The organism is Micromonospora sp. NPDC007230 (genome assembly GCF_042869115.1).
GTDB lineage: Bacteria > Actinomycetota > Actinomycetes > Mycobacteriales > Micromonosporaceae > Micromonospora.
This window is the reverse complement of record NZ_JBIAFE010000030.1, coordinates 1-42693: the sequence shown is the minus strand read 5'-3', so window position 1 is coordinate 42693 and position 42693 is coordinate 1. Positions and strand designations below refer to the sequence as shown.

Here is a 42693-nt window from a genome sequence, read left to right as displayed (position 1 = left end):
GCCGGATTCCCCTGCCAGGAGGCAGATAGAACGACGGCCACGAGGAAGAGCTCACCAACTACGGTGGGTTACGGCGGGCGATCCGGCAACGCCCGGATCTGCCGATCAGCGGGCAGGCAGAGTGAGTGCTCAAGACACCCGCCAGAGCCCTCCGGAACGCCAGTTGTCGGTCAGGGCGAGCTGGCCCCCAGCAGCTGTCCCAGCTGGTCGGGTGTGGCTGCGCGACCTGGATCTGGAGACCAAGGTCGCGCTGAGCGCGCCCGCGCCCGCGGAGACGATTCGGCGCAGCCTGCGACGGCCAGGAGCGCCACAAGCCCGACAACGGTTGGCGCCGTCGGCCTCGTGCCGAATGGTAGGACTGCTCAGACCAACTCGCCGCGCTTCCTGCTCAGGTAGGCGCACTCGGCGGAGTTCTGGGTGGCGGCGATCGCGGCGTCGTACGCCTCCTTCGCCTCGGCGCTCCGGCCAAGCCTGCGGAGCAGGTCGGCGCGGGTGGCGTGCCACGCGTGGTAGCCCGTGAGCGGCAGCCGGTCGACCAGAGCGAGAGCGACCTCCGGGCCGTCCAGCTCGGCGACCGCGACCGCGCGGTTGAGTGCGACGATCGGCGACGGGTCGAGCCGGGTCAGCTGGTCGTACAGCGCGACGACCTGTGACCAGTCAGTGTCCGGCGCCGTGGGGGCGTCGGTGTGGACGGCGTTGATCGCGGCGAGTATCTGGTAGCGGCCGGGTCGGTTGATCGCGAGGCACTCGCGGACCAGGTCGTGGCCCTCGTCGATCAGGGCGCGGTCCCAGCCGGCGCGGTCCTGCTCATCGAGCGGGACCAGCTGCCCATTCCGCACGCGGGCCTCACGCCGGGCCTCGGTGAGCACCAGCAGCCCGAGCAGACCGGCCACCTCCGGCTCCTCGGGGAGCAGATGGCGGAGGATCCGCGTCAGCCGGATTGCCTCGCCGGTGAGCTCGGCTCGAATCGGGTCGCCATCGCCGGTGGCGAGGTAGCCCTCGTTGAAGACGAGGAACAGCACCGCCAGCACGCCGCCGAGCCGCTCGGGGAGGTCGGCGGCCTCGGGCACCCGGTAGGGCAACTTCGCCGACGAGATCTTCTTCTTCGCCCGGGTGATCCGCTGCGCCATCGTGGTCTCTGGCACGAGAAACGCCTGCGCGATCTCGGCCACGGTCAGCCCACCGAGCAGCCGGAGCGTCAGCGCGATCCGCGCTTCCGGTGCCAGCGCCGGGTGGCAGCAGGTGAAGAGCAGCCGCAACCGGTCGTCCTCGACTGGGCCGGTGGGCTCGTGGGGCGTGTCGTCGTGGTACACGATGGCCGCCTGATGCTTGGCGTCGCGCTGTTTCTCCCGGCGGATCCGGTCGATCGCGCGGTTGCCCGCGGTGATGGTGAGCCAGCCGCCGGGGTTGGGAGGTACGCCGGACTCCGGCCAATTCTCCAGCGCGGCCACGAGCGCCTCGCCCGCCGCTTCCTCCGCGATGTCGATGTCACCGAAGCGGCGGACGAGCGAGGCGATCAGGCGGCCGTACTCCTCGCGGAAGACCCGCTCGACGGCCGCCGTTGCGGGCTGCATCGATAGTCGCCGGTCGCGCTGGCTCAGGCGAGGCCGTCGAACGGACGGACCTCGACCTTGCCCCGGCACGCCTTGGACCCCTCGGCCGCGAGCTTGAGCGCCACGTCGAGGTCGGGTGCGTCAATGACCCAGAAGCCCCCGATGATCTCCTTGGTTTCGAGGTAGGGGCCGTCGGTGATCACCGGCGTCTCGCCCCGGCCGTCCACGACGGTCGCCGTCAACGCCGGCTGAAGCCCACCGGCGAAGACCCAGTAGCCTTCGGCGTGCAGCTTGTCATTGAAGGCGCCGGTCGCGGCGAACGCCTCCTCCATCTCCTCCTTGGAGCCGTAGTTGCCGAACTCGTCCATCTCGGCGGGGCCGTGCACGGCCAGCAGGTAGTGCGTCATCCCACTTCTCCTCAGTTCCGGCGGTCCCGATGACTGCCTTCCACCTCACCACGAACGGCGTCCTGCCGATACGACAACCTGCCCCGGAAACCTCGCGGTCGTGTTCTTCGTCGGCCAACCGAACGTCCTGCGCCAAGCACAGGACGTTCGTGTGCTCAGCCGCGCCTTCGTGTAGGGCGTACCCGACGGGACTGGCTGCGCCGGCGTCACAGCCGGGTCCCGCGCCGGCCCGTCCCGACGCTGCGTCACCGCGCATCGACCCGTAGAACTTTCTTCTCGCGACCTGTCGAATCCGGACCCGCCCGTTCGTCGAATGGGTGTGAGCGGGTCGCACCGGGCGACCTGCCGAGGAAACGGAGCCCGACATGTCCACCACCACCCAGGTCCCCACCCGCGTAGCCCCCAACGCGCCGGCCCCGGCCACCAAGCGACAGCCGGTGTGGAAGCAGGGCGTCGCCGCAGCCGTCGTCGCCTCGGTCACCACGACCGTCCTCGCGGCGGTCGCGTCGGCCGCCGGGATCTCGTTCGCCGACAGCACCGGCGCGAGCATCCCGATCGCCGGGTTCGCGCAGCTGACGCTGGTCTTCTCGCTCGTCGGCGTCGGGATCGCCGCCGTCATGGCGCGCAAGGTACGCCGACCGCGGCGCACGTTCGTGCGGACAGCGGTCGCCCTGACCGCGCTGTCGGTCGTCCCGGACCTCACGTTCGGATTCGACGCCGGCTCCGCGGCCACCCTGATCACGCTGCACATCGTCGCCGCCGCGATCGTGGTGCCGACCCTGGCGGGGCGGCTCGCCCCCACACGCTGATCCGGTTCGAACCGTGCCATTGCCCTTTCGCCGGGCCGGCGTCATCAGTCCCACCCCGCTCGCCGCCACCCCGGTTGCGGTGGTGAAAGACGCCGGCGACCTGACGAAAGGGCAGATGGCCGCGTTCGCACGAGGGCTCGCGGCGTATTCAAGACCGGTCCCCGTGAGCAGCACAGCATCCGTTCCATCACGCCGGGCGCTTGATGACGGGCTCGCAACGCTTTGACCAGTCTGCTCAGACCGGCGCGGTTGTGCACGATGGCGGCCGCACGGGCGTAGGCTCGGTGCCGTGGTAGGGGCGGGGCGTCGATACCGTTATGTCGGCCCGGCGGACGTGCGGGCGTCGGTCGCCGACGCGCCCGAGGGCTGGCCCGTCCGATCACCGGCCGATCTCGACACCTTTCTGGCGGCAGCAGATCCGCGCGACCGTGACGAGCCGTTCACGTACGTCATCGACACTGGCGGTACGTTGCGTCTCGCACCGAGACGCAGCGAGCACGTCGCCTGCGCCGGCGGTGGGAAGGTCCTCGGCGCGGGGGAGATCGCCTTCGCCGACGAGCGGGACGGCTGGGTCGTGGCCGAGGTGAGCAACCAGTCCACCGGCTACTGCCCCAATCCCACCTCATGGGCGGCAGTGGCGGACGCCCTCGATTGGGCGGGTATCGGCCGTCCGGAAGCCTTCACCGTCGCCGTCGTCTTCCGGCGCTGCCTCGACTGCGGCGAACACAACCTCGTCCGCGACGACGACTACATCTGCGTGCTGTGTGGTGCTGAGCTGCCGGAGGATGTGGAACCTCGGCTGACTGCCCAGCCGTCAACCGGCCAGCGTTCCCGTTGACGACCGAGCCCGGCTGATCGTCACTCCCGCCAGGCTGGCGCCATGCGCCCGGGACGTGCCATGTCACGGCGGAATTTCCCCTGTGCTGACTCGAACATTCCACTGCTGGACGCCGGCCCTACTCCGGCGACGAGACCCGACCGAGCAGCTCCGTGAGCCGCTGTGAGCATCTGTGACTGGCCTGCCTGTGAGCGGGGCAGGCGTTCGCCAGAGCACGCACACGCGGATTGAAGAGTGCCGGCCACGATTCGGCGTTGTAATGGGAGTTGACGAGGCGCCAGCGCCAAAGGCCGGTGCGAGATCAGGCCGTTGGCGGCGGACACCTGTCGGGAAGCGTCACCTGCCCTGGCCGGTGCCTGAACGTGTCCATCGTGAACCACTCATCCAGCGCCGGATCGTAGAGGTTTTGGATGCCGAACTGCAGCACCTGCCACCAGCGGCTTGGATCCCTCTGGTCGACATAGACATCACCGAGCGCGAGCGGGATCCGAGGAACTGCTCCCGGCTGGGTAAAGCCCGCAACCACACTCACCCGCCAATGATCGACGTGCCGATCGTCGTCCCCTTGCAGAATCTCCGGTCCCACGAAGCGCGCCGTCTTCAGCGCGTCGTTGAGTATCTGGCGGTTGAAGAACCCCACCTCGTGGCAGGGCTGCGGCGGAGTCGGCGGAATGCCCGGCCACTTGTAGGTGAGCGTGTAGAGCGTGTTGTGGTAGATCAGGTTTGTGAACCAGATCGGATACTCCGGGCCCCCGGCGATCATCTGACTGTCGCCGTCGCCTCCCTGCCAGCTGAAGGGAACATCGATGCCGAGGTCGCGAACGACGTACCGGCCCGTTCCCTGAAAGTCTGCCGGGAGTAGCGGGGGGCGTGGCTCTTCCGGCGCAGCGGGTGTGGTGCCGCCGGCCAGGGCCGTGCCGGGATCCGATGGAGCCGTGGCCACGGCCGGTGCCGCCGCGGCGATGGCGATCAAGCCGCCGACAGCCGCCGAGACCAGCGTCCGAAGTGCTCGGGTCGGTGCCATGTCCCCTCCTGCCTGTAAGACGGCTCGATCAGGCTGGCGCTCCGACAGCGCGGGCGCTTCGGCGATCGTAAAGTCGGCGATTCTGAGCGATGGGCGAATCGGAAAATGAGTCACCTTTCGGGTCGGACGGGACGGCCGTCGTCAAGTTCGATCCTGACCGTGACCGCTCGTCCGCATCGGCTGCTGCCGTCGCCAAGAACGACCACGACGCGACGCTGTGCGATCAAGGACGAGCATCCCGGATGGCGGGAGCGCGGGTGAAGAGATCATGAACAGCGCATGGAGCGAGACCGATGCGGTCTGGCCACCTATCGGCGACGATGAGCCCATCGGCGCAGGTCAACCAGGGTGGTGTCAGTCGGGGCCGCCAGTCGGGGACGTCAATTCCTCTGTAGACGATCATCGTCACGCCGTGCAACCGTGCAAGTCACGTACGTGCCGGCACCGCTGGCGCGACACCGCTACCCGATGGAGTGAACGTGATCCGAAGTTCGCTGAAGGCAGGCTCGAACGCGGCGACCACCGACGGACGTACGCCTTCCGGCCGCGCCATCGCCGCGGCCGGTACGGCCGGACTGTTGGTCGCCGCGCTGCTCGTTCCGGCTGCCGCCCTGGCGGCTCCCACCGCAGCGGCTGACCTGCCGGACGCGGCGGCCGCGCTCAGCAGCAAGGGCCAGCAGGCGCAGGCGCTGGTCGGCTCGCTGGGGAAGGCCCGCACCGGCGGCGTCTACCTCAACAACAGCGGGCAGCTGGTCGTGGCCGTGACCGACCAGGCGGCCGCGCAGAGCGTCCGGGCGGCGGGCGGCGTGGCGGAACTGGTCACCTACAGCACCGCGACGCTGGAGTCGGTCCACACCGCACTCGACAAGCTCGCCGGCATCCCCGGCACCTCGTGGGGTGTGGACCCGTCCACCAACCAGGTCTCGGTGGAGCTGGACAGCACGGTCAACCCCGCCAACACCGCCAGGCTGAAGGCCGTCACGGACAAGTTCGGCGGCGCGGTCCGGTTCGAGCGGATCTCCGGGAAGATCACCAAGGACGAGATCTACATGTCCGGCGGAGACTCGATCCGCAACACCTACAGCAGCCTGTACTGCTCGATCGGTTTCAACGTGGCAACCTCCAGCGGAAACCGGCACTTCCTCACCGCCGGGCACTGCGCCGAGGGCACCCAGAACTGGTACGACACGGCGAGCGGCCTCTACCTCGGCAACCGGGTCGCCGTCAGCTGGCCGGGCAACGACTGGGCCGACATCGACTACACGCCCGACTACGTCACGGCGTACGGCAACGTCGACAACGGCGCCCAGGACATCGCCAGCTCCCGCTACCCGTACGACGGCGAGTCGGTGTCCCGCGTCGGCGCCACCAGCAAGGATCTGGTCGGCCAGGTGCTGCTGACCAGCACGACCGTGACCTACTCGTCCGGAGAGACCCTCTACGGCATGATCAAGACGAGCCTCTGCGGCAAGGGCGGCGACAGCGGCGGCCCGGTCTATCACGGCAGCGTCGCACTCGGCATCCACTCCGGCAGCAACACCGGCGACGACCCGTGCAACACCAACGTCAGTGACAAGCGGGCCTACCACCAGCCGGTCCAGGAGGTCCTCAACGCTCGCGGTCTGCACGTCTACTGACCCCGTTGGGGCTCCGTGACACGACCGCTCTGTGGAACCGGCTGTCGGGCATCCCTGCCCCGGCAGCCGGTTCCTGCCAATCCGCCGCCGATGATGCGTCGTCCTTCCAGCACAATTCGCCGAAGCCCCGCCGTCGATTTGGAGGCGATCATCGCCACCACGGGTTGAAGATCAAGCCAGGGGCTGGCAGCTCGTGGCGTCTAGTCCAGCCAGATGACGATGCCGGTCAGGCGGTTGAGTACGGCCGCGACGCCGGCCCGGACGGCGCGGCCGGCGCGCTCGGGGGTGAAGGTGGCGGGGTCGTACGTTGAGGACATGCCGAGTCCTTCGCCGCGGAACGACGCACCCGTCCAGTCGGCGGCGGTGACGTTCGCGGTGGGTTCGGCCAGTTCGGCGCCGAGCACGAGGAACTGTTGGTCGAGGTGGTGGGGTGTGACGAGGGCCATCGGGTCGACGAGATCGTTGCCGGCGCTGATGATGAGATCGGGTGCCAGGTCGATTGCTTTGCTGATCTGCGGAATGAGCTGATCGGGCTCAGCGGCGGTGATGGTTTTGAGGCTGGCCTGCTCGTCCTCGGCCCACTGCGTCACGGCGTTCACCAGCGTCCTGGTCTGCGGGTCTTCCCCTGCGGTGAGCAGCACCACCCGGTAGCCCTTCGACGGACGGACCCCGTCCCAGGAGCCGGGCCGTGGCGTGATCGTCGCCTCCGGGGCGGGCGGTGCGGCCGGGTCGAAGAACCCCGGGCCGAGAGTGCCGACGGCGGTGGGCTTCGGGTGCGGCCGGGACCAGTCGTCGCCGGAGCTGCATCCGGTGATCAGTACGGCGGTCGCTACTGCCGCGGCCAGCGTGCCGGCGGGCAGAAGGCGGGAACGCATGGAGACCGTCCTCGAGGTGGCGGTAGGTGCGCCCTACTTCCTACCCCACGGCCGGCCGTTTGCGAATGCGCAGGCCAGCTCGGTCGGGCGGGTTTCGTCGCTGGTTTGCGCGCAGGCTGCCGTTCGTTCATCTGAGCCGAGCAGATTTCGGTCGCCAACCGAAGAGGAGTCACATGCCCCACGCCGCTCGATGGCGCGCTGGTGTCGTCGTTGCGGCCCTAGCCGTCGGCGTCCTGCTCAGTGCCGCGCCCGCCCTTGCCCACGGCTTCAGCTCGACCGCGTACGTCGACCTCGCCTCGCCTGAGACCGGGCACGTCCGCGCCGAGCTCGGGCTGGAGTACGACCTGCTCGTCGTTTCCGCCGCCGACTACGAGAAGGATGATCAGCTCTTCCGGGCGGGCACCGCGGTGTTCGAGGACGGCGATGCGGCGGAGCAGGCCGCCGCGCTCGACGCCCACGCCGACACGGTGGTCGCGTACGTGACCGAGCGTTTCGACGTCACGACCGAGGGCACGGCGTGCACCCCGGTCCGCGACGGCGACTTCACCGTCGAGAAACGCGAGGCTGTCCCGTACGCGCTGCTGGTTCTCGACTACCGGTGCCCGGAGTCAGCGGGAGCGCACGAGGTCCGCAGCGGGCTGTTCCCGGACTCCGAGGGCTATGTGCGCGACACCAAGACGATCGTCACCTACGACCTCGACCTGAGGTCGGGAAGCACCGCCCTCGACGCCGAGCATCGGTCGTTCTCCACGCAACAGTCCTGGGCCGAGCGGTTCCGGGAGTTCTTCCGGCTCGGAGCTGAGCACCTGCTCACCGGGCTCGACCACATCCTGTTCCTGCTGGCGCTCATCGTGGGGTCCCGCCGCCTGCGCGAGATCGTGCTGGCGGCGACGACCTTCACGCTGGCCCACTCGGTGACCTTCATCCTCGCCGCCCTCGGCCTCGTTCAGCTGCCCGCGTCGTTCGTCGAGCCCGCCATCGCCCTCTCGATCGCGGCCGTCGCCGGTTGGCATCTGTGGCGGATCCGGCGACGCCGGTCGCACGCCACGGACCTCGAGACGGCCGGTCACAGCCACCTCAGTCTGGACCGTGCGGGCTGGGCCCGGCTCGCCGTGGTGTTCTGCTTCGGCCTTGTGCACGGACTCGGCTTCGCCGCGGCACTCGGGATCGACCAGGCCTTCTCGTGGACGCTGCTGTGGTCGCTGCTCGTCTTCAACGTGGGCATCGAGGTCGTCCAGCTGACGATCATCGTGGTCGTCTTCCCGCTGCTCGCCCTGCTGCGCCGCCACAGCCCGGCCGCAGGGGTGTGGACGACCGGGGCGATCGCGGCGGGGGTGTCCGTGCTGGGCCTGGTGTGGTTCGTGCAGCGGGTCGTCGGAATCTGATTGCCCGGGACAACTTCCGGCAGGCGCCACAGTCCGCCTGCCCCGGGTTCACCTGCTGGACACCGGTTTCCGCGAGCTTGACCAAGGCTTTTCAATACTCCCTCGAATCAGAACGGATGGAATCTGATGAGGCTCGATTGGACACAAGGCCGCGGGGTTGCGCGCCGCCGGGTGGCCGGGGGCGCCAGCGCGGCGGTCCTCGGCGTCGCCGCGGTGCTCGGCAGCGGCCTGGCGTCGGCGGCCCACGCTGCCGATGTCGCGGCGCCCACCGGCATCGTCCTCGGCGTAGGCGCCAGCGAATCGCAGCGCGTTGTGTCGTGGTACTCCTCGACCGGCATCCCGCAGACGGTCGAGGTCGCGCCGGCTTCCCAGCTCGTCAACGGCGAGTTCCCCGCCAACGCCGTCACCTTCTCGGCCAGCGTCGCCGCGAACAGCGTCAATGGCGGCTACAACGGCCACGCCACGATCGACAGCCTGCAGGAGAACACCACGTACTCCTACCGGGTCGGCGCGGCGGGCGGCTGGTCCCCGACGTACTCCTTCAAGACCCAGGCCTTCAAGGGCGACTTCGACTTCCTGTTCTTCGGCGACCCGCAGATCGGCTCGTCCGGCAACGTGGCGAAGGACGGTGAGGGGTGGCAGGACACGCTGAAGGTCGCCGTCGCTGCCAACCCGAACGCCGAGCTGCTGGTCTCCGGTGGTGACCAGGTCGAGACCGCCAACACCGAGACGCAGTGGAACGCCTTCCTCGCGCCCGACGAGCTGCGCCAGTACCCGTGGGCCGCCACCATCGGCAACCACGACGTCGGCGGCAAGGCCTACGAGCAGCACTTCTGGACCCCGAACACCGACCGTTCCACGCCGTTCTACAACGGCAGCGCGACGACCCGGTCCGGCGGTGACTACTGGTACATCTACAAGGGCGTCCTGTTCATCGACCTCAACAGCAACGCGTACGCCAACGGCTCGGACGAGGCGCACATCGGCTACATCACCGACGTGATCAAGTCGCACGGCGCCGACGCCAAGTACACGGTGCTCGTCTACCACCACGCGATCTACTCGCCGGCCGCCCACGCGAACGACAGCGACAACAAGAAGCGCCGTCAGGACTTCCCGACCGCCTTCTCGAAGCTCGGCGTCGACCTGGTCCTGCAGGGTCACGACCACAGCTACTCCCGTAGCTACGCGCTCAAGAACGGTGCCAAGTCGCACCCGGATGAGCAGCCCGGCGCCGAGCAGGTGGCCCAGGGCCCCGGGGGTGTCATCTACGTGACGGCGAACTCCGCGTCAGGTTCGAAGTACTACGACCTCACCGCTCCCGTCCCGGGCTCGGACTTCGGCCCCGACCCGCTCAACCCCGACAACCACTACGCCAACTCGGTGGAGAACCAGGAGCACGTCCGCACCTACGTGAAGGTCCAGGTGCGCGACAACAAGCTCGTCGTCGAGAACATCCGCAGCAGCACCTGCGACGGGCCCAACGCCGCCGTGGAGCTGGGCAAGGTGAAGTGGTGCGGCCCGAACAACGGCACCAGCCCCGCTCAGCCGGTCGGATCCACCGCCGACAAGGTGGTCATCCACCCGTACCGCGGCAAGGGCTGGGACAAGCGGGCCGACGTGGCCCGGACGACCCCGTCCGCGTGGGTTGAGCAGACGACCGAGGGTGGCGCCGGGACCACGCTCACCGCGCTGAGCTGATCCGGTCCGCTCCACCCGGTGGGGTGGGCACCGTCGGGTGCCCACCCCACCACACGTGTTCCATCCCGCCGCTCCCAGACCGTCCGAGGATCATCAGATGCACCTGCCCAAACCGCGTACGACCGCAGCAGCCCTCGCCCAGGCCACTGTCGTGGTGCTGCTCGCCGCGATCGGCTTCCTCGCAGTAGGGGCCGAGCCCGCCGCCGCGGCGGACGGCGACGTCTCCTGGGCGGTCAGGACGGCCTCCAACAACCTCGGGTCCGGCCGGCAGAACTACACCTACACCCTCAACCCCGGCGGGCAGCTCAAGGACGGTCTCCTCGTCGTCAACCACGGTGCCACACCGCTCAACCTGGCCGTGTACGCCGCCGACGGGTTCACCACCAAGGAAGGCCAGCTCGACCTGGTCACCCAGGACGCGAAATCGACAGGGATCGGTGCGTGGGTCCACACGGATCGCCCCGACGTGACGGTCGGGCCCGGCCAGTCGGTTGAGGTGCCGTTCCAGCTCACCCTTCCGGACAACGCCGCGCCCGGCGACTACCTGGGCGGCGTCGTCACCTCGCTGACGCAGGCCAGCAAAGCCGATGGGACGAATGTGGCCCGGCGTGTGGGCATTCGGATCCGCCTGCGGGTCGGTGGAGCGCTGAAGCCGAGCCTGTCGGTGGAGGATCTGCAGGTGCGCTACTCGGGCACGCCCAATCCGTTCGGGAAGGGTGACGCCACCGTCACATACACGATCCGCAACACGGGCAACGCCATCGTCACCGCTCGGCAGGCAGTGTCCATCTCCGGCCCCTTCGGGGACCTGAACGTCCGCGCGGGGCAGATCGAGGACTCGCCCCCGCTGCTCCCAGGTGACACCTGGAAGGTCTCCGTGCCGCTACCAGGAGTGGCTCCAGCGGTGAAGCTGACGGGGACCGTCACCCTCGTCCCACTGCTCACCGACGTGTCGGGCTCGATCGCTCCACTCGCCACCGTCGAGGCCACGACGCACGCCTGGGCCCTCCCCTGGCTACTGCTACTCCTTCTCGCAGTCCTGTCCGGGGTCCTCGTCGTCACGGCTCTGGTTCCTCGCCGCTGGCGGGCCCTACGGCGGTGCGCGCCGAGATCACCGAAGGTCGCATCGTCGGCACGAACGGCACCAGCTGGCACTACAGAAGGCCGCCGACACGTTCAAGGGGCTCAGCCAACTGTTGGAGGAGGACCGCAACGCGCGGCGCAAGGGTAGGTCGCCGATCCTCACCGATCGCGAGCGGCAGATCGCGCTGGACGAGGCACGGGAGTTATGGAGTGCCCTGAACACGGAGGACAAGAGCGGAAAGTTCAGGTCCAGAGTGACCGCGACCGCGCAGGGCGTGAGTTGCTGGCCGGCGCCAAGGCGAGCATGGAGGCGGGTGCGAGGAACTACTCCGTCAAGGAGTTCACCGGCACGCCCTTCCGGGAGCAGCGCCTCAACGGCAAGGTCATCCGCATCGATCCGGTCGGCTCGCCGCAGCTAGCCGGGGTAGCCAACATGCTGAGCATCGTGGGCGACGCCCTGCTCCTCTACGAGGTCGGCAAAGCGTTCGTCTCAGAGACCGTCGGGTAACCGGGTGGCTACGCGGCGAGAAGTCGCTCAACGTTGATGTATCGGGCGGCTTCGCGTTCGGTGGCGTTGGTCCAGCGGATCGCTTGACCAGCCAGGCGTATCGTCATGAGTCGAATCATCGCTACCTTGATCATTGCTTCGGAGTTGGCGGTCAACCGCTCGTACCCGCTACCTGGCGCGGACCGCAGCCGCGAGGATGACGGACCATCCGCACCGCTCTCGCCGCGCGGCCTGGAAACTGCACCCCGAAGTACCAGCGAGCAAGGCCCGACGAACGCCCCCGGCTCGGCGTTCGACCCGAACTCAGCGCCGCGGCCACACCTGGCCTACTCGGTGCTCGGCGCGACCGTGCTGGCTTGCGGGTGATCGGCCGGCGACGGGCGGCGGTGCGGACAATGGGGCCAAGCTCCGTTCCCCGAGGGTCCGCACGAGCGCCGAACGGCGGCCCGCTGAACCAGTCGGGCCGCCGTAGCAAAAGGGTGGATCAGAGCGAGCGGATGCTCGCCGCCTGCGGGCCCTTGGGCCCTGGGTGATGTCGAACTCCACCCGCTGGTTCTCCTCAAGGCTGCGGAAGCCGCTCGCCGAAATCGCCGAGTAGTGGGCGAAAACGTCGGCCCCGCCGCCGTCCTGGCTGATGAAGCCGAAGCCCTTATCGCCGTTGAACCACTTCACGGTACCGGTAGCCATGTCTGCTCCGGCCGGGTTACCGGGCGATTGTGTGACTACCGGTCAGGTGGGCATCGACCGACCATGTCAGTACAAGTCGATGGTGATGATAAGGGGATCATCAGTTCTGTCTGGCGCTGGTTCCCGACGTGACGTGCGAGGTTCGCTGCGGCGACACGGCCGGCAGGGGAGGTCATACCTGGCCATTCCTTAGTCTAGTCGCTTTTACTTGTATCGTCTATTACACTAGACTTGCGGTGTGAAGCGAACTGACCTGATCAGCAAGATCGGCAAGGCCGCTGCCGACGCGGGCACCACCTTCGAGAAGGTCCGCGAAGGCGGCAGCCACACCATCTACAGGTACGGCTCGCAGAACGTCGTCATACCCCGACACAAGGAGATCAACGAAAACACGGCGCGGGGCATCCTGCGCACGCTCGGCTTGAGGTAGAAGGGGCCACCGCCGATGAAGTACACCGCCACATGCGTCCGCTCCGGCGGCTGGTGGGCAATCACCGTCCCCGAGATCAACGGTGTGTTCTCGCAGGCCCGCCGACTCGACCAGGTCGAAGACATGGCCCGCGAAGCTATTGCCCTCATGCTCGACGTCAACCCGAACAGCTTCGACGTCGAGGTGAAGCCGGAGGTCCCGCAGGAAGTTGCCCGCGCCCGCAAGGCGCGCAGCGCCCTGCGGAAGGCCGAACAGTCCGCCGACGAGGCGACAGTCACCGCCGCACGGGCGCTGCTCGCCAAGGGCTACACCGTCCGCGACGCGGGCGCGCTGCTGGGCATCTCGGCGCAGCGCGTGTCGCAGCTGGCGCCGAAGAAGGCGCCAGCCCGCAAGACAACCCGCAAGGCCGCGGCCGGCGGCGCCGGCACGTTCGGGAAGGGCGGCAAGGCGGCCCTCAAGCAGGACCGCGAGGTCGTGGCCGCCTAAGCAAACCCACACGCCCCGGATCCTGCCCCCCCGAGCAGGTCCGGGGCGTTTCCCTTCGGGAAGGCGGCGCAGCGCTTCGGCGTCCGCCCGGCTGCCTTTGATCATCAGGCACCAGTCGTCGGCATACCGGACAAGCTTGAAGTTCGGCAGGCCGCGCCGAAGCCGCCGAGCTTTCTCGACCTTGCTGGTGGACGGGCCACCGGGACGCTGGGCGACATACTCGTCCAGCACCGACAAGGCGATGTTGCTCAGCAACGGGGACAGGATCGACCCTTGCGGGGTGCCGGCGTTGGTCTCCCGCAGTTGGCGGTCCTCGCCGAGGATGCCCGACTTCAGGAACGCCTTCACCAGGTCCAGCACACGCTTATCGGCGATACGCCCACGTACCCGTGCCATCACGGAAGCGTGGTCGATCTCGTCGAAGCAGGCCTTGATGTCACCTTCCACGACCCACTCGTAGCTGCGTGGTCTCGTGGCCAGGTAACGGATCTCGGCCACCGCGTCATGGGCCCGGCGTCCCGGGCGGAACCCGTAGGAACACGGGAGGAAATCCACCTCGAAGATCGGCTCCAGCACCAGCTTCAGTGACGCCTGCACCACCCGGTCGGTGATCGTAGCGATCCCCAGCCGGCACAGCTTGCCACCGGGCTTGGGAATCATCCGCTCCCGCACCGGCACCGGCCGGAAGCTGCGGTCCCTCAGCGAGGCCCGCAGCATGTCGAGGAACTCCTCGACCCCGACCCGCACGACGATGGACAGCGCAGTCGCGCCGTCCACCCCAGCGGTCTTGGCGCCCTTGTTGCTCCGCACCCGATCCCACGCCACCAACAGGAACGCACGATCGGTGACGAGGTTGAACAGGTCGTCGAACACGCGACGAGGATCATCACGAGCCCAACGGTGCAGCTTGGCCTGGATCCCCAGTACCCGGTCTTCGGCCCGACGAAGGGCCGACTCCAGCTCGTCGGTATTCACCGGCGACAACCTCCTGGCATTCCGGCATCCGTACTGCTTGACTTGCTGGCCCCCTTCGCCCTGCGTCCGGCTCTCCCGGACCCCGACGGCGGGTCGTCACGCCCGCGACTACTACGAGGCCTCCGCCCCGACCAGCCACCCCATCGAGGCCATCCCATGGGACCGGGTGGGGTGACCTGGCACGGATGGATCGGCAGGCCTCATCACCGCCTGGCTTTTCACTCCCGCCTACCGTCGATACCGCCACGTACCTGGCTTACCGACTCGGCGAGACGATCAGGATCCACGCCTTCTATGACCAAACCACCTGCAGCCGCTCTGGTCGCACTGTCCATTGCGTCCGTGATCCGCGGCGATGAACCCGGCGCGGCTTCTGGACGCGTCGGCGGCTGGCCGGTTTCCGCACGAGTTCTCCGGCGGCCAGCGGCAGCGGATCGGAATCGCCCGGGCGTTGGTGCTGCAGCCGAAGCTGATCGTCGCCGATGAGCCGGTTTCCGCGTTGGACGTCTCCGTCCAGTCGCAGGTGCTCAACCTGTTGGCCGCCCTACGGCAGCAGTTCGCCCTCACCTACCTCTTCGTCGCGCATGACCTGGCGGTGGTGGACTACATGTCGGATCGGGTGGCGGTGATGTACCTCGGCCGGGTCGTCGAGGTGGGCGCTGCTCGGCAGATCCGGACCAACCCGCTGTACCCCTACACCCAGGCCCTGCTCTCGGCGGTGCCTGGCCGTGAGCGACAGCGCATCGTGCTCTCCGGCGAGGTGCCCAGCCCGCTGATCCCACCGTCAGGCTGTCGATTCCGGACCCGGTGCCCGATGGCCCAGGAGATCTGCGCCCGGGTCGAGCCGGCCCTCGACGCCCATCCGTCGGACGCCCGGGTGGCCTGCCACCTCAGCCACTGACAGGCCCCACCGGGCGGCTACCCGCTCGGTGGGGATGTTGACCCGGTCGACGATGAGGTACTCCCAACCGCGTCGGCGGCCAGGCGGATGACCTCGGTCAGCGGCAGGGCGCGGCGGGCGAGGACCTTGATGCCCTCTTGCACGAGAGTGCGGCAGATGCTCTTGGGCACGCCGTTGCCGGCGCCCAGTGACCGGTAGGTGTGCCCGCCCTCCAGCCAGGCGCAGGTGAGGATGCCCCGCTGGAGCGGGGTGTGCAGCCGCCATCGGGTACCGATGCGACGACGGTGGCGGACCAGGGCGTCGACCAGGCGGTTTACCACGACGGCTGGCGTGGACAGGGCAAGACCGTAGATGATGGGCGCGGAAGCCTCCGCGTATCTGTTTGTCACACAACCGACATGCGGAGGCTTCCGTCATACTCGGGTCCCGGCACGCCGGGGGCGAGATCACATCGTTATCGTTTACAGTCGACGATGGTCGTTTCCGTGAGACCGGAAATTGATCTTCTCGTGGCCAGCGGCTGAGTGTCGACAGTCATCTTGTCAACCCTCCCCAACCTGCCAAAACGAGGTTGGGACACGCTCATTCAGTGCTCGCCGGCCGCCGGCTCATCGTGGGTCTGCATTTCGCGCAGCGCCTCGTTGGCGGTGATGACTTCCTGGTACCACTGCCGGTGCACCTTGTACGTGCGGTCGAGCTCGAACTTGTGGTAGAGCCCGGTGGGCTTGCCAAACCAGCAGTCGCGCGGGAGACGCTGTACCTGGCCGCGGCCAATGACGAGGATCGCGCGGTCGGTGACTACGAATGTCTCCGCCGGCACCGTGAAGATCCCCGAACCGGTCACCGTGATGAATCCCGTCTGGATCTGCTCGCCGGGCTCCAAATGTGGCGCCGCCCGGGTGGCGATCAGCTTGACCCGTCGTTCCTTGTAGCCCACGGCCTTCCTCCGATACCAGACGCGCGTCCGGGTGGCCTGATCCCAGGACGGGGGTGCACTGGGGATTCGACTTTATCACTGTCACCCGCTCCAGCCCGATAACCACCTATCCCCGGTGTTGTTCTGGCTTGAGGCGTTCTGTCCGTTGGGGACCTGACGGGGTTGGAGTTGTGGGACGAGTGCTACCGGCAGCACCCAGCGAAGAGGCATGCCTGTCGCCGATCGAGCGAGGTGGGAGCAGGGGAGCCGCCCTGCTCGGCCTTGGGCTCCGATGAGCCCGGCGACCCGATCATCGGTGCCTGGGCGGCCGGCCGTCCCGGGCGATCCGCGCGGCGACGGTCGCGAAGGTGGCGATCATGGCGTCGCTGGCCGGCGTGTGCCACCGATCGGCGAGGCGGGCCAGCAGGACCCGCCGGACGGGGGCGCTGTCGCCGAGCGGGATGGCGGTGACGTCGTCGCGCGTGCTGCTGAGTGCGAGCCGCGGGATGAGGGCGACGCCGAGGCCGACCGCGACCATGGCTTGCGCCTCCTGGTAGTCGTGTGCCTCGAAGGAGACGCTGGGTTCGAAGCCGGCGGAGCGGCATGCCCGGACGAGCACCTCGGCTCCGGGATGGGCGTCGGCGCGGATGATCCAGCGATCTTCGGCGAGTTCGCCCAGCCGCACCCGTCTGCGCCGGGCGTAGCGGTGGCTGCGGGCGACCACCACCTCCATCGGGTCGTCGAGGATGTGCCGGATCGTGATGTCGGGCAGGTCTGCGGTTTTCTCGATCCGGCACCAGGGATAGTCCCAGAGCAGGCCGACGTCGATCTCCCGGCCTTCAAGCAGGCGCAGCATCTGGGCCAGCCGGGCACTGCGCACGGAGAGTTCGACCTCCGGGTGGCGGAGCTGGAACTCGGTGATCGCGTGCGGCACGAGGGACGCGCCGGCGGTCGGGAACGCGCCTAGTCGTAGTGATCCACGCCGCAGCCCCGCGATCTCCGCGAGTTCGTTCTCCGCGGCCTGGAGCAGGCGCTGGATCTTGTCGGCCGTGTCTGCGACCACCCGGCCGGCGTCGGTCAACCGGACGCCGCGGGGGTGCCGTTCGAGCAGCGGTAGCTTGACCTCGCCCTCGAAGAGCTTGACCTGTTGCGAGATCGCCGACGGTGTGTAGGAGAGAGCGTGCGCGGCGGCGGTGATCGAGCCATGGCGGGCGACGTCGGCCAGTAGGAACATCCGTTTCACGTCCATCTGCTCCGCCTTCCGCCTTAAGTTCAGCTACAGGATCATGAAGATCTCCGTGATTGTGCTGAAGGGTAACTCGCCGCAAGCTCGTCACACCTTCGAAACAAGGAGTGGCGCGGACGTGAGAGCCACGTGGATGCGGGGTGGCACCAGCAAATGCTGGGTGTTCACCGAGTCAGACCTGGACGCGGCCGGCGAGGACCGAACGGAACTTCTCGTTCGGATCTTCGGCAGCCCGGACATCCGGCAGATCGACGGGATCGGCGGCGGGACCTCCACCACGAGCAAGGCGGTACTGCTCCGGCCGTCCCGGCGGCCGGGGGTGGACGTTGACTACACCTTCGGCCAGGTCTCGATCACTGAGCCCACCGTCGACTGGGCCAGCAACTGCGGCAACTGCTCGGCCGTCGCGGGCCTGTACGCCCTGCAGGCCGGCTGGGTTCGCCCCAGTGGGGAGCGGACGACGGTCACCGTACTCAACACCAACACCGACCAGCTCATCCGCCAGGAGGTGCCGACCCCGCGGCGTCGGGTGGTGAACGCCGGCGACAACGAGATCGCCGGCGTTCCGTACCCGGCGCTGGGGGTCCGGATGGGGTTCGTCAAGCCGGCCGGGCGCACCACGGGACGACTCTTCCCGACCGGCGAGCGCCGGGAGCGGATCGACGACGGTGCCGGCGGGCTGGAGGTGACGCTGATCGACGCCTGTGCGCCGGTGGTCGTGGTCGACGCCGCGGCGCTCGGACTCGGTGGCGCGGAGGCCCCGACCGAAGTCGACGCCCGTCCCGGATTGCTGGCCCGGTTGGAGCGGGTTCGGGCCGGCGCCGCGCGACGGACGGCGACGGGACCAGCTTCACCGCCCGCCGAGGTGGTCACGAGTACGAGATCGTCCTCACCGGCAGCGTTACCTCGACCATAACGACCACCGACGGCAAGATCATCGGTGATCAGTCCGATGTCGACGGTGAGATGGTCGCCAAGGTCGACGGATCGGAGGTCGACCGGACGGCCATGCCGGAGGATTCGGGCTCCGAGTCATCGAACTACCAGTGCTCGGACGGCTCGCTGAGCAGGAGCGGGTCGGGTTGGCAGAGCACGTCGGAGCGGATCAGTCGGGATCCTGACGCCAAGGCCTGACCAAGTCCCGCTCGGGCTTGCCCGCGTAGCCGACTGGTCACCGAGGAAGCCGCCATGGTGACTCGGAAACACCACGGGACGTGCCGTGCCCAGACCGCCGTCCGGTCAGGTTGCCTCTACTGGCGGTTCGGCTTCAGGCACTCGAGCTTTCGGTACCAGCTCCTCGGCGTCGAGCTGCGGCGGTCGTCCGAAGACGGGCCGTGGCGTGTTCTGCCGGGAGCGTGATGGCGACGGTCAGTCCGCCGTCGACGTTCGGTGTCACCCTGACCGTTCCGGCGTGTACGTGCACGATGGATCTCACGATGGCGAGGCCCAGACCGGTCGACCCGGCGTTTGTGGTGCGGTCGGACGCCAGGCGCTGGAACGGCTCGAACAGCCGCTCGACCTCCGCCGGGGGTATACGCTCGCCGCTGTTGCGTACCGTGACGACGGCTGCCCGGTCACGGTGGCCGGTGACCACATCGACCCAACCGCCCGGATGGTTGTGTCGGATCGCGTTGTCCACCAGATTGCTCAGCAGGCGGTCCAGCAGTGCCGGGTCGCCCTTGACCAAGGCCGGACGCAGGTCGGAGGTGATGGTCAGCGCGGCGCGTTCGGCTTCGCCGTCCGCCTCGCCGAGTGCCCCAGCCGCCGCGACCGCTAGGTCGTGCGTCTCCTCGGCGACGACGCCGCTGTCGCTGCGAGCCAGTGTCAGCAGGCCGTCCAGCATGCGTTCGGCCCGGCTGGTCGCGGTGAGTACGCGACGCGCCATGGCCTGCCACTGTTCGGGTGTGCCGTGCCGCTTGGCGAGCAGGACCTCGGCGCCGGTACGCACCACCGCCAAGGGGGTACGCAGTTCGTGCGAGGCGTCGGCGACGAACCTTCGCTGGCTGTTGAAGGAGGCTTCCAGCCGGGTCACCATCTCGTCGAAGGTGTCGGCCAGTTCCTTGAGTTCGTCGTGCGGGCCGGTGAGCGCGATGCGCTCGTGCAGTCGGTCCTGGGAGATCCGCCGGGTGGTGGCGGTGAGCGTTCGCAGCGGCCGGAGCATACGGCCAGCGACGACCCAGGAGACACCGAGCCCGATCATGGCGGTGATCGCGAGTCCGATCGCCGAGGTTCCCGCGGTGCGCAGAAGCGTGTCGGCCCGTAACCGGGCGATCTCGGCCTGGTCGAGCTGTAGAGCAGCCTCCTTCGTCTCCTCGGGTGAGGCGTTGGAAACCATCGCGGCCACCTCGGCCGCGGTCGGTCCGTCGATGTCCTGGTAGAGGCTCTGGTACAGCAGCCCGTAGTTGAGTGCGAGCAGGCCCGCGCAGGCCGCCACGAGCACGACCGCGTACACCAGGGTCAGCCTCAGCCGGATCGACGGGTGCCGGCGGCGCGGCCTCACAGCCGGTACCCCGCGCCAACGACGGTCTCGATCAGCGGCGGGTCGCCCAGCTTGCGCCGCAGCCGGGCGATGGTGACCCGGACGGTGGCGGTGAACGGGTCTGCGTGCTCGTCCCAGGCCCGTTCCAGCAGGTCCTCGGCGCTGACGACGGCGCCCTCGGCGCCCATCAGGATCTCCAGCACGGCCAACTCCTTGGTCGTCAGCGGGATGATGCGGCCGTCGCGGGTGACGACGCGTCGAGCGGTGTCGAAGGTCAGTGCGGCGCGTTGGAGGACCCGTGGCGCGTTGTTGGCCCGCCGGGCCAGCGCTCGTATCCGCAGCACCAGCTCATCGAAGACGAACGGCTTGGGTAGGTAGTCGTCGGCGCCGAGCATGAGGCCGGCGACCCGGTCCGCCGCCTCGCCGGCCGCGGTGAGCATGAGGATCCGGGCAGTGCCGCCGCCTGCGGTGAGTGCCGTACACACCTGGTCGCCGTGCACGACTGGCAGGTCGCGGTCGAGTACGACCACGTCGTACCGGTTGGCGCCGGCCTTGTGCAGGCCGTCGAGCCCGTCGGACGCGAGGTCGACCGCGATGCCCCGGTCCCGTAGCCCGTCGGCGACCTGTTCGGCCAGCAGTGTCTCGTCCTCGATCAGCAGTACTCGCACGCTCCGTCCCTCCGCTCCGCAGTCTCGGTCATCGGGCATTACACCCGTGTTACACATGCTGTGACGGTGGCGTTGCGACTCCACTGTTGCACTCGGGCAATGACGAAACGCGCTGCGACGAAACGTGCCATGGCCGCCTGCCTGCTACCACTGTTGCTGGTCGGGGCGGTTGGCTGCTCGACATCCGCCGACGGCGAGGACGTGGCTTCGGTGAACGGTTCCGCCGCGCCGAGCGTGACGCCGAGCCTCGACACGGTGGAGCAGGGCAGGAGGCACGCCCAATGCCTGCGGGAGCACGGCATCCCGGCGTCCGACCCGCAGGTCCAACCCAACGGCACCGTCCGGTTCGGCGGGGGGTTCGACAAGGGCTCGGTGGACGCGGAGGCGCTGGCCAGGGCGATACAGGCGTGCAGACGGTACGAGCCCGTCCTGAGCGGCGGCGACCGGGATCGGAAGACGGCGGGGGCGATCGAGTACGCGCGGTGCATGCGCGCCAACGGAGTGGCGGACTTCCCCGACCCGGACGCCAACGGCGAGATCCAGCTCCCGCCGGAACAGACCGACCCGGACTACGACCAGGCGGAGGCGACCTGCCGGGCCCAGGTCCGGGAGCCCAGCCCGAGTCCGGGAGCGACCCGGTGACGCCCCGATCCGCCGTGCGGCGGCAGGTTCGGGTGGCCGCCATGGTCGGCACGGTCGTGGTCGCCGGGACCGTGGCGGCTGCGGCCGCGGTCGGAATCGGCGGCGGCACGAATACACCCGACGCGCCGGATCTGCCACCGGCCACTGCGCAGGTCACCCGGCAGACGATGCTGGACAGCCAGGAGATGCCCGGGGACCTCGGCTACGGCGCCAGGACCACCCTCGTCGGCCGGATCCCGGGTGTCCTCACCAAGGTGCCGCTGGCCGGCGACGTCATCAACCGGGGCCAGCCGATCTACCGGGTGGACAACGCGCCGGTGGTGCTGATGTACGGCACCGTCGCCGCGTACCGCAGCCTCGGCCCGGGCGTCACCGGCGTCGACGTACGGCAGCTGGAGGCCAACCTGAAGGCGCTCGGGTACGGCGGATTCACGGTCGACGACACGTACTCGGCGGCCACCGCGACCGCGGTGAAGCGCTGGCAGCAGGACCTCGGCCTCGACCAGACCGGCCAGGTCGAGCTGGGTCGGTTGCTGTTCGCCCCGGGCGCGATCCGGATCGACACCGTCACGGCCGGGGTGAACCAGTCGACCGGCGACGGGCAGGAGGTGCTCCAGTACACCGGAACCGGCCGCCAGGTGACCGTCCTGCTCGAGGTCTCCCGACAACGTCTGGCCCGCAAGGGTGTCGAGGTACAGATCCGGCTGCCCGACGGGAAGCAGGTGGCCGGCCGGGTGGATCGGGTCTACTCGGTGATCGAGCAGGCGCCGTCACCGGACAGCGCACCCGAGACCAGGATCGAGGCGCCCGTCTCGCTCGCCGACCCGGCGGCCGCCGCCGGAATCGAGGCGGCCGTGGTCACCGTGACCTTCACTGCGGGTGAACGCCGGGACGTGCTCACCGTGCCCGTGGCGGCGCTGGTCGCGCTGGCCGAGGGCGGGTACGGCGTCGAGGTCGTCGAGGGATCGACGACGCGCTACGTCCGGGTGGAGACCGGCCTGTTCGCGGGCGGCCGGGTCGAGGTCACCGGAGGCGGGTTGACGGAGGGTACGACCGTGGGGCTACCGGCATGATCGAGCTGACCGATGTGAGCAAGGAGTACCCCGGGGCTGTCCGGGCACTCACCGGCGTCACCCTGACCATCGGCGCCGGCGAGCTGGTCGCGGTGGTCGGCCCGTCCGGCTCGGGCAAGTCCACGATGCTGCACCTGCTGGGCACGCTCGACCGGCCCAGCTCCGGCCGGGTGGCCGTCGACGGCCACGACGTGTCGCGGCTGTCCGACCGGCAACTGTCCGCCCTGCGCGCGAGCCGGATCGGTTTCGTGTTCCAGCAGTTCCACCTCGGCGCCGGGGTACCGGCGCTGGACAACGTGGCCGACGGTCTGCTCTACGCGGGCGTACCCATGAAGGAGCGCAGGCGGCGGGCGGAGGCGGCGTTGGCGCGGGTCGGGCTCGGGCACCGGCTCGACCATCAGCCGCACGAGCTGTCCGGCGGCGAACGGCAGCGGGTCGCGATCGCCCGCGCCGTGGTCGGTGACCCCGCGCTGCTGCTCGCCGACGAGCCGACGGGCAACCTCGACTCCGCCTCCGGGCAGGGCGTCATGGCCGTGCTACGGGAGCTGAACGCCGCCGGTACCACGGTGGTGGTCATCACCCACGACCGTGACCTCGCCGAGAGCCTCGACCGGCAGGTGCGGATGCGCGACGGCCGGGTGGTCGACGACCGCGCGAATGGGCCGCGGGCGGCGGTGACGGCCCGATGGTGAGCGCTCCACCGGCCCGGCGCCGGCTCTCGCCCGCCCGGCTGGCCCCCGGAGACGTGCTCCGGGTCGGTGCGGCGGGCATGCGCACCCGACCGACGCGGGCGCTGCTGTCCGCGCTCGGTATCGCGATCGGCATCGCCGCGATGGTCGCGGTGGTAGGCATCTCGTCTTCCTCCCGGGAGGAGTTGGACCGTCAGCTCGCCGCGCTCGGCACGAACCTGCTCACCGCCTCCCCCGGACAGACCGCGGACGGCCAGAGCGCCACCCTGCCCACCGAGGTCGAAGCAATGATCGCGCGGATCGGGCCGGTCACCGCAGTCTCGGCAACCGGTGCGATCGGCGGCGCCAAGGTGTACCGGTCGGACCGGATCCCCAAGGCGGAGACCAACGGGCTGACCGTGTTGGCCGCCCGGCTGAGCCTGCCGCAGACCGTTGGCGCGACCCTGGCCGGCGGCACCTGGCTCAACGGTGTGACCAGCCGGTACCCGGCGGCGGTGCTCGGCGCCGACGCCGCCGACCGGCTCGGCATCGGCCGGCCCAGTCCGGAGATGGAGATCCTGGCCGGCGGCGCCCGGTTCACCGTGATCGGCGTACTCGACCCCGTTACGCTCGCGCCCGAGTTGGACCCGGCCGTGCTGGTCGGCTGGGACGTCGCCGCCGACACGTTCGGCTTCGACCGGCGGGCGACGACCGTCTACACCAGGTCGCGGGAGAACCGGGTCGAGGCGGTGCGCGCCGTCCTCGCCGCCACCGCCAACCCTCAGGCACCCGGCGACGTCACCGTCTCCAAGCCCTCGGACGTCCTGGCCGCGAGGCGGGCGGCCGACGCCACCCTGAACGGGCTACTACTCGGCCTGGGCGCGGTGGCGCTGCTGGTCGGTGGTGTCGGGGTGGCGAACACAATGGTGATCTCGGTATTGGAGCGACGGGCCGAGATCGGACTACGGCGCTCGCTCGGCGCCACCCGAGGGCAGATCCGGCTACAGTTCCTCGCCGAATCGCTGCTCCTCTCCGCGCTCGGCGGTGTCGCCGGGGTGGTCCTCGGCATCGCCGTCACCGGTGGATACGCCACCCACCAGACCTGGCCAACCATCGTACCGGCCTGGGCGACCGCGGGTGCCCTCGCCGCCACCATGCTCATCGGCGGCGCGGCCGGACTCTACCCGGCGCTCCGCGCGGCCCGACTGTCCCCGACCGAGGCGCTCACGGCACCCTGACCCGACGTCAACAGCACCGGCGCCTACACCGGCAACGCCGACGCCACGATGTGCGGCACTGCTCCGCCGGTCAGTGGCGTACCGGTACCGGGGGCATCGCGACGGGAGTGTTGCCCCTGATCTTGGACACTTGAACCCTGGATCGTGATGGTCCGGGAGATCAGGAGTCCATGAGGTCGAGTAGCCGGGAGGCTGACCAATTTGATTATGAATCGTAAGTGATCATAGATTGGTCGTGTGGACCTTCTTCGATTCTCGCAGACCGCGGCGCGTCTGTCGGTGTCCGCCTCGTGACGCCTGGTGTTTGGGCTGGTTCGGGGCGGATTCCGGTGACGCGGCCGGCCGTGAGCGTTGGTTCTGCTCGATCGATGGTGGGTCGTTGAGCCGGTGAGCGGGAAGCTGCGGCTGGGCGAGGGCGAGACGGCCCGGACCGCGTGCGCCCGTGCTGTACTGCGGACCGGTGTGGACGAGGAGACCGGTGAGGTCCTGTCTCGGGCGGTGCTGGCGCGGCGGGTGGGTTGGTGTGCTGATCTGGTGGCGGGCATGGTGGCCGCGCTGATCGGCGCGCATTGGAACAGCGTGGATGTGGGGGTGCTGGCATCCGGGGTGGATGCGGGTGGGCGGAGGTTGCCGTCGAACGCGTGGATGGCGCTGCGACGCCTCGGCTGGACCGCCACCCCGCCTCGGGGTGTGAGGGTCAATGACCGGGTCGTGCGGATGGCGCAGGAGCAGGCGGGGCGTGCGCTGCGTTCGGTGAAGTGGCGTGCCGACGTGACCGTCGGGATCCTGTCGACGTGGCCGGCCGATCCGCGCAAGCGCACCCCCGCCGAGTGGGACCAGGTCCGTCAGGCGATCCCGGGCGGGCAGCATCTGCCTTCCAGCATCATCAATGCCCGCACCCGGCAGGCCACCACGTTCGCCAAGGCCAACGGTCGCCTGCCGGTGGACGTGTTCGAACTCGAAGGCGTCCCGAGAATCGGGCGGATGTTGCTGTTGGCCGCGTGTGATCGGCAGCAGGCCACCATCGAGCGCAGCGCCGACCCGGCGAAGGCGCTGCTGCGGCTGCAGCTTCCTTTACGACCGGATCCGCGGACGTATCGGGACTGGACGTGGGTCGAGTGTCCGATCACGTTGCCGTCCACGGTTCCCGCCGCGGCGGTGCTGCACCTGCCCACCCTGCGCCTCACCGACGGGACGTTGCGTGCCGACATGGCATACACGCATGCCGTGCCGAAGTCCCGGGCTACTGGTCACTCGGTGGCGCTTGGGGTGGATTGGGGTCTCAACACTCTCCTCAGCGCGGGTGCCCTGCGACTGGGAAAGGATGGGCGGATCACGGCGTTGGGGGCGGGTGGACAGTTCCGCGCCGGCGGCATCCTGGCCAAGCAGCACCGCCTGCGCCGCCACAGTGAGCGGCTACACGCCAAGGCCGACCAGTACGCGCGGCTGCTCGGCGGCCGCCCCGACGAGCAACTGAGAGCGAAACAGGAGGCGCTGGCCGGCGAGATCCGCCACGTGTCCACCCGCCGCCACAACTTGAACGACGCGCTCGCCTGGGCCGCCGCCCGCTGGACCGTCGACCAGGCGATCGCCGCCCGGGCGTCCGTCATCTACCTAGAAGACCTGCGGTCGATGGAAGCCAAGGGCATGGGGCACAGCCTGAACACGCGCCTGTCCCAGCAGGTCCGCGGAAAGATCGTCGACCGGATGCGGCACCTCGCCGCCGAGCACGGGATCGCCGTGGTCACCGTCCCCGCCCGCAACACCTCCAAACACTGCCCGCAATGTTTGACCCCGCTACAGCACCGCAAAGCCCCCGACCGGCCCACCACACCGGGATGGAAATGGGCCATCTGCCCCAACCAGTCCTGCCGTTGGCAGGGCGACCGCGACCACGGCGCCTGGCGGCGCATCGCCGCCCGCGGCCTCACCCACCAGGGCAAGACCGTCACCGACAAGACCACCGGCGCCATGGTGATCCGCACGGTCGTCGACGAGCTCGAAGCCCACGCCGTCGTCACCCCAAGCACCTCTAATGCCAGCCGGAGGGACCGGTCGAAGACCGGCCCTACCCGGCACCAGCCACCACGCCCCGCGCCCAGGCGACGCGGGGCACCCTCCCCTACCCGGCCCCACGGTCAGGCGGGCAAGCGTCCGGAGGGACACGCACCAACGGACCGGAGGCTGCCCCGCGCAGCCCACCGACACCAGGACGTGAACACGATCAGCACACCCACCACCGGCCACCGGCCACGCGGAGCAGCACTGGGCGCAGGATTCCACCTGAATGCCCACGCATCTCCACCACGGTGGGAAACGATCCCGGAAACTCAATCCGACTCAGGATCACTAAGCTGATCAGAGACGCTTTCGCCTCCCGGCTCTCACAGATCTGGGCGTAACAGTCTCCCCCCTGACCTTCGACGACCTCAACGTCGCCGCCGACCTGCTGCAGGTTACCCAGCTCTTGTCATCCTGCCTGCCAGGCGGAGCGGACCAGGGTGAGCACGTCCTCCATGGACACCGCTACCCTGCCCACCCGCGAAGCTACGGGTTATTTCTCTGCAAGCCCCTAACTGAACGGCGTTCGGTCTAGCCGCCGCCGTGGCCAGGCTCTCGACGTCTGGACGGCCACCGCCGAAACCTACGACCTGCCCGCCCGCCACGCTCTCGTCCATGGCGGCGGATGGGTCTGTCCGCTACTCAGTCAGCCCGGTCAGTGCGTTCAACCTAGTCAGCACCTCGGGGTCCAGGGTGAAGCCGGCGGCGGCGGAGGAGTCGGTGATCGTGGCCGGGCGGCGGGCGCCCGGGATCGGGATCAGGACCGGGCTCGTCGCCAGCAGCCAGGACAGGGCCACCTGCTGCGGGCTGGCACAGCCGGCCCGGCCGGCCTCGGTGAACGCCTCGGTCACCGCGTCGTCGGCCTTGCCGATCGTGCCCAGAGGTCGCCAGGCCAGGAATGCCAGGCCCAGTTCCTCGGCCCGACGCAGCACCGCAGCGTGTTGCGTCGCGCTGGGCGAGAACTCGTTCTGCACGGCCACCAGATCGGGGCCCAGCACCTCGTACGCCCGGTCGAGCTCGTCCACGCTGACGTTGGAGACACCGACGGCGGCCGCCACGCCGTCGCGTACCAGAAGTTGCAGTGCCGCCAGGGACTTCGCCAACGGAACCCCGACGTCGGGTGCGTGCAGGAAGAAGAGTGCGATGCGGCCGCCGCCGAGGCGGTCACGTGAGGCCGCGGCCGAGCGGATGAGGTTCTCGGGGCTGCCGTCGGTGAGCCAGCGCCCGTCTCCGGGCCGGATCCGGCCGGCCTTGGTCGCCACCGTGATCCGGCTCGGATCGCCCGCCCAGCACTCCAGCGCTTCGGCGATCAGGACTTCGTTGTGCCCGACCTCGTCCGCACCGATGTGGTATGCGGACGCGGAGTCGATCAGGGTGATGCCGGCGTCCAGGGCGGCGTGGATGGTCGCCACGGCCTGGTCCCGGTCGGGCCGGCCCTCGATGGACAGCAGCATGCCGCCGAGGCCGACCGGGAACACCTCCACGCTCCCGCATCGTCGGGTGGCGCCGGTGAGGGGTGCTGAATACCGCATGAACCTGCCTGTCTGGTCGTGGTGGGTCTAGGGGGTGTCTCGTGGATCTACTGACGGGCTGCGGCGGGCCCGAACGGCGCCCGGCGGCGTTGTCGGCTCGCCCGGATACAACACCGGTATCCGGGCAAACCTCCGCCTTGCCGGATCACCGCCCGGACTCCGCCTCGCTCCACCGAGATCCACAAGACACCCCCTAGCGCCGGACCACCGGCCGCCCCCTGGCGAGCACGGCGGCGATCTCGGTGTCCGGCTCCGCCAGCAGCTCGACGTGGGCTGCCGGGTCGTGCCGGGTCAGGACGATGTCGGCGCGGGCGCCCTCGGCGAGCACGCCGAACTGGCCGTCCGCCCGGAGCAGCGCGGCGCCGGTGGTGGTGGCGCTGCGCAGCACCGCCCACCCGGGCTGCACGCGGGCGCGCAGGGCGAACTCGGTGGACTGGTGGTGGCGCATCTGGCCGAGCAGGTCGGTGCCGAAGGCGATCTGCGCGCCCGCCCGATAGGCGTGGCCGAGCGCAGCCAGGCCCCGGTCGCTGACCGCGGCCACCTTCGCCACGCTCGCCGGCGGAAGTCCGAAGGCCGGTCCTTCCCGGGCGAGCACGGTGTAGGTGACGAGGGTGGGAACGTAGTACGCACCGTGCTCGGCGATCAGCGCGGCCTCGGCCGGCCCGATGAGGTTGCCGTGCTCGATGGTGCGTACGCCCAGCCGAATTGCCCGGGCCACCGCCTCCGGGGTGTAGGCGTGCCCGGCGCAGTACACCCCGGCCCGGTTCGCCTCGTCGACCGCGGCCCGGATCTCCTCGTCCGAGTACTGCAGTCCGTCGATCCGGTCGGTGGGGCTGGAGATACCGCCGGAGAGCATCAGCTTGATGAACGAGACTCCCGAGCGGACCAGCTCGCGGACGACTGTCCGGAGCGTGTCGACGCCGTCCGCGATGCGGCCGATGCCCGGCACGGCCGGATGGTCGTCGACGTGGTACCGCCCGCGCGGGCGCAGGTCGGCGTGGCCGCCGGTCTGCGACAGCGCCCGTCCGCAGACGAAGAGGCGGGGGCCGGTCACGACCCCCTCGTCGAGGGCGTCGACGAGGCCGGTGTCGGCGCCGCCGGCGTCGCGTACCGTGGTGAAGCCCCGCTCCAGCATGGCGCGCAGTTCACGCAGCGCGTGCGCGGTGACGTAGCTGGGCGCCATGCCGGTGTCGGCCCACTCGTCGGCGGTAACCGAGGTGACGTGCACATGGCAGTCGATGAGACCGGGAATCGCGTAGCAGCCGGCACCGTCCAGATCGTCCGGCGCGAGCGGTTCGAGGGTGTCCGCGGTGATGGCGGCGATCCGGTCCCCGTTCAGGACGATGCGCCGGTCGTGATGGACCTGCTCGGTGGCGGGATCGACCACGGCGACGTGCCGGATGTCCATGGTCAGGACGCGAAAAGTTGGTCGACCGTGGTCGTGGTGTCGGCGTTGCCCACCATGAAGCCGTAGTCGCCGGGCGAGCAGCGGGTGTAGCCCTCCCGGCTGAGCACCAGGATGTTGGACTCGTAGGGTGCGACGAGCTGTTCGAGCACCTGGAAGGTATACGGGTCGATCACCTCGCCGAGTACCGTGCCGCCCTTGACCACCTCGCCGAGGCGGTCGGGGGAGAAGTGGGAGATCATCGCGCCACCCCTGGTCGGTCGCAACGTGACCAGCTCGGTCATCACGATCTGCTGCTCGGCGATGGTCTCCGGTTCGCCGTCCAGCATGTCGATGGCCTTGAGCATGTTGCGGCCCTGCCGCACCGCCTTGGCCAGGAACGCGTCGGTGAGCTGCCCGCCGCCGCCGAGTTCGCAGACCGTCGAAGCGATGTTGTTCTTGATGGCCCAGGCGTTGGAGGTGCCCTCGTACGGGGCGTGGTGGTAGAGCAGGGCGGCACCGAAGCTGGTGGCCATCTCCTTGCCGTCGTCCATGATGTAGCCGTACTCGACCGTCGAATACAGGCCGCTGGAGTGGAAGTCGACGAAGTAGTCGGCCCTCAGCATGATCTCGGCGAGGACTGCGGCGAGCTGCTCGGTGACCGAGCCGTTGCGGTCGCCAGGGAAGATCCGGTTGAGGTTGAGTCCGTCCTGCGGGGTGAACCGCGACATGGCGTCGTACGCGTAGGGGTTGGCGACCGGGACCGCGACGATGGTGCCCTTCAGCTCGGCCGGGCTGATCGAGGAGACCAGGCGACGGACCTCTTCCGGGCCCATCGCCTCGTCGCCGTGCACGCCGCCGAACGCGACCAGGGTCGGGCCGGGCCGGGCACCGGTGATGCGGTGCACGGTCAGTTCGAGGTCGTGGCCGTTGCCCATCCTTGTGACCGGGACGGTTTCGATGGTGTGGTCGCTCATGGGTCTCCTCCGAGAGTTGTGTGCTGGGAGTCAGCGCAGGTTGCGGATGGCGGCCGCCTCCCGACACAGTGCCGCCACCGATTCCTCGGCCAGCTCGTAGGTGAAGCGAGCGGCAGGCCCACTGATGGACAGTCCGGCGACGGCCTCGCCGTCCGGGCCGATGACCGCGGCGGCGCGACACCGCAGGCCGATGTCGTAGGTCTCCTCGTCCACCGCGTAGCCGACCCGGCGGGCTTCTTCGAGCTCTGGCTGCATCGCCTCCAGCACGGCCTCGGGGTCCTCGAGCGCGGCGCCGGCGAGCAGGCCCAGCTGCCGGGCGCGGGGCAGGTGCGACAGGACCGCCTTGCCGAGCGCGGACCGTTCCGGCGGGATGCGTTCGCCGATCCGGCTGACCGCGCGCAGCGGCTGCTCCGAGTCGGTGCGGGCGATGATGTACATGTTGTTGCCGACGATCCGGCCCGCCGTGGTGGACTCGCCGGTGAGGCCGGCCAGCAACCGGGCCGCCTGCTGGAATCGGTCGTTGCTGTAGAGGTGCTCGCTGACCGCGACGGCCATGGCGACCAACCGGCGGCCGGGAACGAAGCGCTGTCCGTCCGTCTCGTCCAGGAAGCCCCACTCGATGAGCTGGGCGGTCAGCCGTGACACCGTGGACAGCGGGGCGCCCGCCACCGCGGCCAGCTCGGTGAGCGTCAGCGGCGCACCCTCGGCGACCACCGAGGTCTCCAGCAGGTTGAGGATGCGGCCCATGTAGCTGGGCGACTTGGTGTCTGCCACGTAGCTCTCCTGTCGTCCGTTCACCATCCGGCCGCTCGTCCCGGGCGTCGCGGGTCGGCATGTCCGTGGCGTGTTCCGTCGGCGTCGACCTCGATCGCGTGCACCGCGCCGAAGTGCCAGTAGTACGGGGTCGTCACCCGTACGTCGGCACCGTATCGATCGGCGAGTTCCGTTAGGACGGACGGGGCGATCCGCGCCTCGACCGTGAACGGCTGATCCACCTGGGCGCCCTGGAACCTGGGCTGGTCGATCGCCTCGGCCAGCGGCAGGCCGTATCCGAGGTGGTTGGCCAGCACGATCGCGACCGCGCGGGCGGACAGGCCGGGAGAGCCGAGCACCAGCCGTGGCACGCCGTCCCGGGCCACCATGGTCGGCGGGAACGGCGACAACACCCGCCGGCCCGGCCCGTTGCCGGTGCCCGGGAAGCCGTTTCCGCTGTTGACGTGGATGCCGTCGACGACCAGGCCGGTGCCGAAGGTGGTGCCGTACACGGTATGGGTCAGCGACGCCATGTTGCCGGCCGCGTCGACGGCCACGACGTGGTCGGTGTTGCCGGCGTGCAGCTCGGCCGCGCTTGGCGTCGCCACCGCGCCGGGTGCCGCCAACTCCCGGCGGCTGGAGCCCCGGATCAGCGCGGCGAGCCCGGCGGTGAAGCCGTCGGCGAGCAGGTCACCGACGGGTACGTGGTAGGACAGCGGGTCGCGGACGAAGCGCTCGGTGAAGAACTCGCCGAACGCCACTGCCCGGCGCAGCACCTCGAGCGCTTCTGCCTCCCGGGTGTAGTGACCCAGCGCCGGCAGGTCGAAGTGCTCCAGGACGCGCAGCACCAGCGAGATCAGCACGCCCGCGGCGGACGGCGGCGGCGCTGCGACGACCTCCTCGCCGCGGAACGGGGTGCGCAGCGGCTCGAGCACCCGGGCGGTGTAGCCGGCTAGGTCGTGTTCGGTGACCGTGCCGCCGGTGGCCCGGACCGCCTCGACGAACCGCCGCGCCCAGGTGCCACGGTAGACGTGCTCGGGTCCGTCGGCCGCGATCCGGCGCATCGTCTCGGCGAGGGCGGGCCGCACCATCCGCTCGCCCACCGGCGGCACGCGACCACCGGGCAGGAACTCGGCTCGCCCCGACGGGTGCGTCGACAGTCGGCCGGCCGCGCCGAACGTCTCGCCGTAGAGGAAGGAGTACATCGGGAATCCGTGTTCGGCTGCGTGGATCGCCGGGGCGAAGTAGTCGGCCCAGCCGAGGCTCCCGTGCCGGCGCATCGCCTCGTACATCCCGGCCGGGGTGCCCGGCACACCGACCCGGCGGCCGTCGCCGGGGTCGAGCGCGTCGTCGACCCGTACGTAGTGGTCCCAGGTGGCGGCGACCGGCGGGGCGTCGGTGGTGTGGTCGAGTTCGCCGTCGACGTACTCGTACCGCCGCCGGGTGGCGTCGTAGTAGAGGACCGACATCCCGCCGGCGAGGGTGGTCATCTGCGGCTCCAGGACACCCTGTAGGGGTACGGCGGTGAGCACCGCGTCCATCGCGTTGCCGCCGCGCCGCAGCACCTCGGCCATGGCGTCGGCGACCGTCGGATGCATGGCCGACACCATCGCCTCCCGGCCGTGCGCGACCGGTTTCGCGCCCTGTTCGAGCGCGGCCGCGACCGGTTTCGGGCCCTGTTCGAGCGCGGCCGCGGTCATGCCGCGACGCCCATCGCCGCGTCGACGATGCCGACCGGCGGCGAGCCGAACGACATCAGCTCACGGTGGAACCGCGGCAACGAGAAGGCGTCTCCCCAAGCGGCCTCGGCCTGCTCGCGCAACCGGCGCATCAGGACCTTGCCCCAGGTGTAGCGGATGCAGGTGGGCTCCCAGACCGCGCGCATCGCCTCGGAGCGGGCGGCCGGGCCGGCCAGGAACGCCCGCTCCTCGAAGAGCGCGACCGCGTCGTCGAGGGCGAGGGCACCGGTGTGGATGCCGAGAACGGCCTGCACCCGTACGATCCGGATCATCGCCTCCTGGGCCATGCCGAACTGGTAGCGCGCGTCATGATCCTGGTAGCCCTGCTCCCACATCATCTCCTCGGCGTAGTGCGCCCAACCCTCGAAGAACAGTTCGGACCAGAGCGTGCGGCGCACCGGGCTGGTCATCCGGCCCATCATCAGCGCGTGGCTGCAGTGCCCGGGACCGATCTCGTGCACCGCCATGACCGCCATCGCGGACCGGTTGAAGCGGTCCAGCCAGGACTCGCGGTCGGATCGCGACCAGTGTTCCCGTGGGCCGGTGACGTGGAACAGCGCGTGGCCCTCGGTTTCCCAGGGTGCCACCCAGCTGACCCGGCCGGATGCCCAGGCGCGGGCCGGCGGCGACGGCTCGACGACGCAGGTGTCGTCAACGATCGGCACCAGGTCGTGCTCGTGGACGAAGCGGGCGGCCACCGCCACCTGGGCCCCGGTGTCGGCGACGATCTGGGCGAAGTCGCCATGGTCGGCGCGGATCCGGGCGTTCACCCGCCCGATGTCCCCGCCGGAGGCGGGGTCCAGCCGGTCGGCGGCGTCGGCCAGGATGTCGCGCATCCGCGAGTACTCGGCGACGGCCACGGCCGCGAGTTCGTCCAGGTCGACCGCGACACGGTCCTCGCAGCCGAGCAGTGCGGTGAGGTCGGCGCGGCCCAGGGCGGGCGCGGGGTCACCGTCGCGGGTGGCCTTCTCCAGGTGGGCGGCGAACCGGTCGAGCGCGGCGAGCGCCTGCTCACCGGCCTCGCCGTCGGAGGGCCGGACACCGGCGGCCAGGCCGCGTGCGGCCGGCAGGAACATGGCCGCGACCGGGGCGGACACCTCGTCGAGGGCCTCGATCGCGTTGTCCACGGCGTCCGGCCAGCCGGCGAGGTGCCGGGCACGGGCGCGTTGCCGAGCCAGCTCGCCGGTGTACGGCCGGTCGTACGGCGACAGGTCGAGCGCCTCGACGTGCACCCACGGATCCCACCGGTGCTGGCGCAGCCGGCCGAACCGGGCCCGCATGGCGTTCTCGGTTGCGGCCAACTGGGCCTCGTCGTGCGGGTCGGGCAGTTCCGGTCCACCCAGGGCGGCCAGCGAGGCGGTCACCCCGGCCGGCGACAGGTCGACGATCCTGCCGTCGTACTCGTCGTGCAGCCCCGAGTACTCGCGCAGGTAGGCGGCATCCATGTCGCAGACGTGCCGCAGCCGCGGGAACAGGTCGGCCATCGATGTCACTCCCCTCAGAGAACCAGGCGGCGGCCGCGCTGGGTGAGCCGCAGGATCACCGCCACCACTGCGACGACCACCAGCGAGAGCAGGGTCATCAGGGTGGACAGGGCGGCCGGCGTCGGATCCTGGTAGTTGTTGAGGTAGCCGAACATCCAGACCGGCAGCGTCTGCTGCTCGCTGCTGAGCAGAAAGATCGACAGGTCGATCTCGTTGAAGCTGACCAGGAAGGCGAACACGCCGCTGACCAGCATGGCGGGCGCGATCTGTGGCAGCGTGGAGCGCAGGAACGCGGTCAGCGGGCGGGCGCCGAGGTCGATCGCGGCGTAGTCGAGGGTGCGGTCGGCGCGTTCCAGCGCTGCGGACAGCAGCACGATGACGAACGGCACGGACGCTACCGTGTGGGCGAGCACGACGGCCCACCGGCCGGTGGGCAGCCCGGCGCGGGCGAGCAGCATGAAGACCGCGAAACCAAAGGCGATCTTGGGTACGACCACGGGTGAGAAGAGCGCCGACTGGATCGCCCCGCTGCCCCGGAACCGGTAGCGCACCAGGGCAACGGCGCCGGCCGAGCCGAGCAGTACGGCGAGTACGGCCACCAGCGCGCCGATCCACAGGCTGCCGGTGAACGCCGACGCCACCCCGTCCTGCTGCCACAGATTGGTGTACCAGCGAACGGAGAACCCGGGCGGGGGCCACACCCCGTAGGAGACCGAGGAGAACGAGCTGATCACCACGATCGCGGCCGGCAGCAACTGGAAGAGGTAGACCAGGGCCATCCAGACGCCGAGGCCGCGGATGCCGCGCGGCGGGGACGGGCTGACCGTGACGCCACCTTGGTCGGCCTCGGCGAACCGGCGCTGCACCAGCACGAAGATGCCGGAGGAGAGCAGCGCCAGCACGAGCAGGATCAGCGCGCAGACCGAGGCGGACGGGAAGTCGGTGGTGCCGACCAGCGAATAGATCGTGGTGGAAAGCATCGCCACCCGGCCGCCGCCGAGCAGGCTCGGCGCGGTGAAGCTGGAGATGGTCAGTGCGAACGTGAGCTGGCAGCCGGCGATCAGGCCGGGCGCGCTCAGCGGCAGCGTGATGACCCGGAAGGTGCGCCACCGGGACGCGCCGAAGTCGTCAGCCGCCTCGGCGAGCGTGCCGTCGATCTGGCGCAGGCTGCTGACGATCGGCAGGACCATCAGCGGCAGCAGCGTGTGCACCAGGGCGATGACCACGGCGCTCTTCTCGTAGAGCAGATTGAGCGGGCCGATCCCGATCAGGTCGAGCGCGGAGTTGACGAAGCCCTGCTGGCCGAGCAGCAGCTGCCAGGCGTAGACGCTGGCGATACCGGAGAAGACCAGCGAGGAGAAGACGACGGCGTAACCGGCGTTGCGCCACCCGGCGCGCTTGGTGTGGTGCAACGCCAGGGCTGTCAGGTAGCCGACGACCGCGGTGATGGCGGTGACCAGTAGACCGATCAGGACGGTCTGCCAGATCACGGACCAGTAGTACGAGTCGCCGAGCACCTTGCTCCAGGATGCGAGCGTGTTCGCGATGTTCGCGCCACCAGGCTGGTACTCCTGGAACGAGTACTCGACAAGGGACTCCACCGCGAACACGAAGACCGCGATCAGCAGCACCAGACTCGGGGCGAGCAGCAGCAACGCGGTACGCCGCTCCCCGCCACCACCGCCAGACGGCGCCGGCAGCTTGCGCCGGCCAGCCCGCCCGGCCGGCGGCTCGGCCGAGGCGGCGCGCTCCAACGTGGCGGACGCGGTGCCGCCGCTCGTACGGTCGTCCGTCATCGCACGGCTTCCTTCCGATCGCGGGTCGGTCTCAGATCTTGGCGACGACGTTCTTGTTCCAGGTGTCGGTCCAGGCGGCCATGCTCTTGCCGACGGTGTCCCAGTCGACCTCGATGAACTTCTGGTCCGGGCCGGCCGCGACCGCCGGGATGGCCTTGAGCTTGTCGGTCAGCTGCGAGGTGCTCAGCGAGGGGATCTGGATGGAGGTGTCGATCCAACGCTGGTTCCACTTCGGCGCCATCATCTCGTTGACCATGTCGAGGCAGACCTCGACCTGGTCTTCCGACGACCCGGAGTTGATGTTGACGCCGACCGGGTCGAAGAAGACGCCCTCGGCCGGCGCCTTGAAGGCCAGCGGGGCACCCTGCATCCGCCATGCGTTGGAGGTGCCCAGGTAGTGTGAGGTGAGCGGCGCCTCGCTGGTGGACAGCACGTTGAGGAACTGCGGGTTCGCGGTGACGATCGTCCGGATGTTGGTGGCGTTCTTGGCCCAGATGTCGAATCCCGGCGCCATGTCGGTCCAGCTGCCACCGTTGAGCTTGGCGGCCATGCCGATCACCCACCACGGGGTGGTGAAGAAGCAGAGCCGGCCCTTCTGCGCGGGTGCCCACAGGTCGGCCCAGGAGCCGAGACCCTCCGGATAGGTCTTGCTGTTGTAGACCAGGCCCATCTGGTCGGCGCCGAACACCACGCCGCAGTGGTCCTTCTCGACGAACTGATCACGCATGTACTGGGTGTTGGGGATCCTGCCGTAGTCCAGCTTCAGGTACATGCCGGTGGCCTTGCCGGTGGCCGTCGCGCCGCCGTTGGAGAACACCAGATTGTTCAGCGGCTTCTTGGGGTCGGCGGAGTAGGCGGCGGTCTGCTTGGCCAAGTTCAGCGTGTCGTCGATCTTGATCTCGACGTTCGGGTGCTTCTCCTGGTATTCCTTGGCGAACTCGCGCGGCATCACACCAAGGTCCGCCCCAGCGAACGGCGTCATGGTGATGACCAGCTTGTTGCCGCCGCTGCCGGACGAGCCGGGCTGCTTGGTCGAGGCACAGCCGGCGGCCAGCAGGCCGGCCGCGGCCACGCCGCCGGCCAGTATCGAGCGCCGGGAGAATGTCGTACCCGTCATTGGTCTCTCCTTTGGGATTGGCGCCCTATTTGCCGGAGCCGAGCATGACCGCCGCATCGGCCTGCCAGCCGATCTCGACCCGGTCCCCCGGTGCGATGCCGCCCGCCTCCTTGGCGGGCAGCTGCACGACGAGTTCCGGTCCGGCGTCGACCACGGCGACGTGGAAGCGAACGCTCGCCCCCTGGAAGGTCAGGTCGGTCACCCGGGCGCTGAAGTGGTTGTCGAAGGGGGAGGTGAGCTGGTGGCGCATGGCGATGGCCTCCGGCCGTAGGGACATCGCCGTACCCGGCCCGGCAGTCCGGCAGGTGAACCCGCCGGAGCGCAGCGTCGAGTCGCTGACCTCGCCGCGGACGATGTTCGTGTCACCCAGGAAGGTCGCCGCGAATTCGGTGGCGGGCCGGTTGTAAAGCTCGTCCGGGCGTCCGACCTGCTCCAGGCGTCCGCCGCTCATCAGGGCGATCCGGTCGGAGATGGTGAAGGCTTCGGTCTGGTCGTGGGTCACGAAGACGAACGTTGTGCCCGACTCGTGCTGGATCTTCTTCAACGCGCGCTGCATCTGCACCCGCAGGCGCAGGTCGAGGGCGCCCAGGGGCTCGTCGAGCAGCAGCACGGTCGGTTGGTTGGCCAGGGCTCGGGCGATCGCCACCCGCTGCTGCTGGCCGCCGGAGAGTTGCGCCGGCTTACGGTCGGCGTATCCGGCCAGTTCGACGAGGTCGAGCATGTCGCTGACGACGGTCCGGACCTCGGCACGCGACATCCTGCGGATCTTCGGGCCGAACGCGATGTTCTCGGCCACCGTCAGGTGTGGAAAGAGGGCGAGCTTCTGAAAGATCAGGTTCGTCGGCCGCTGGTTCGGTGGCACCCGGGTCATGTCCTTGCCGGCGATCGCCACCGTCCCGGTGGTCGGGCGTTCGAGGCCGGCCAGCATGCGCAGGGTCGTGGACTTGCCGCACCCCGACGGCCCGAGCAGGGAGAAGAACTCACCGCGGCGGATGCCGAGGGTCAGCCCGGTCACGGCGGTCTCGCCGTTGGGGTAGGTCTTGCTCACGTCGGTCAGCAGCGCGTCGAGAGCGGTCGGATCGCCGACAACCATCGTGCCGTCACCAGACTTCCACTGATCGGTATCTGACTTCCATTGGATGGGAGCGACCGTAGACGTCGAAGATGAGCCAGGTCAACGGCCGATTTCGCGTCGACCCACCGGCAACTGCTGCGCCGAGCTACCTTCGAAACACCGAGCAAGGCGCTGTGACCTGCACTAATACAGCCTCTACCGGCTGCGGAACCTGACCACCGACCGCGCGTAAAACCTGCGTTACGCAGCTACCGGAACCGGCACGACCAGGTCAAAGGCACCCAGCGCCCGACGTGATGACATTCGCAGATGGGGCCGCCAAGGCACGAGCGGCGCTGCCGACTTGATCAAGTATTGCGGGATGGCGGACGGCATATCTGCCTACGCCGTACTCCCGACGAGGCAGGGTGTCCGACCCGCAGGTTCGCCGAGCAGGTCCCCGAGTTGCCCTCGCGTACGCACGCCGAAGTCCGTAGGCGGCGAAGCGGCGGTCCGGATAGCCTTGCAGCATCGCGAACAGGTTGGCGAGGATCTTTCGGTCGAAGCCGGCGTCGGCTTGCTCGGCGAGTTCAAGTAGTTGTTCGCGGCCGCCGGGCACCGCGTGCGTGGTGCGGCGACGCAGTGCGTCTGGACGGCAAGACCGTGCGCGGCGCCCTCGACGACGACGGTGACCAGTTGCACCTGTTGTCCGCCCTCGCCGGACCACCGCGCTCGGGTGCGGCGAGTGTGGTCGCCGACCCGCGATGAGCCGGGAGAAGCTGGCCGAGAAGGGCCGGGAAGTCCGCCGGAGACGATGGCCAGGCCGTTACATCCGTCCGGGTCGGCCGCCCCCGATACGAGCCGACCCGGATCGCCGGACAGTGATCGTCAGCAGTGCCCGATTTCCTGCATCCACACCCTGGGACTGCCCGAGTCGAGGTACCAGTCGTTGACGTACCGAGGCAAACTCGACGCGTTGTAGATCTGGATCCAGTACCGGTAGTTCGGTTGTCCGCTGCCCCGTCGCCGGTGGTCCAGCAGTCCATCTCCACGATGTCGCCGTTGTACAGCCGACTGACGACCGGCGCGCCGTACCGAGGCTCGGTGCGTACGCCGAGGTATGAGCCGGGGTCGATGCCGATGACCCGAGCGCATCGGGACGATCCGGTCTGCCCCGGGACACCGAGGCTGGAGCAGAGGGGCGCAGCCTGTGCGGGGCTGGCGACCAGGGCCACGCCGGCGGCGATCGCGGCGGCGAGCAGCGCCGCGCAAGGCCGACGGCGACCGTCGCGGTGGTGACCAGGCAGGCAGCCAGGTCTGGCAAACCGTTCCGGCTGGACGACTGTTTTCCGAATTCACGAAGTCGTCCCACGGGTCGAGCGGGGCGACCTTCCAAGCGACGTCCATCCACAAGCGGCGACCTTCCCTCCGGCGTCGTGGTCTGACGGGTCCGGAGGGGTCTCGTTGGGCTCGTTTGTGGATGGTGGGTCGAACCGGTAGAGGTCGATCACGAAACGGCGGCCACTGGCAATCGCGGCCATTCGGATGCCCAGCGCCCCAGGGTTATGGCGTAGTCGGATCATTGCTGGTCAAGACGTGGAGGAGGTCGCCGGAACGGCGGTCGGTCCAGGTGGAGCGGCCCACCGGACGTACGCCCTGGACCGGCCGGGCGTGGTCTGGTTGATCTTGGTGTGTCACTGGTGAGCCGTCGCCGGAGCGCCGGGGGTCCAGGGCGAGTAGTCCTGGCCGCCGGAGGCCGGATCCGGGTCGCAGGCCGGGGGCCCTACCCGCCGGAGGCACCGCCCTTGCGGATCGTCGCGGTACCCGCTACACGGCCGGTTCCGCCTCGGACTCCGCGGTTCGCTCAGCGGCCGCTCGGGTGGCCGGCACCCATCGGCCACGCAGCGGTCGTCGCGCGGAGTGTCTCGTCGGCGACGTTCGACGCCCATTGGTGTGGTACGACTGCGTCAAGACCGGTGTGAAGTCGACAGAGCGGGGCGAACCAATGAGGAGTAGGGCAGCCACGCTGCTGCGCGGACCTCAGGATCCGGGCCGGGCCACGTTCCTGGAACTGTTCTTCGACCTGGTGTTCGTCTTCGCGCTCTTCCGGCTCTCGCAAGGGTTGCTGGAGCGTCTGACCTGGAGCGGCGCCTTCCAGACGGTGGTGGTGCTGCTCGCATTGTTTTGGGTGTGGGGCAACACCGCGGGGGTAGCCAACAGGTTCGACCCGGCCCAGCCGGCGATACAGGCGCTGGTCATCGGCTGCATGTTCGGCAGCTTTCTGCTCGCAGTGGTGGCGCCTGAGGCGTTCGGTCCGCGCGGTCTGGTCTTCGCCGGCGCGTACGTCGCCGTCCAGGTCGGTCGCAGCTTCTTCCTCGTGCTCGTCACACGGGGCGTCGAGCGGCAGCGCTTCGAGCTGCGGACGCTGTTCTGGTTCGTGGTATCGGCGCCGCTGTGGCTCGCCGGCGCGCTCGCGCACGGTTGGGCCCGTGGGGTGCTGTGGGCGGTCGCGGTGGCCGTGGACTCCGCGGCGCCCAGACTCGGCCTTCCAACGCCGGGGCTGCCCAGCGCGAGACCGGCGGAGTTTTCATTCTTGAGCGAGTTCGTGGCCGAGCGGCGGCCTCGTGGCCGACCGCACGGCGGCGGTCGTGGTGGCGTTCGTGACCACGGTGCTGTTGTGGCGCATCTACATCTACCGGGCCGGTGAGGTGTTGGGCGCGGCCGTCGCCGCGGCCCCGGATCCGCTCCGCGTTGTCAACTCCGTGTTGTACGCCCACGCGGTGATGGTCGCCGGTGTTGTCGCGATTTCGGTCGGCGACGAGCTGGTCATCAGGCATCCGTCCGGGCACACCCGGCCGGCGTGGATCGCCGTCGTCCTCGGCGGGCCCGCACTGTTCCTCGCCGGCCGGGCCATTCTCGAGTACGCGGTGTTCGCCCGGGTGTCCCGAGACCGTGTGATCGGAGTGCTCGTACTCGCTGTCATTTCGCCGGCGATGATCCTCGTGCCGCCACTCATCGCCGTCGTCGCCGCCGCCGTCGTCCTCGCCGGGGTAGCGGTCGTTGACGCGGCCCGTGCCCGGCGGCGACTCTCCGCTGAGCCGCCCTCCCCTCCAGGCGGACCATCGTGAGCTGAGGCGGGGTCACAACGCGCGCAAGCTGTCCGGCGTCGCCGCGTTAGTGGACGCCGGGCTTCATGCTGCCCAGGGTCCGTGCGGGCTGGCCGGGGTCGGTGCCGAGAGTGAAGCGGCAAGGCGCCGCGGCCCGGACGAGAGCGCACAGCGGCGGCTTGCGATGCTAAGAGGGCATCTTGATCGGGTTGGATCTAGTACACGCTGATTAGCGTCTTGCTGGGAGCGGGTGCGGCGGGTCACGATGATCGACGTATGACGACCCCTCGCCGTCCGTATCGCACTGATCTGTCCGATGCCCGGTGGGTGCTGATCGAACCCACTACGACCGCGTGGCGGGCCGCCCAGGGCGGCCTGGGCATCCGCCAACCCGTGCACGACCTGCGGGAAATCGTCAACGCGATCCTGTACGTCAACCGCACCGGCATCGCCTGGGAGTACCTGCCCCACGACTTCCCTCCGTACAAGACGGTCCACTCCTACTTCACCCGCTGGACTGCCGACGGCACCACAGAGACCATCCACAACCTGTTGCGCGGCAAGGTCCGGCGGGCAGCCGGCCGCGACCCGGAGCCCACTGCGGCGATCATCGACTCGCAGAGCGTCAAGACCAGCAGCAACGTGCCCGAAGCCAGTCAGGGTATCGACGCCGGCAAGAAGATCAAGGGCCGCAAACGGCACCTGGCCACCGATGTCCTCGGTCTGCTGCTGGTCGTGATCGTCACCGCGGCCAGTGTCTCGGACACCGCCGGCGGCCGTGACGTCGTCGACCGTCTCGCCGCCACCCACCGTCAGGTCGTCACGGCGTGGGTCGACGCCGGCTACCGCAACACGGTCATCGAACGCGGCGCCGCCCACGGCATCGACGTGCAGGTGGTGTCAAAAACACCAGGACGGAAGGGATTCCAGCCGTTACCCAAGCGGTGGGCGATCGAACGCACCAACGGCTAAGTCATGCTCCACCGACGACTCGTCCGTGACTACGAAACGTCACCAGAGCACTCACGGGCCCACATCCACTGGGCCATGATCGACAACATGAGCCGGCGTCTCACCTATGAGACGACACTCTCCTGGCGCGACGATCAACCCGAAACAGACACACCCACAGCTACCTGATCAAGACACCCTCTTAGTAGTGCTTTGTTAGGTCCGGCGTGTCGGTGGGTGCTCGCTCAACCCCACCGAAGGCGTCTGGCGCTGGATGAACGCGGCCTGACCAACACCGCCGCCCGCGGTATCGACCACCTCGCTGAACTGGTCAAACGTCGACTACGCGCTTGTCAGCAACAGAACGATCTCCTCGCCGGCTTCTTCACCAGCACCGGCATGACCCTCGAACTCGAACCACCGAGATAGCTCGCACCTTGGCCCTTCACCGGCCCGCAGGCTGGTCGACGGTCGCCCGGTTCGATAGGTTAGGTCTACTATGGACGGAC

The 42693-nt window shown here is 69.4% G+C and carries 36 protein-coding genes and 4 pseudogenes; 20 read left to right on the top strand and 20 right to left on the bottom strand.

Translation table 11 applies throughout. From position 1 onward, the window contains the following. Positions 1–362 precede the first annotated feature (362 nt). Both ACFYML_RS31310 and ACFYML_RS31305 read right to left on the bottom strand, forming a co-directional pair. On the bottom strand, positions 363–1574 hold the full coding sequence (locus ACFYML_RS31310) for an RNA polymerase sigma factor (RefSeq protein WP_387424052.1): 1212 nt from the start codon (positions 1572–1574) through the stop codon (positions 363–365). A 23-nt stretch (positions 1575–1597) separates the two neighbouring features. Further along, a complete protein-coding gene (locus ACFYML_RS31305) occupies positions 1598–1960 on the bottom strand; it encodes a YciI family protein (protein ID WP_387424051.1) in 363 nt (120 codons plus the stop codon). A 365-nt stretch (positions 1961–2325) separates the two neighbouring features. Here ACFYML_RS31305 and ACFYML_RS31300 point away from each other — a divergent pair, with 365 nt between their 5' ends. Together ACFYML_RS31300 and ACFYML_RS31295 are read left to right on the top strand one after the other, a co-directional pair. Then, on the top strand, positions 2326–2769 hold the full coding sequence (locus tag ACFYML_RS31300; RefSeq protein ID WP_387424050.1) for a DUF6069 family protein: 444 nt from the start codon (positions 2326–2328) through the stop codon (positions 2767–2769). A 289-nt stretch (positions 2770–3058) separates the two neighbouring features. Continuing rightward, positions 3059–3607, top strand: a complete 549-nt coding sequence (locus tag ACFYML_RS31295) for a hypothetical protein (RefSeq protein ID WP_387424049.1) — start codon at positions 3059–3061, stop codon at positions 3605–3607. A 301-nt stretch (positions 3608–3908) separates the two neighbouring features. Here ACFYML_RS31295 and ACFYML_RS31290 read toward each other — a convergent pair whose 3' ends face one another. Further along, entirely contained in the window at positions 3909–4631 is a 723-nt protein-coding gene (locus ACFYML_RS31290) for a hypothetical protein (RefSeq protein ID WP_387424048.1), read from the bottom strand. A 479-nt stretch (positions 4632–5110) separates the two neighbouring features. Between ACFYML_RS31290 and ACFYML_RS31285 the strand changes: the two genes are divergently transcribed. Then, positions 5111–6268: a S1 family peptidase gene (locus ACFYML_RS31285; protein WP_387424047.1), complete on the top strand. Its 1158-nt coding sequence runs from the start codon at positions 5111–5113 to the stop codon at positions 6266–6268. 200 nt (positions 6269–6468) lie between these two features. Here ACFYML_RS31285 and ACFYML_RS31280 read toward each other — a convergent pair whose 3' ends face one another. Further along, positions 6469–7143 carry a hypothetical protein gene (locus tag ACFYML_RS31280; RefSeq protein WP_387424046.1) on the bottom strand — a complete coding sequence of 225 codons (675 nt, stop codon included), beginning with the start codon at positions 7141–7143 and terminating at the stop codon, positions 6469–6471. Between the two features lie 173 nt (positions 7144–7316). Here ACFYML_RS31280 and ACFYML_RS31275 point away from each other — a divergent pair, with 173 nt between their 5' ends. The 4 genes from ACFYML_RS31275 to ACFYML_RS31260 all read left to right on the top strand — a co-directional run bounded on the left by ACFYML_RS31275 (position 7317) and on the right by ACFYML_RS31260 (position 11820). After that, complete coding sequence (locus ACFYML_RS31275) at positions 7317–8528, top strand: HupE/UreJ family protein (protein WP_387424045.1); 1212 nt, start codon at positions 7317–7319, stop codon at positions 8526–8528. A gap of 171 nt (positions 8529–8699) precedes the next feature. Beyond that, complete coding sequence (locus ACFYML_RS31270; RefSeq protein ID WP_387424043.1) at positions 8700–10229, top strand: fibronectin type III domain-containing protein; 1530 nt, start codon at positions 8700–8702, stop codon at positions 10227–10229. Between the two features lie 97 nt (positions 10230–10326). Beyond that, entirely contained in the window at positions 10327–11460 is a 1134-nt protein-coding gene (locus ACFYML_RS31265; RefSeq protein ID WP_387424042.1) for a WxL protein peptidoglycan domain-containing protein, read from the top strand. A 132-nt stretch (positions 11461–11592) separates the two neighbouring features. Then, complete coding sequence (locus ACFYML_RS31260; protein ID WP_387424041.1) at positions 11593–11820, top strand: hypothetical protein; 228 nt, start codon at positions 11593–11595, stop codon at positions 11818–11820. Positions 11821–12304: 484 nt separating this feature from the next. Here ACFYML_RS31260 and ACFYML_RS31255 read toward each other — a convergent pair. Continuing rightward, positions 12305–12507, bottom strand: a pseudogene (locus ACFYML_RS31255) (cold-shock protein). A 238-nt stretch (positions 12508–12745) separates the two neighbouring features. Between ACFYML_RS31255 and ACFYML_RS31250 the strand changes: the two are divergent. Beyond that, positions 12746–12937, top strand: coding sequence for a type II toxin-antitoxin system HicA family toxin (locus tag ACFYML_RS31250; RefSeq protein WP_387424093.1), 192 nt, complete (start codon positions 12746–12748; stop codon positions 12935–12937). 576 nt (positions 12938–13513) lie between these two features. Here the strand turns inward: ACFYML_RS31250 and ACFYML_RS31245 are convergent. Further along, positions 13514–14083, bottom strand: a pseudogene (locus ACFYML_RS31245) (reverse transcriptase/maturase family protein); the annotation flags it as partial. 688 nt (positions 14084–14771) lie between these two features. On the opposite strand from ACFYML_RS31245, the pseudogene ACFYML_RS31240 reads away from it, so the two are divergent. Then, positions 14772–15299: pseudogene (locus ACFYML_RS31240) on the top strand (oligopeptide/dipeptide ABC transporter ATP-binding protein); the annotation flags it as partial. Between the two features lie 17 nt (positions 15300–15316). Here ACFYML_RS31240 and ACFYML_RS31235 read toward each other — a convergent pair. The 3 genes from ACFYML_RS31235 to ACFYML_RS31225 all read right to left on the bottom strand — a co-directional run bounded on the left by ACFYML_RS31235 (position 15317) and on the right by ACFYML_RS31225 (position 17464). Continuing rightward, positions 15317–15619, bottom strand: coding sequence for a hypothetical protein (locus ACFYML_RS31235; protein WP_387424040.1), 303 nt, complete (start codon positions 15617–15619; stop codon positions 15317–15319). A gap of 266 nt (positions 15620–15885) precedes the next feature. Beyond that, complete coding sequence (locus ACFYML_RS31230; protein WP_387424039.1) at positions 15886–16236, bottom strand: hypothetical protein; 351 nt, start codon at positions 16234–16236, stop codon at positions 15886–15888. A 289-nt stretch (positions 16237–16525) separates the two neighbouring features. Further along, positions 16526–17464 (bottom strand): LysR substrate-binding domain-containing protein, encoded by a 939-nt coding sequence (locus ACFYML_RS31225; RefSeq protein ID WP_387424038.1) that lies wholly within the window; start codon positions 17462–17464, stop codon positions 16526–16528. A gap of 115 nt (positions 17465–17579) precedes the next feature. Between ACFYML_RS31225 and ACFYML_RS31220 the strand changes: the two genes are divergently transcribed. Next, positions 17580–18377: a PrpF domain-containing protein gene (locus tag ACFYML_RS31220; protein WP_387424037.1), complete on the top strand. Its 798-nt coding sequence runs from the start codon at positions 17580–17582 to the stop codon at positions 18375–18377. A 351-nt stretch (positions 18378–18728) separates the two neighbouring features. Here the strand turns inward: ACFYML_RS31220 and ACFYML_RS31215 are convergent, their stop codons facing one another. Next, the gene (locus ACFYML_RS31215) at positions 18729–19961 is read right to left on the bottom strand and encodes a sensor histidine kinase (protein ID WP_387424036.1); all 1233 of its coding nucleotides are present in this window, start codon (positions 19959–19961) and stop codon (positions 18729–18731) included. Beyond that, complete coding sequence (locus ACFYML_RS31210; RefSeq protein WP_387424035.1) at positions 19958–20608, bottom strand: response regulator transcription factor; 651 nt, start codon at positions 20606–20608, stop codon at positions 19958–19960. The genes ACFYML_RS31215 and ACFYML_RS31210 overlap by 4 nt, the downstream gene beginning before the upstream one ends. 99 nt (positions 20609–20707) lie before the next feature. On the opposite strand from ACFYML_RS31210, the gene ACFYML_RS31205 reads away from it, so the two are divergent. The 5 genes from ACFYML_RS31205 (at position 20708) to ACFYML_RS31185 (ending at position 26587) form a co-directional block, all read left to right on the top strand. After that, positions 20708–21250: a hypothetical protein gene (locus ACFYML_RS31205; RefSeq protein WP_387424034.1), complete on the top strand. Its 543-nt coding sequence runs from the start codon at positions 20708–20710 to the stop codon at positions 21248–21250. Next, positions 21247–22323, top strand: a complete 1077-nt coding sequence (locus ACFYML_RS31200; protein ID WP_387424033.1) for a peptidoglycan-binding protein — start codon at positions 21247–21249, stop codon at positions 22321–22323. The genes ACFYML_RS31205 and ACFYML_RS31200 overlap by 4 nt, the downstream gene beginning before the upstream one ends. Beyond that, entirely contained in the window at positions 22320–23015 is a 696-nt protein-coding gene (locus tag ACFYML_RS31195; RefSeq protein WP_387424032.1) for an ABC transporter ATP-binding protein, read from the top strand. Before ACFYML_RS31200 ends, ACFYML_RS31195 begins: the two co-directional genes overlap by 4 nt. Then, positions 23009–24229 carry an ABC transporter permease gene (locus ACFYML_RS31190; RefSeq protein ID WP_387424031.1) on the top strand — a complete coding sequence of 407 codons (1221 nt, stop codon included), beginning with the start codon at positions 23009–23011 and terminating at the stop codon, positions 24227–24229. The genes ACFYML_RS31195 and ACFYML_RS31190 overlap by 7 nt, the downstream gene beginning before the upstream one ends. A gap of 387 nt (positions 24230–24616) precedes the next feature. After that, positions 24617–26587, top strand: a complete 1971-nt coding sequence (locus tag ACFYML_RS31185) for a zinc ribbon domain-containing protein (RefSeq protein WP_387424030.1) — start codon at positions 24617–24619, stop codon at positions 26585–26587. Between the two features lie 341 nt (positions 26588–26928). Here the strand turns inward: ACFYML_RS31185 and ACFYML_RS31180 are convergent, their stop codons facing one another. The 9 genes from ACFYML_RS31180 to ACFYML_RS31140 all read right to left on the bottom strand — a co-directional run bounded on the left by ACFYML_RS31180 (position 26929) and on the right by ACFYML_RS31140 (position 38165). Next, a complete protein-coding gene (locus tag ACFYML_RS31180; RefSeq protein ID WP_387424029.1) occupies positions 26929–27774 on the bottom strand; it encodes an aldo/keto reductase in 846 nt (281 codons plus the stop codon). Between the two features lie 241 nt (positions 27775–28015). Beyond that, complete coding sequence (locus ACFYML_RS31175; RefSeq protein ID WP_387424027.1) at positions 28016–29230, bottom strand: amidohydrolase family protein; 1215 nt, start codon at positions 29228–29230, stop codon at positions 28016–28018. Positions 29231–29232: 2 nt separating this feature from the next. Then, complete coding sequence (locus tag ACFYML_RS31170) at positions 29233–30183, bottom strand: succinylglutamate desuccinylase/aspartoacylase family protein (protein WP_387424026.1); 951 nt, start codon at positions 30181–30183, stop codon at positions 29233–29235. A 30-nt stretch (positions 30184–30213) separates the two neighbouring features. Beyond that, a complete protein-coding gene (locus ACFYML_RS31165) occupies positions 30214–30957 on the bottom strand; it encodes an IclR family transcriptional regulator (protein WP_387424024.1) in 744 nt (247 codons plus the stop codon). A 20-nt stretch (positions 30958–30977) separates the two neighbouring features. Beyond that, positions 30978–32636, bottom strand: coding sequence for a gamma-glutamyltransferase family protein (locus ACFYML_RS31160; protein ID WP_387424023.1), 1659 nt, complete (start codon positions 32634–32636; stop codon positions 30978–30980). Beyond that, positions 32633–34159 (bottom strand): DUF885 family protein, encoded by a 1527-nt coding sequence (locus ACFYML_RS31155; RefSeq protein WP_387424022.1) that lies wholly within the window; start codon positions 34157–34159, stop codon positions 32633–32635. The genes ACFYML_RS31160 and ACFYML_RS31155 overlap by 4 nt, the downstream gene beginning before the upstream one ends. A 14-nt stretch (positions 34160–34173) precedes the next feature. Beyond that, positions 34174–35955 (bottom strand): ABC transporter permease, encoded by a 1782-nt coding sequence (locus ACFYML_RS31150; RefSeq protein ID WP_387424021.1) that lies wholly within the window; start codon positions 35953–35955, stop codon positions 34174–34176. Between the two features lie 31 nt (positions 35956–35986). After that, positions 35987–37072 (bottom strand): PotD/PotF family extracellular solute-binding protein, encoded by a 1086-nt coding sequence (locus ACFYML_RS31145; protein WP_387424020.1) that lies wholly within the window; start codon positions 37070–37072, stop codon positions 35987–35989. A 25-nt stretch (positions 37073–37097) separates the two neighbouring features. Further along, positions 37098–38165, bottom strand: coding sequence for an ABC transporter ATP-binding protein (locus ACFYML_RS31140; protein WP_387424019.1), 1068 nt, complete (start codon positions 38163–38165; stop codon positions 37098–37100). Positions 38166–38768: 603 nt separating this feature from the next. On the opposite strand from ACFYML_RS31140, the gene ACFYML_RS31135 reads away from it, so the two are divergent. The 5 genes and pseudogenes from ACFYML_RS31135 to ACFYML_RS31115 all read left to right on the top strand — a co-directional run bounded on the left by ACFYML_RS31135 (position 38769) and on the right by ACFYML_RS31115 (position 42613). Further along, on the top strand, positions 38769–38894 hold the full coding sequence (locus ACFYML_RS31135) for a hypothetical protein (protein ID WP_387424018.1): 126 nt from the start codon (positions 38769–38771) through the stop codon (positions 38892–38894). 1183 nt (positions 38895–40077) lie between these two features. Next, entirely contained in the window at positions 40078–40833 is a 756-nt protein-coding gene (locus ACFYML_RS31130; RefSeq protein WP_387424017.1) for a low temperature requirement protein A, read from the top strand. After that, the gene (locus ACFYML_RS31125) at positions 40787–41254 is read left to right on the top strand and encodes a low temperature requirement protein A (RefSeq protein ID WP_387424016.1); all 468 of its coding nucleotides are present in this window, start codon (positions 40787–40789) and stop codon (positions 41252–41254) included. The genes ACFYML_RS31130 and ACFYML_RS31125 overlap by 47 nt, the downstream gene beginning before the upstream one ends. Before the next feature lie 255 nt (positions 41255–41509). After that, a pseudogene (locus ACFYML_RS31120) lies at positions 41510–42373 on the top strand (IS5 family transposase). A gap of 48 nt (positions 42374–42421) precedes the next feature. Continuing rightward, positions 42422–42613, top strand: coding sequence for a hypothetical protein (locus ACFYML_RS31115; protein WP_387424015.1), 192 nt, complete (start codon positions 42422–42424; stop codon positions 42611–42613). Positions 42614–42693 lie beyond the last annotated feature (80 nt).

Bases quoted from the DNA above. Each gene is read 5' to 3' on its own strand.
- ACFYML_RS31150 (WP_387424021.1), bottom strand. From the start codon at position 35,955: ATGACGGACGACCGTACGAGCGGCGGCACCGCGTCCGCCACGTTGGAG.
- ACFYML_RS31305 (WP_387424051.1), bottom strand. From the start codon at position 1,960: ATGACGCACTACCTGCTGGCCGTGCACGGCCCCGCCGAGATGGACGAG.
- ACFYML_RS31175 (WP_387424027.1), bottom strand. From the start codon at position 29,230: ATGGACATCCGGCACGTCGCCGTGGTCGATCCCGCCACCGAGCAGGTC.
- ACFYML_RS31205 (WP_387424034.1), top strand. From the start codon at position 20,708: ATGACGAAACGCGCTGCGACGAAACGTGCCATGGCCGCCTGCCTGCTA.
- ACFYML_RS31265 (WP_387424042.1), top strand. From the start codon at position 10,327: ATGCACCTGCCCAAACCGCGTACGACCGCAGCAGCCCTCGCCCAGGCC.
- ACFYML_RS31280 (WP_387424046.1), bottom strand. From the start codon at position 7,143: ATGCGTTCCCGCCTTCTGCCCGCCGGCACGCTGGCCGCGGCAGTAGCG.
- ACFYML_RS31290 (WP_387424048.1), bottom strand. From the start codon at position 4,631: ATGGCACCGACCCGAGCACTTCGGACGCTGGTCTCGGCGGCTGTCGGC.
- ACFYML_RS31300 (WP_387424050.1), top strand. From the start codon at position 2,326: ATGTCCACCACCACCCAGGTCCCCACCCGCGTAGCCCCCAACGCGCCG.
- ACFYML_RS31195 (WP_387424032.1), top strand. From the start codon at position 22,320: ATGATCGAGCTGACCGATGTGAGCAAGGAGTACCCCGGGGCTGTCCGG.
- ACFYML_RS31155 (WP_387424022.1), bottom strand. From the start codon at position 34,159: ATGGCCGACCTGTTCCCGCGGCTGCGGCACGTCTGCGACATGGATGCC.
- ACFYML_RS31275 (WP_387424045.1), top strand. From the start codon at position 7,317: ATGCCCCACGCCGCTCGATGGCGCGCTGGTGTCGTCGTTGCGGCCCTA.
- ACFYML_RS31140 (WP_387424019.1), bottom strand. From the start codon at position 38,165: ATGGTTGTCGGCGATCCGACCGCTCTCGACGCGCTGCTGACCGACGTG.
- ACFYML_RS31170 (WP_387424026.1), bottom strand. From the start codon at position 30,183: ATGAGCGACCACACCATCGAAACCGTCCCGGTCACAAGGATGGGCAAC.
- ACFYML_RS31310 (WP_387424052.1), bottom strand. From the start codon at position 1,574: ATGCAGCCCGCAACGGCGGCCGTCGAGCGGGTCTTCCGCGAGGAGTAC.
- ACFYML_RS31160 (WP_387424023.1), bottom strand. From the start codon at position 32,636: ATGACCGCGGCCGCGCTCGAACAGGGCCCGAAACCGGTCGCGGCCGCG.
- ACFYML_RS31145 (WP_387424020.1), bottom strand. From the start codon at position 37,072: ATGACGGGTACGACATTCTCCCGGCGCTCGATACTGGCCGGCGGCGTG.
- ACFYML_RS31190 (WP_387424031.1), top strand. From the start codon at position 23,009: ATGGTGAGCGCTCCACCGGCCCGGCGCCGGCTCTCGCCCGCCCGGCTG.
- ACFYML_RS31225 (WP_387424038.1), bottom strand. From the start codon at position 17,464: ATGGACGTGAAACGGATGTTCCTACTGGCCGACGTCGCCCGCCATGGC.